Annotated in this window: 54 protein-coding genes (2 of these 54 cut by a window edge); 18 read left to right on the top strand and 36 right to left on the bottom strand. The window is 66.4% G+C overall.

Annotated features, from left to right (window positions below):
- The 3 genes from tadA to DPV79_RS07135 all read right to left on the bottom strand — a co-directional run.
- Positions 1-66: the 5' end (the start) of a tRNA adenosine(34) deaminase TadA gene (tadA, locus tag DPV79_RS07145; RefSeq protein ID WP_113045087.1), read on the bottom strand. Its footprint begins 531 nt before the window's first position; the window shows 66 of its 597 coding nt (coding positions 1-66); the start codon lies at positions 64-66; the stop codon falls past the left edge of the window.
- Complete coding sequence (locus tag DPV79_RS07140) at positions 63-464, bottom strand: DnaJ family domain-containing protein (RefSeq protein ID WP_006478536.1); 402 nt, start codon at positions 462-464, stop codon at positions 63-65. The genes tadA and DPV79_RS07140 overlap by 4 nt, the downstream gene beginning before the upstream one ends.
- 278 nt (positions 465-742) lie before the next feature.
- The gene (locus DPV79_RS07135; RefSeq protein ID WP_060275208.1) at positions 743-1,972 is read right to left on the bottom strand and encodes an MFS transporter; all 1,230 of its coding nucleotides are present in this window, start codon (positions 1,970-1,972) and stop codon (positions 743-745) included.
- A gap of 324 nt (positions 1,973-2,296) precedes the next feature.
- Here DPV79_RS07135 and DPV79_RS07130 point away from each other — a divergent pair, with 324 nt between their 5' ends.
- The 3 genes from DPV79_RS07130 to DPV79_RS07120 are packed head-to-tail and all read left to right on the top strand — an operon-like array spanning position 2,297 to position 5,060.
- Entirely contained in the window at positions 2,297-3,067 is a 771-nt protein-coding gene (locus DPV79_RS07130; protein WP_113045086.1) for a GntR family transcriptional regulator, read from the top strand.
- Positions 3,064-4,803: a fumarate reductase/succinate dehydrogenase flavoprotein subunit gene (locus DPV79_RS07125; protein WP_113045085.1), complete on the top strand. Its 1,740-nt coding sequence runs from the start codon at positions 3,064-3,066 to the stop codon at positions 4,801-4,803. Before DPV79_RS07130 ends, DPV79_RS07125 begins: the two co-directional genes overlap by 4 nt.
- 11 nt (positions 4,804-4,814) lie before the next feature.
- A complete protein-coding gene (locus DPV79_RS07120) occupies positions 4,815-5,060 on the top strand; it encodes a 4Fe-4S dicluster domain-containing protein (RefSeq protein WP_113045084.1) in 246 nt (81 codons plus the stop codon).
- Here the strand turns inward: DPV79_RS07120 and DPV79_RS42005 are convergent.
- Entirely contained in the window at positions 5,029-5,208 is a 180-nt protein-coding gene (locus DPV79_RS42005; RefSeq protein WP_133295625.1) for a hypothetical protein, read from the bottom strand. The genes DPV79_RS07120 and DPV79_RS42005 overlap by 32 nt on opposite strands.
- A gap of 18 nt (positions 5,209-5,226) precedes the next feature.
- Between DPV79_RS42005 and DPV79_RS07115 the strand changes: the two genes are divergently transcribed.
- From DPV79_RS07115 to DPV79_RS07095, 5 genes are all read left to right on the top strand, one after another.
- Positions 5,227-6,222, top strand: a complete 996-nt coding sequence (locus tag DPV79_RS07115; protein WP_113045083.1) for a HEAT repeat domain-containing protein — start codon at positions 5,227-5,229, stop codon at positions 6,220-6,222.
- Positions 6,219-6,533: a gamma-butyrobetaine hydroxylase-like domain-containing protein gene (locus tag DPV79_RS07110; RefSeq protein WP_113045082.1), complete on the top strand. Its 315-nt coding sequence runs from the start codon at positions 6,219-6,221 to the stop codon at positions 6,531-6,533. Before DPV79_RS07115 ends, DPV79_RS07110 begins: the two co-directional genes overlap by 4 nt.
- Positions 6,534-6,630: 97 nt before the next feature.
- A complete protein-coding gene (locus tag DPV79_RS07105) occupies positions 6,631-7,515 on the top strand; it encodes an NAD(P)-dependent oxidoreductase (protein ID WP_113045081.1) in 885 nt (294 codons plus the stop codon).
- A gap of 46 nt (positions 7,516-7,561) precedes the next feature.
- The gene (locus DPV79_RS07100) at positions 7,562-8,053 is read left to right on the top strand and encodes an NUDIX hydrolase (RefSeq protein ID WP_113045080.1); all 492 of its coding nucleotides are present in this window, start codon (positions 7,562-7,564) and stop codon (positions 8,051-8,053) included.
- A gap of 102 nt (positions 8,054-8,155) precedes the next feature.
- On the top strand, positions 8,156-8,620 hold the full coding sequence (locus DPV79_RS07095; protein ID WP_059494121.1) for an acetyltransferase: 465 nt from the start codon (positions 8,156-8,158) through the stop codon (positions 8,618-8,620).
- A gap of 128 nt (positions 8,621-8,748) precedes the next feature.
- On the opposite strand, the gene DPV79_RS07090 is transcribed toward DPV79_RS07095, so the two are convergent.
- Complete coding sequence (locus DPV79_RS07090; protein ID WP_113045136.1) at positions 8,749-9,303, bottom strand: TetR/AcrR family transcriptional regulator; 555 nt, start codon at positions 9,301-9,303, stop codon at positions 8,749-8,751.
- Between the two features lie 108 nt (positions 9,304-9,411).
- Between DPV79_RS07090 and DPV79_RS07085 the strand changes: the two genes are divergently transcribed.
- Together DPV79_RS07085 and DPV79_RS07080 are read left to right on the top strand one after the other, a co-directional pair.
- The gene (locus tag DPV79_RS07085) at positions 9,412-10,065 is read left to right on the top strand and encodes a DJ-1/PfpI family protein (protein ID WP_113045079.1); all 654 of its coding nucleotides are present in this window, start codon (positions 9,412-9,414) and stop codon (positions 10,063-10,065) included.
- Between the two features lie 235 nt (positions 10,066-10,300).
- Positions 10,301-10,918 carry a 3'-5' exonuclease gene (locus tag DPV79_RS07080; RefSeq protein ID WP_059494117.1) on the top strand — a complete coding sequence of 206 codons (618 nt, stop codon included), beginning with the start codon at positions 10,301-10,303 and terminating at the stop codon, positions 10,916-10,918.
- Positions 10,919-11,123: 205 nt separating this feature from the next.
- On the opposite strand, the gene DPV79_RS07075 is transcribed toward DPV79_RS07080, so the two are convergent.
- The 6 genes from DPV79_RS07075 to DPV79_RS07050 all read right to left on the bottom strand — a co-directional run bounded on the left by DPV79_RS07075 (position 11,124) and on the right by DPV79_RS07050 (position 19,023).
- Positions 11,124-12,479 (bottom strand): glycosyl hydrolase family 18 protein, encoded by a 1,356-nt coding sequence (locus DPV79_RS07075; protein WP_021160341.1) that lies wholly within the window; start codon positions 12,477-12,479, stop codon positions 11,124-11,126.
- An 845-nt stretch (positions 12,480-13,324) separates the two neighbouring features.
- On the bottom strand, positions 13,325-14,944 hold the full coding sequence (gene guaA, locus DPV79_RS07070) for a glutamine-hydrolyzing GMP synthase (RefSeq protein WP_113045078.1): 1,620 nt from the start codon (positions 14,942-14,944) through the stop codon (positions 13,325-13,327).
- 116 nt (positions 14,945-15,060) lie between these two features.
- Positions 15,061-15,672 (bottom strand): hypothetical protein, encoded by a 612-nt coding sequence (locus DPV79_RS07065; protein ID WP_059587781.1) that lies wholly within the window; start codon positions 15,670-15,672, stop codon positions 15,061-15,063.
- A 6-nt stretch (positions 15,673-15,678) separates the two neighbouring features.
- On the bottom strand, positions 15,679-17,139 hold the full coding sequence (gene guaB, locus DPV79_RS07060) for an IMP dehydrogenase (protein ID WP_048020927.1): 1,461 nt from the start codon (positions 17,137-17,139) through the stop codon (positions 15,679-15,681).
- A 278-nt stretch (positions 17,140-17,417) separates the two neighbouring features.
- The gene (locus tag DPV79_RS07055; RefSeq protein WP_113045077.1) at positions 17,418-18,224 is read right to left on the bottom strand and encodes a copper chaperone; all 807 of its coding nucleotides are present in this window, start codon (positions 18,222-18,224) and stop codon (positions 17,418-17,420) included.
- A 34-nt stretch (positions 18,225-18,258) separates the two neighbouring features.
- The gene (locus DPV79_RS07050) at positions 18,259-19,023 is read right to left on the bottom strand and encodes a DUF899 domain-containing protein (protein ID WP_113045076.1); all 765 of its coding nucleotides are present in this window, start codon (positions 19,021-19,023) and stop codon (positions 18,259-18,261) included.
- A 114-nt stretch (positions 19,024-19,137) separates the two neighbouring features.
- Here DPV79_RS07050 and DPV79_RS07045 point away from each other — a divergent pair, with 114 nt between their 5' ends.
- From DPV79_RS07045 to DPV79_RS07035, 3 genes are all read left to right on the top strand, one after another.
- Complete coding sequence (locus tag DPV79_RS07045) at positions 19,138-20,358, top strand: helix-turn-helix domain-containing protein (RefSeq protein WP_113045075.1); 1,221 nt, start codon at positions 19,138-19,140, stop codon at positions 20,356-20,358.
- 31 nt (positions 20,359-20,389) lie between these two features.
- Positions 20,390-21,073: a Vgb family protein gene (locus DPV79_RS07040; RefSeq protein WP_113045135.1), complete on the top strand. Its 684-nt coding sequence runs from the start codon at positions 20,390-20,392 to the stop codon at positions 21,071-21,073.
- 133 nt (positions 21,074-21,206) lie between these two features.
- Complete coding sequence (locus DPV79_RS07035) at positions 21,207-22,202, top strand: DMT family transporter (protein ID WP_113045074.1); 996 nt, start codon at positions 21,207-21,209, stop codon at positions 22,200-22,202.
- Between the two features lie 54 nt (positions 22,203-22,256).
- Here the strand turns inward: DPV79_RS07035 and DPV79_RS07030 are convergent, their stop codons facing one another.
- Positions 22,257-22,580, bottom strand: coding sequence for an RnfH family protein (locus DPV79_RS07030; RefSeq protein WP_060057536.1), 324 nt, complete (start codon positions 22,578-22,580; stop codon positions 22,257-22,259).
- Between the two features lie 4 nt (positions 22,581-22,584).
- Positions 22,585-23,022, bottom strand: coding sequence for a type II toxin-antitoxin system RatA family toxin (locus DPV79_RS07025; protein WP_006478512.1), 438 nt, complete (start codon positions 23,020-23,022; stop codon positions 22,585-22,587).
- Between the two features lie 99 nt (positions 23,023-23,121).
- On the opposite strand from DPV79_RS07025, the gene smpB reads away from it, so the two are divergent.
- Positions 23,122-23,568 carry an SsrA-binding protein SmpB gene (smpB, locus tag DPV79_RS07020; RefSeq protein WP_006478511.1) on the top strand — a complete coding sequence of 149 codons (447 nt, stop codon included), beginning with the start codon at positions 23,122-23,124 and terminating at the stop codon, positions 23,566-23,568.
- Positions 23,569-23,818: 250 nt separating this feature from the next.
- Here the strand turns inward: smpB and DPV79_RS07015 are convergent, their stop codons facing one another.
- The 3 genes from DPV79_RS07015 to ppsA all read right to left on the bottom strand — a co-directional run bounded on the left by DPV79_RS07015 (position 23,819) and on the right by ppsA (position 27,830).
- A complete protein-coding gene (locus tag DPV79_RS07015) occupies positions 23,819-24,754 on the bottom strand; it encodes an SPFH domain-containing protein (protein ID WP_014896750.1) in 936 nt (311 codons plus the stop codon).
- A 33-nt stretch (positions 24,755-24,787) separates the two neighbouring features.
- The gene (locus tag DPV79_RS07010) at positions 24,788-25,222 is read right to left on the bottom strand and encodes an NfeD family protein (protein WP_060222478.1); all 435 of its coding nucleotides are present in this window, start codon (positions 25,220-25,222) and stop codon (positions 24,788-24,790) included.
- A gap of 205 nt (positions 25,223-25,427) precedes the next feature.
- Entirely contained in the window at positions 25,428-27,830 is a 2,403-nt protein-coding gene (ppsA, locus tag DPV79_RS07005; protein ID WP_048020911.1) for a phosphoenolpyruvate synthase, read from the bottom strand.
- A gap of 375 nt (positions 27,831-28,205) precedes the next feature.
- Here ppsA and ppsR point away from each other — a divergent pair, with 375 nt between their 5' ends.
- Positions 28,206-29,021, top strand: a complete 816-nt coding sequence (ppsR, locus tag DPV79_RS06995) for a posphoenolpyruvate synthetase regulatory kinase/phosphorylase PpsR (RefSeq protein ID WP_021159117.1) — start codon at positions 28,206-28,208, stop codon at positions 29,019-29,021.
- Positions 29,022-29,124: 103 nt separating this feature from the next.
- On the opposite strand, the gene DPV79_RS06990 is transcribed toward ppsR, so the two are convergent.
- The 16 genes from DPV79_RS06990 to rpsB all read right to left on the bottom strand — a co-directional run bounded on the left by DPV79_RS06990 (position 29,125) and on the right by rpsB (position 44,752).
- Positions 29,125-29,901, bottom strand: coding sequence for a TrmH family RNA methyltransferase (locus DPV79_RS06990; protein WP_113045073.1), 777 nt, complete (start codon positions 29,899-29,901; stop codon positions 29,125-29,127).
- Positions 29,898-30,542, bottom strand: coding sequence for a ribonuclease HII (gene rnhB, locus DPV79_RS06985; RefSeq protein ID WP_059687328.1), 645 nt, complete (start codon positions 30,540-30,542; stop codon positions 29,898-29,900). Before rnhB ends, DPV79_RS06990 begins: the two co-directional genes overlap by 4 nt.
- On the bottom strand, positions 30,539-31,708 hold the full coding sequence (gene lpxB / locus DPV79_RS06980) for a lipid-A-disaccharide synthase (protein ID WP_042974811.1): 1,170 nt from the start codon (positions 31,706-31,708) through the stop codon (positions 30,539-30,541). The genes rnhB and lpxB overlap by 4 nt, the downstream gene beginning before the upstream one ends.
- Positions 31,709-31,711: 3 nt before the next feature.
- The gene (lpxA, locus tag DPV79_RS06975; RefSeq protein WP_021159113.1) at positions 31,712-32,500 is read right to left on the bottom strand and encodes an acyl-ACP--UDP-N-acetylglucosamine O-acyltransferase; all 789 of its coding nucleotides are present in this window, start codon (positions 32,498-32,500) and stop codon (positions 31,712-31,714) included.
- Between the two features lie 58 nt (positions 32,501-32,558).
- Positions 32,559-33,026 carry a 3-hydroxyacyl-ACP dehydratase FabZ gene (gene fabZ / locus DPV79_RS06970; protein WP_021159112.1) on the bottom strand — a complete coding sequence of 156 codons (468 nt, stop codon included), beginning with the start codon at positions 33,024-33,026 and terminating at the stop codon, positions 32,559-32,561.
- Positions 33,027-33,155: 129 nt separating this feature from the next.
- Entirely contained in the window at positions 33,156-34,235 is a 1,080-nt protein-coding gene (gene lpxD / locus DPV79_RS06965) for a UDP-3-O-(3-hydroxymyristoyl)glucosamine N-acyltransferase (RefSeq protein ID WP_021159111.1), read from the bottom strand.
- Positions 34,236-34,251: 16 nt separating this feature from the next.
- Complete coding sequence (locus tag DPV79_RS06960; protein ID WP_011549544.1) at positions 34,252-34,749, bottom strand: OmpH/Skp family outer membrane protein; 498 nt, start codon at positions 34,747-34,749, stop codon at positions 34,252-34,254.
- 64 nt (positions 34,750-34,813) lie between these two features.
- The gene (bamA, locus tag DPV79_RS06955; RefSeq protein ID WP_057056463.1) at positions 34,814-37,123 is read right to left on the bottom strand and encodes an outer membrane protein assembly factor BamA; all 2,310 of its coding nucleotides are present in this window, start codon (positions 37,121-37,123) and stop codon (positions 34,814-34,816) included.
- A 61-nt stretch (positions 37,124-37,184) separates the two neighbouring features.
- A complete protein-coding gene (rseP, locus tag DPV79_RS06950) occupies positions 37,185-38,570 on the bottom strand; it encodes an RIP metalloprotease RseP (RefSeq protein WP_048020907.1) in 1,386 nt (461 codons plus the stop codon).
- Between the two features lie 11 nt (positions 38,571-38,581).
- Complete coding sequence (locus DPV79_RS06945) at positions 38,582-39,778, bottom strand: 1-deoxy-D-xylulose-5-phosphate reductoisomerase (RefSeq protein WP_021159108.1); 1,197 nt, start codon at positions 39,776-39,778, stop codon at positions 38,582-38,584.
- Between the two features lie 15 nt (positions 39,779-39,793).
- Positions 39,794-40,615 (bottom strand): phosphatidate cytidylyltransferase, encoded by an 822-nt coding sequence (locus DPV79_RS06940; protein WP_042974809.1) that lies wholly within the window; start codon positions 40,613-40,615, stop codon positions 39,794-39,796.
- Positions 40,609-41,391 (bottom strand): polyprenyl diphosphate synthase, encoded by a 783-nt coding sequence (gene uppS / locus DPV79_RS06935; protein ID WP_006478494.1) that lies wholly within the window; start codon positions 41,389-41,391, stop codon positions 40,609-40,611. Before uppS ends, DPV79_RS06940 begins: the two co-directional genes overlap by 7 nt.
- Positions 41,392-41,438: 47 nt before the next feature.
- Positions 41,439-41,999, bottom strand: a complete 561-nt coding sequence (gene frr / locus DPV79_RS06930) for a ribosome recycling factor (protein WP_021159105.1) — start codon at positions 41,997-41,999, stop codon at positions 41,439-41,441.
- A gap of 91 nt (positions 42,000-42,090) precedes the next feature.
- Positions 42,091-42,804 carry a UMP kinase gene (gene pyrH / locus DPV79_RS06925; protein WP_011352459.1) on the bottom strand — a complete coding sequence of 238 codons (714 nt, stop codon included), beginning with the start codon at positions 42,802-42,804 and terminating at the stop codon, positions 42,091-42,093.
- 163 nt (positions 42,805-42,967) lie between these two features.
- Positions 42,968-43,849 (bottom strand): translation elongation factor Ts, encoded by an 882-nt coding sequence (gene tsf, locus DPV79_RS06920; RefSeq protein ID WP_021159104.1) that lies wholly within the window; start codon positions 43,847-43,849, stop codon positions 42,968-42,970.
- A 162-nt stretch (positions 43,850-44,011) separates the two neighbouring features.
- Complete coding sequence (gene rpsB, locus DPV79_RS06915) at positions 44,012-44,752, bottom strand: 30S ribosomal protein S2 (protein ID WP_006483818.1); 741 nt, start codon at positions 44,750-44,752, stop codon at positions 44,012-44,014.
- Between the two features lie 377 nt (positions 44,753-45,129).
- Between rpsB and map the strand changes: the two genes are divergently transcribed.
- From map to DPV79_RS06895, 3 genes are read left to right on the top strand one after another with little or no spacing between them, the layout of a single operon-like run.
- Positions 45,130-45,945 (top strand): type I methionyl aminopeptidase, encoded by an 816-nt coding sequence (gene map / locus DPV79_RS06905; RefSeq protein ID WP_021159103.1) that lies wholly within the window; start codon positions 45,130-45,132, stop codon positions 45,943-45,945.
- Between the two features lie 54 nt (positions 45,946-45,999).
- The gene (locus DPV79_RS06900; RefSeq protein ID WP_113045072.1) at positions 46,000-48,576 is read left to right on the top strand and encodes a [protein-PII] uridylyltransferase; all 2,577 of its coding nucleotides are present in this window, start codon (positions 46,000-46,002) and stop codon (positions 48,574-48,576) included.
- Between the two features lie 16 nt (positions 48,577-48,592).
- Positions 48,593-50,590 carry a pseudouridine synthase gene (locus DPV79_RS06895; RefSeq protein WP_113045071.1) on the top strand — a complete coding sequence of 666 codons (1,998 nt, stop codon included), beginning with the start codon at positions 48,593-48,595 and terminating at the stop codon, positions 50,588-50,590.
- A gap of 90 nt (positions 50,591-50,680) precedes the next feature.
- Here the strand turns inward: DPV79_RS06895 and def are convergent, their stop codons facing one another.
- The 4 genes from def to smc form a co-directional block, all read right to left on the bottom strand.
- Positions 50,681-51,214, bottom strand: a complete 534-nt coding sequence (gene def / locus DPV79_RS06890; protein WP_048020902.1) for a peptide deformylase — start codon at positions 51,212-51,214, stop codon at positions 50,681-50,683.
- The gene (ligA, locus tag DPV79_RS06885) at positions 51,211-53,286 is read right to left on the bottom strand and encodes an NAD-dependent DNA ligase LigA (protein ID WP_059687321.1); all 2,076 of its coding nucleotides are present in this window, start codon (positions 53,284-53,286) and stop codon (positions 51,211-51,213) included. The genes def and ligA overlap by 4 nt, the downstream gene beginning before the upstream one ends.
- Positions 53,287-53,452: 166 nt before the next feature.
- Complete coding sequence (locus tag DPV79_RS06880; protein WP_113045070.1) at positions 53,453-54,745, bottom strand: cell division protein ZipA C-terminal FtsZ-binding domain-containing protein; 1,293 nt, start codon at positions 54,743-54,745, stop codon at positions 53,453-53,455.
- A gap of 85 nt (positions 54,746-54,830) precedes the next feature.
- A protein-coding gene (smc, locus tag DPV79_RS06875; RefSeq protein WP_059651618.1) for a chromosome segregation protein SMC crosses the window boundary here: on the bottom strand, positions 54,831-56,302 show its end. 2,041 nt of this gene lie beyond the right edge of the window; only the last 1,472 of its 3,513 coding nucleotides appear in the window; its start codon lies off the right edge, out of view; the stop codon is at positions 54,831-54,833.

Genomic DNA, 56,302 nt, shown 5'->3' with positions numbered 1-56,302 from the left:
GGCGGCGGGTTCGGCCGCCGGGGTATCTGCCGGGCGGGCTGCGTCGTGCAGCGCGTCGGACGTCACATCGGCCCCGCTTCGGCGGACGCTTCGTCGAGCCCGCGCTCGCACAGGCGCTCCGCGATGCGCCGGCAGTAGTCGCGCGGCATCACCATCGGGCCGCCGCGCAGCGATTCGAGCGCCATGTCGAGCGCGAGGATCTTCGCCTGCAGCCGGCACCGCGCGGCACGGTCGCTGACCGCCTGCACTTCGTCGTGCAGGTTGCGCAGCGCGCGCAATTGCTCGACGGCCGGCGGCACGAAGCCTGCATTCTTCAGGATACGGTTGGCCACCCGCACCTCCTCGGGCACGAGCAGGTCGTCATCCAGCGCCTGCGGCGCGCCGGTACCCGGCAAATCGTCGAACTCGCCCCGCGCGGCGGCGGCGGCAATACGTTGTTCGACCAGGGCGTCAAGCAATCTCATCAGTCAATCGGAACAATGCGGCAGGCCGAATTCTAGCAGGGTGACGCGGGTATGACAGGCCCTTCGAATATATGCTCGATATTGCGTTTTTAGGGGCCGAATCGCGGCGCATGCGTGCCGATCGGCATCATTTGCCGCGCTGCTGCGCCGCAGCGGGCTGCAGGCTGCCCAGACACCCGCGAACGGACACAATGCCGGCCCTGTTTTTTGTCAGTGGCAACGCGGGCCGCGCCGCGCCTATACGGTGAAATTCAGGCCGCCTCGTTTCCGCCGCCGGCTCACGCGGCCGCCGTGTCCGGCCGCGCTTTCACGAACGGGCGGAACATCATCGCCATCAGGAACGCGCCGACGCCGATCGCGAACGAACCGACGTACAGCCAGCCATAGCTGCCGAACGTATCGACGATCAGGCCGCCGGCCACGGGGCCCGCCGCCATCCCGAGGCTGCCGGCCATCGCGCAGCCGCCGATCACGGTGCCCATCATCCGCAGCGGGAAATTCTCGCGCGCGAGCACCGCATACAGCGGCATCACGCCCGCATAGATGAAGCCGAACAAGGTCGCGACCGCGTAGAACCCGTCGAGCGTGCGCACGAAGTCGTACCCGAGCGCGCCGAGCGCCTGCGCAAACAGCCCGGCCACCAGCGTGCGCTTCGCGCCGATGCGGTCGCCCAGGATCCCGAACACGATCCGGCCGCCCATGCCGGCGAGCCCTTCGACGCTGTAGATCGACACCGCGACGATCAACGGAATCCCGCACGTCACCGCATAGCTGACCGTATGGAAGATCGGGCCGGAATGCGTCGCGCAACAGAAGAAGTTGGTCAGCAGCAGCACGATGAACTGCGGCGAACGCAGCGCGTGCGCGACCGACATCGCCGCGGGGTCACCGGCCGGCGCGGGGGCCGCGGAGGCCGCCGGGGCCGCATGCGCGCCGTCGAGCGCGGGTGCCCGGCGCACCAGCAGCGACACCGGAATCATCACGACGGCCGCCAGCGCCGCAATCAGCAGCATCGACGTACGCCAGTCGCGCACCGACACGAGCCACGCGGCCAGCGGGGCCATCGTCATCGGCGCCATCCCCATGCCGGCCGACACGAGCGACACCGCCAGGCTGCGGTGCGTGTCGAACCAGCCCGTCACGCATGCCATCATCGGCGCGAATATCGCGGCCGTCGCACCGCCGACGGCGAGGCCGAAAGTCAGCTGGAACGCGAGCAGCGACGGCGCGCGGCTCGCCAGCGCGAGGCTTGCCGACAGCAGGACGGCACCGGTCATGACGACCGGGCGCGTGCCGACGCGGTCCGACAGGCTGCCCCACCCCATGCTCGCGAAGGCCATCGCGATGAAGCCGAGCGTCATCGCGCCGGAAATGCCGGTCATCGACCAGCCGGTGTCGCGCGCGATCGCACGCAGGAAAACGGGCAGCGAAAACATCGCGCCGATGGCGATGCAGCCCATCAAGCCGCCCGCGGCGACGATGACCCAGCGGTATCGGGAATCCGGCATGGGAGGTCTCCTTTTCGTTACGGCAATCCTCGGTACCCGGGCGCTACCCGCAAGGTGCAATGCCCGGTCGACATGGATACGACGGGCGACGCATCGGGAAATCGACACGCGCGGCACATGCGCCTGCGAATTGCCTTGATTGTCCGCCGCTCCACTTCGCCCGTCATGGGCGGATCGGATCGACACCGCACGCCGGATCGTCCGTTCGGTCCGCCCCTGCCGCCGTGCTTTTCCGGAATCGGAAAGTCGAAATCAGAAATCGTTGGTTGGGACGCGCGATCGCGCTGACTACACTCGAGCGATCTTGTCATAACAAGTTGATCGATGACCTCACCCAACGTCGTGCCGCTGTCGGCGGCCCCGCTCTACGTGCAGATCAAGGACACGCTGCGCGCGCGCATCCTCGACGGCACCTATGCGCCGCACAGCCGGATGCCTTCCGAGCACGAACTCTGCGCGGCGTTCAGCGTCAGCCGGATCACGGTGCGCCAGGCGCTCGGCGATCTGCAGAAGGAAGGATTGCTGTTCAAGCTGCACGGCAAGGGCACCTTCGTATCGAAGCCGAAGGCATTCCAGAACGTGACGTCGCTGCAGGGCTTCGCCGAGGCGATGTCGTCGATGGGCTACGAGATCGTCAACCAGGTACGCAGTGTCCGCACCGTCAAGGCCGACCGCCATCTCGCAACGAGGCTGAACGTGCCGGAAGGCGCGCCGCTCGTCGAGATTCACCGCGTGCGGCTGCTGAACCGCGAGCCCGTGTCGCTCGAACAGACCTGGGTGCCGGAAGCACTCGGCAAGCGCCTCGCGGGTGCCGATCTCGCGACCCGCGACATCTTCCTCGTGCTGGAAAACGACTGCGGCATTCCGCTCGGCCATGCCGACGTGTCGATCGACGCGATCCTCGCCGACGACGAGATCGTCGATGCGCTGCAGGTCGAGGAAAGCAGCCCCGTGCTGCGCATCGAGCGCCTCACGCATGACGCGTCGGGTGCACCGATCGACTACGAATACCTGTACTTCCGCGGCGATGCCTTCCAGTACCGGCTGCGCATCGACCGGCAAAAACCGCGCAAACCTGCAAGGAAACAACGATGACTACCCCTGTGCTCGAATACGACATCGTCGTGGTCGGCGGCGGCACGGCCGGCCCGATGGCGGCGATCAAGGCGAAGGAGCGCGACCCGTCCCTGCGCGTGCTGCTGCTCGAAAAAGCCAACGTGAAACGCAGTGGCGCGATCTCAATGGGGATGGACGGCCTGAACAACGCGGTGATTCCCGGGCATGCGACGCCCGAGCAATACACGCGCGAGATCACGATCGCCAACGACGGGATCGTCGACCAGGAAGCCGTGTACGCGTATGCGACACACAGCTTCGCGACGATCGAGCAGCTCGACCGCTGGGGCGTGAAGTTCGAGAAGGACGGCACCGGCGACTATGCGGTAAAGAAGGTCCATCACATGGGTTCGTACGTGCTGCCGATGCCGGAAGGACACGACATCAAGAAGGTGCTGTACCGGCAACTGAAGCGCGCACGCATCGCGATCACGAACCGGATCGTCGCGACGCGCGTGCTGACCGACGCACGGGGCCGCGCGAGCGGCGTACTCGGCTTCGACTGCCGCACGGCCGAGTTCCACGTGATCCGCGCGAAGGCCGTGATTCTCTGCTGCGGCGCGGCCGGCCGCCTCGGCCTGCCGGCCTCGGGCTACCTGATGGGCACGTACGAGAACCCGACCAACGCGGGCGACGGCTACGCAATGGCCTATCACGCCGGTGCCGCGCTCGCGAATCTCGAATGCTTCCAGATCAATCCGCTGATCAAGGACTACAACGGCCCCGCGTGCGCGTACGTGACGGGCCCGCTCGGCGGTTTCACCGCGAACGGCAAGGGCGAACGCTTCATCGAATGCGACTACTGGAGCGGCCAGATGATGTGGGAGTTCTATCAGGAACTGCAAAGCGGCAACGGCCCCGTGTTCCTCAAGCTCGACCATCTCGCGGAGGAAACGATCCAGACCATCGAGCAGATCCTGCATACGAACGAGCGGCCGAGCCGCGGCCGCTTCCATGCGGGGCGCGGCACCGACTACCGCAGCCAGATGGTCGAGATGCACATCTCCGAGATCGGTTTCTGCAGCGGCCACAGCGCGTCCGGTGTGTACGTGAACGCACGCGCGGAGACGACCGTGCCCGGCCTCTACGCGGCCGGCGACATGGCGGCCGTCCCGCACAACTACATGCTCGGCGCATTTACGTACGGCTGGTTTGCCGGGCAGAACGCGGCCGATTACGTGGCCGGCCGCGAGCATGCGCCGGTAAACGACGAACAGGTCGACGCCGAACGCAAGCGCGTGCTTGCCCCGCTGCTGCGCGAGCGCGGCCTGGCACCGGCGCAGGTCGAATACAAGCTGCGTCGTATGGTGAACGACTATCTGCAACCGCCGAAGGTGACGCGCAAAATGGAAATCGGCCTCCAGCGCTTTGACGCCATTACTGAGGATATCGAAGAGATAAAGGCAAGCCATCCGCACGAACTGATGCGCGCCGCCGAGGTGCGCGCGATCCGGGACTGCGCGGAAATGGCCGCGCGCGCGTCGCTGTTCCGCACCGAGAGCCGCTGGGGGCTGTACCACCATCGCGTCGACTTTCCCCATCGCAACGACGCCGAATGGTTCTGCCACACCTGGCTGCGCAAGGATGCCGACGGCGCGATGCGCAGCGAGAAGCGTCCGGTCGAACCGTACGTCGTGCCGCTCGCCGACGACGATCGCGGCGCCTACACGAATCTGCGCATTCGCGAACCCGCCGCGCTCGCGGCCGCCCTCTGAGGAGCCCTACCGTGCTCCATACCCCGCACGACATCTTCCTGCGCAGCAGCGCGCCCGTGACGATCGACGAGGAACGCTGCATTGCCGACAAGGGCTGCACCGTCTGCGTCGACGTGTGCCCGCTCGACCTGCTCGCGATCGACGTGACCAAGGGCAAGGCCTACATGCAGTTCGACGAATGCTGGTACTGCATGCCGTGCGAGCGCGACTGCCCGACCGGCGCGGTCAAGGTCGACATCCCTTACCTGCTGCGCTGAGCGCGCGCGGCAGGTCGTCGTCGTGCCGCCCGCGCGGGCCGTGCAGGCCGTGCATCGACGACGTGACGGCCGGGCCGGCGTTCGCCAGGTTCGCGTCTCCATGCCGTGCCGCCCATGCATCGCGCTCCGCGAGCAGCGGCTTTTTCACCGAACCGATCCTTTGCCCATGACCGCCTTCTCCTCCACCGCCTCGCTGCCCGGCACGCACGATCCGGATCGTGCCGCACTCGCCCTCCGCCTCGCCGCGCCCGACGCATCCGTGCGCCGCATCGCACTGATCGAACTTGCCGATCTCGAGGAATCCGATCTGGTGCCGTCATTCGTTGCGGCACTGTGCGACGATCCGTCGGCCGATGTACGCAGCGAGGCTGCGCGCGTACTCGGCGCTTGGGAGCAGCCCGACGTCGTCGACGCACTGTGCGGCGCATTGCTCGATCCGGACGACGGTGTACGCGCCACCGCCGCGCAGAGCCTGTCCGAACTGAAGGACGCGGCATCGGGTACCGTGCTGCGCCGATGGGCCGACCGGCCCGAGTCGTCCGTGCGCCGTGCCGTGCTGCGCGGATTACGCGAGTTGCGCGACCCCGGCGCGTTCGCGCCCGCGCTGCGCGCACTCGATGCCGAACACGCCGCCGTGCGCGCTGAAGCCGTCGCGGTGCTCGGCTGGCTCAGGGACCCTCGTGCGCTGCCGCCGCTCGCGCGCATCGCGACCACCGATGCCGCAGCGGACGTGCGACGCGCCGCGGTCGGCGCGATCGGGTTCGCGGCACCCGACGATGCGGCCACCATCGACGCACTGCTCGCCGCGCTGCGCGACCACGAATGGCAGGTGCGCGAGGAAGCGGCCACGACGCTCGGCAAGTTGCGTGTCGCGGCCGCGCGCGACCCACTCGCCGCCGCGCTCGACGACGACTACTGGCAGGTGCGCTTGCGTGCCGCGCGTGCGCTCGGGCAGCTGCGCGATGCTGCGGCGGCGCCGGCCGTCGCAGCACTGCTGTCGCATGCGATCAGCAACCTGCGCAAGGAAGCCGCACTAGCGCTCGGTGAATTGCGCGACCGCGCGACGTTGACCGCGCTCACTCACGCATTGGAGGATCACGATCCGGAAGTGCGCAAAGCCGTGCGAATCGCGATCCGGCAAATCGACGAGGCGTCGCGATGATCGCGCCGACCGAAATCGCGCTCGATCACGCTGCACGCGCGTTGACGCTCCGCTGGCCGGACGGCCGCACGCAACACATCGGTTATGCGCGGTTGCGCGGCGATTGCCCGTGCGCGGAATGCCGAAGGATCCGGCTCGACGGCGGTCGTGTCGATGCGCGGCCCGACCTGACGCTGACCGGCCTCGAGGCAGCCGGCTACGGCATCCGCGCCCTCTTCGGCGACGGCCATGCCCGCGGCATCTATCCGTGGCCGTTTCTGGCCGACATGGCTGATAGGGCTGACAGGGCCGACACGACGGCGCGGCCGTGACGTGGCTCCCGCGGGTGCGGGGACGACATGGCAGACGTGCGGAAACGCTGCGATACTGACGCCCACGATCGTCTCCACCCACCGTGGGAGTCAGAACATGCAAACCGCAGTCGGATTCATCGGCCTCGGCGTGATGGGCACGCCGATGGCGCTCAATCTCGCGCGAGCCGGCACGCCGCTCGTCGTATGGAGCCGGTCGCACGGCAGCGACGATGCGTTGCGCGACGCCGGCGCACGCGTGGCCGAACACGCCGACGACGTGTTCGCCGCCTGCTCCACCGTGATCCTGATGCTCGCGAACGACGCGGCGATCGACGCCGTTCTCGCGCGCGGCACGCACGGTTTCGCTACCCGTGTCGGCGGGCACACCATCGTGAACATGGGCACGAACGCACCCGGTTATTCGCGCGCGCTGGCCGATGAAATCGCCGCCGCGTCGGGCCGTTATGTCGAAGCGCCGGTGTCGGGTTCGCGCAAGCCTGCCGAAGCCGGTCAACTCGTCGTGATGCTCGCCGGCGCGCCGGACGACGTCGACGCCGTCCGCGCGCTCGTGAAGCCGCTGTGCCGGGACAGCTTCGTGTGCGGCGACGTACCGTCGGCGCTGACGATGAAGCTCGCCGTGAACCTGTTCCTCATCACGATGGTCACCGGCCTGACCGAAGCCACGCATTTCGCGCAACGCCACGGTATCGATCTCGCCCGCTTCGCCGACGTGCTGAACGCGGGACCGATGGCGAGCGACGTGTCGCGCGTGAAACTCGGCAAACTCGTCGCGGCGGATTTCTCGGTGCAGGCCGCGATCACCGACGTGCTGAAAAATGCACGCCTGGTCGCGGAATCCGCGCGCGGCGCCAACATCGCGTCGCCGCTGCTCGACATCTGCCATGCGCTTTACGGCGAGACCGAGCGGGCCGGACACGGCGCGGACGACATGGTCGCCGTGATCCGCGCGATCGAGCAGCGCACGCACGATGCGCAGTGAATCGCCACCGGCCGCCCCCTCGACCACACGCACGCATCGATCCGCCATGTCCGATTCGCCCCGCTCCCCGACCGGCGTCATCGCCGCAGTACGCCCCGTTCCCGCCGTGATCGGCGTCGTCCTGCGGGAACGCGACGTGCTGCTGGTGCGCCGCGCCAATCCGCCCGATGCGGGCTGCTGGGGCTTTCCTGGCGGCAAGATCGAAGCAGGCGAATCGATTGCGAACGCGATCGTGCGCGAGATCGCGGAAGAGACGACCGTCGACGTCGAGGCACTCGACGTCTTTACCGCGCTGGATGCCTTCGATTACGATGCTGGCGGCAACGTGCGCCAGCATTTCGTCATGGTCGCGGTGCTGTGCAACTGGCTGCGCGGCACGCCTGCTGCCGGCGACGATGCGCTCGACGCGCGCTGGTTCGACCTCGCCGAGCTCGACCGCGACGATTTGCCGATGAGCGCGGGCGTTCGCGACGTCGCGCGCCGAGCGATCGAGCGTGCAGCGAGCCTCGGCGACGCACGGCGCGCGGCCACTCCCTGAAACAACGCCGTCTGCCCGCATCTCTTGCGAGCGGCCCGATCGCGGCCATGACGGTGTCGGCGAGCCGCCGACCTTCAAACTACCAATCAAAACAGGTCAGACATGATCAGAATTCGCAAGTCCACCGAGGCCGACGGCGCACGCGTGCTGGATATCTGGCGCAACGCGGTCGACGCCACGCATCATTTCCTGAGCGACGACGACCGTCGCGCGATCGAATCCGAAGTGGTCGGGTTCCTGCCCGGTGCGCCGCTCGATCTCGCCGTCGACGAGGCCGACCATGCGATCGGCTTCATGCTGCTCGACGGCAGTCACATGGAAGCCCTGTTCGTCGATCCCGCGCACCATCGCGCAGGCATCGGGCGCCTGCTCGTGGAAGACGCACTCACGCGCCATCCCGACCTGTCGACCGACGTCAACGAGCAGAACGAATCGGCAGCACGATTCTATGAACGGCTGGGCTTCGAGCGCTGCGGGCGATCGGCGCTCGATGGACAAGGACGGCCCTATCCGCTGATCCACCTGCGCCGTCGCGCGGCACCGCCCTCGTCGCCACGGCACGCGTAACCACTTTTCCGGGCCGGGATATCGCGCCGCCCGCCACGTCACACGCGCCGGACACGCGAATGCGGCTGTGTACTACCGCGTCCGCGCCACGCATGCCGCGCGCACCGGTACGTGTGCCAGATGGCGCGTCATCGGCGACGCATTGGCAGCACGCGTTCGACCATTGAAAAAGCACGCTGCACGAAGCCGTTGAACCGGTCGGCATCGCGCCGCAGCCCGGTCTGTTGCCCGCCGATCAGGCACAAGTGCACGGCCTGCCCGACGATCTCGGCCTCGCCCGGCGTGCGCACCAGCCGGCGCGACGTGTCGATCGCAAACGCGAGCCGCGCCGCGTCGACGCGCTGCTGGCATTCCGCGACCAGCGGATCGTGCAACGCCCAGGCGCGGATCGCGATTTCACGCCCGGGCCGTTTCTCGGCGGCAATGCGCAGGTAGCGCAACAGCGTGTCGCCGGCACCGTGGCCCTCCGCCGCATACGCCAGCATGCGCGCGGTGTAGTCGTCCTCCCACGCGGCCAGCAACGTCCTGACGAAGTCCTCGCGATTGCGGAAGTGGTGATAGAACGATCCGCGCGTCACGTTCAGCCGACGCGCGAGGCTCTCGGCCGAAATCCCCGCGTACCCCTCTCCGTCGAGGGCGTCGAAGCCCGCGGCAATCCAGTCATTTCGCGTCAGTGTGCTCATCGTCATCGCCATACAGGCTGTGTATGGTGCGGCATGGACAGATAGGCTGCGCACTCTATCACGGCCGCCGCCGCTTCCGGCAGCGCGCCATTACATAAGGAGTCCGCCTTGAAAGACATCGCGCTCATCGCATTCGACCGGTTCACCGATATCGACCTGTTCCTGATGTGGGACATTCTCGGTCGCAACAGCAAGGACTGGCGCGTCCGGATCCTGGGTGCGCAGCCGGTGCTGCGTTCCGCCCATGGTCTGGCGATCCCGACGCACGGCCCGCTCGCCGACGCCAATCGCGCCGACGCGGTCCTGTTTTCGAGCGGCAAGGAAGGCGTACCGGCCGCGCTCGCCGATCCCGGTTTTCTTCCGGCGTTCGATCTCGATCCCGAACGCCAGCTTGTCGGGTCGATCTGCGGCGGCGCCTTCATTCTCGAACGGCTCGGGCTGCTACCGCAGCGCCGCGCGACGACGCACCCCGAAGCGCGGCAGGGTTTGCAGGCAGTCGGGCTGCAAGTGATGGACCAGCCGCTGGTGTGTCACGGCAACGTCGCGACCGCGGGCGGATGCCTTGCGTCGCTCTATCTGACGGGATGGCTGGTGGAATCGATGTTCGACGCGGACAAGCGGCGCGAGACGCTGCTGCCCGTGCTGCCTGCCGGGCAACGGGAGACTTACGAGGACCTGATCGAGTTCAGCATCAGGCAGGGTGCGGGACAAGCGACGGGCCCGATCCGGATCGTCGAAGGCGAAAACGGGCTCGCGGCATGACGCGCGGATCGATGGGCTGTCGATAGCCGGCACCCTTCTGCATCGTCGCGCCTCGTGCGTCCTGCCAGGCCAACGGCGAATCGGGACGCATTCGCGGGCGATCCCAGGCATCGATCGGATCGGCTTGTGCCGCACGGATGGTTGTTTGCCGGGCTGAACGAGTCCGTCGTGGGCCGGGAAATGCTAACCTCTCGGCCTCTCTGAACGACACCGCGTGAAGCAACAGGATTCGACCATGCAAACCGTTGCGGTACTGGACTTCGAAACAACCGGGCTTTCGCCGAACCTGGGTGATCGTGCGACCGAAATCGCCGTCATCCTCCTCCGGGACGGACAAGTCGTCGATCGTTTCCAGAGTCTGATGAATGCAGGCAGACGCATACCGTCGGACGTCGTCGCGCTGACCGGCATCACGAACGAGATGATCGCATCGGCGCCGCCGGCATCGAAAGTCATGAAGGAAGCGGCTGCGTTCGTCGGCAAACACGCGGTCGTCGCGCACAACGCCGGTTTCGACAAACGGTTCTGGCAGGCGGAACTCGGGCTGCTTGGCATGACGGCCGAGCATGCCTTTGCCTGCACGATGCTCGTGGCGCGCCGCATTTACCCGGACGCGCTGAGTCATCGCCTGTCGAGCCTCGCGGACATGCTGCGGCTGCCGAAATCGGGACGGGCGCACCGGGCGATGGTCGATGCCGAAATGGCCAGCCACCTGTGGTGCAGGTTGCAGCAGGACATTGCCCGGACTTACGGGCTGGATCGTATCGATCACGCGCTCATGACACGTGTCCAGGCAACGGCGAAGGCGAAAGTGCCGATGTACCTGCGCTCGCTCGCGGGCGCGCATGCGTGAGAATCGGTCGACGGCCACGGGCGATCGCTGTCGGGCACATGACGGATTGCCGCATCACGCGTGCCACGCGACGTTTCATGACTCAGGCAGCATGTGAGCGCAAAACGGCTTGGGAATCTCCCGACACGCATTGAAAGAAGGCCATGCAGTCGCATGGCCTTGGTCAACGATTGCCGCAGGTACTGAAAATTCGTTATCAGGTGCCTCACGCGAAAACGGCATTCAGCGTCGCAAGGATTGCGGTCTGGCTGCCCCCTGCCAACGGAACCGTCACCGTAGATCCACTGAAGCCGACCACGCTTTGTCCGGCCGGGGCAGACTGTACGAAACCATTCCGGGTGGTCGAGCCGGCCATACTGCCGAACGGGCCATAAGTGGCCCCGCTTTTCCCGGTCAATGTGAGTTGCAAAACACATTGCCAGCCGTACCACACGCCCGTGTAGCCGGAAATGGACACGATCGGATCGTCAAGCGGAATATTGATGACCTGGGCAGTCCCGCTGTTTCCGCCGTGTTGCAACAAGGTAAATATTCCGGTTCCCGTTCCCTGGGTGCCGGTGTTATAGGGCCCCGTCCCGGTATTGACGGCCTGAACCGCGTTGAGTACGTCGCCTGACCGGATCGTCACTCGGGTTAGGTTGGGATTACCTGCGGCGCTGATAATCGGTGTGTCGTCGAAAGTGTTGCTGGTGGGCGGATTGCCGAGTTGATCAAGAATCATGAACTGCGCCTGCTCGAACTGGAAGTTTCCCGAATTGAAGCGCCAGACGAAAATGTCCTGATAATCGTACCGCGTACCCCCGGAAGAAAAACCCTCCGAAACCATGCTCCAGACCTGTTGCGCACTGGCATTGGGGGCTGAATTTCCTGGTTCGAACTGAGCGCCATAGCCAATCCTGGACGGCGATATGCCGGCATCAAGAAAATCCGACAGTGGCGTGCCGTCGTAGAATTGAGGCGAGACAAAATCGAACTGGCTATTGACCGTAGCGTAATCAATCGAACTGGTGGGCCATGCAGGCGTGAACGATAGATAATATTTCACCGGCTGCCGATCGAATTCGGCGCGAATTGCAGAGAACAGAATCTGGAACTGCGATTGCGTCATTTTATCGGAAACATCGCCTTCCCAATCGATATCCAGGCCATTCATTCCGTTATTCCGGAGATATGTCACCAGATTATTCGCAAAATTGGCCGCCTGCGTTTGCGGATCCCCACCACCCGAGAAAACCGCCGCCAATGTATTGGCGCCGGAATACACCATCGTGGCCAGAAATTTGATTCCAGGATTCACCTGACGCGCATCACGGAGTACAAAATTCAAATAATCCTGATTGGTCAGCCCACCCGAATGCGATGCGTTGCCGATCTGGATCGTGGAACCCTGTGCGGCGGGAACGACTTCGAAAAAAGCAATGCCAAGAAAATTTGCACTGTCGTAAACCTTGCAATCGATCAGCGATTGATAGCAACTTTCGGGACTGTTGTAGTTGGTTTGTGGCGGTTCGTCTTCGTTCAAGAAAATCCACGCATTGATGCCGTTTTGTAGGTTTGCCATTTTTCTTTCCTGTGACGTAGCGTTTTTTGGCGGTGGCGCACGACGCTGCAACTACAGTAGAAGGCCACCAAATACCACGGCCAATTGACCGTGGCGCATCGGCAATGCGGTCACGCCCGGAGACGATACAGCCACGTAATGAACCAAGGCGTTCCACGTTGCTGAAGACCATTATAGGAAGTGGTAAAAGATAAAACGGCGCAAACTGCGCGAAAAAAATATCGATTCTTTGGAGAAACACGCGACACCAATTCGACGACAAAATCCCTGTCGAGCGCAACAATGCACTTTCGGATTCGCCATTCCGGCTTCATTACGCCAACTGGCGACGCATTCAGCGAAGGGCTTCGACGTGGCGCACGCCCGCCGCCGTTTCTCTTCACTCAATAATGCGGGTAATCGTATCGAAGAAAGGAAATGTGCCCGCCTGAGATACTGCGACATGCATGCCGTCGCGGTCGACGATCTCGTACAGGGCTGTGCGGGATTCAAGAGGATTGCGGAATGCGAATTCAGTGAGCCTCGTTTCTTGTTCTCGTGATTGGTACCGCTTTTACCGTTACCAATCACGAGCCCTCGATGTGCCCACAAACCCGCACCGCGTCCCGCATTCTGGAAGGAGTTTTACTGCCACGACCGAATCCCGTTACCCGGAGATTATCGCGTCGCAATCGTGCATTCGGCTACCGCCCGCCCCACTGTCATTGGCAGCGCATACGCGGCGGGCAGTCTCCGGATTCGTAGAAAGTTCGCTTCTACGTCAATGGCTTAGAACCATGCGGATCGCAACGAAAACCCTGCAAGGTCCTACGTCAGCCAATGATTCAAGAGGAGCTTTTTACCGCTCACTCCCACTCGATCGTCGCCGGCGGCTTGCCCGAGATGTCGTACACGACCCGGTTGATCCCGCGCACCTCGTTGATGATCCGGTTCGACGCGCGGCCGAGCAGCGCGTACGGCAGGTGCGCCCAGTGTGCGGTCATGAAGTCGGTCGTCTGCACGGCGCGCAGCGACGTCACGTAATCATACGTGCGGCCATCGCCCATCACGCCCACCGACTTGACCGGCAGAAACACCGCGAACGCCTGGCTCGTCAGGTCGTACCAGGTCTTGCCGACGTCGGCTTCGCCGCACAGGCCGGCAGCCGCATCCTGCGCGGTCGCGGTCGTGTTGCGCAGTTCCTCGATGAAGATCGCGTCCGCGCGGCGCAGCAGGTCTGCATACTCGCGCTTCACTTCGCCGAGAATCCGCACGCCGAGGCCCGGGCCCGGGAACGGATGGCGGTACACCATCTCCGGCGGCAGGCCGAGTGCGACACCCAGCTCGCGCACTTCGTCCTTGAACAGGTCGCGCAGCGGCTCGAGCAGCTTCAGGCCGAGCGTTTCCGGCAGGCCGCCGACGTTGTGGTGGCTCTTGATCGTCGTCGCCTTCTTCGTCTTCGTGCCGCCCGATTCGACCACGTCCGGGTAGATCGTGCCCTGCGCGAGCCACTTCGCCTTCGACAGCTTCTTCGCCTCGGCCTGGAACACCTCGACGAACTCGCGGCCGATGATCTTGCGCTTCGCTTCCGGATCGGTCACGCCGGCCAGGTGGCCGAGGAACTGTTCGGATGCGTCGACGTGCACGACCTTCGCATGCAGGCGGCCTTCGAACATGTCGAGCACCATCTTGCCTTCGTTGAGGCGCAGCAGGCCGTGGTCGACGAACACGCAGGTCAACTGATCGCCGATCGCGCGATGGATCAGCGCGGCTGCGACGCTCGAATCGACACCACCCGACAGGCCGAGAATCACTTCCTCGTCACCGACCTGCTCGCGGATCTTCGCGACGGCTTCCTCGATGTGATTCTTCATGATCCAGTCGGGCTTCGCGCCGGCGATCTGCAGCACGAAGCGCTCGATGATCTGGCGGCCCTTCACCGTATGCGTGACTTCCGGGTGGAACTGCACCGCGTAGTACCCGCGTGCCTCGTCGGCCATCCCGGCGATCGGGCAGCTCGGCGTCGACGCCATCAGCGCGAAGCCCGGCGGCAGCTCGGCCACCTTGTCGCCGTGGCTCATCCAGACCTTCAGCATCCCGTGGCCTTCGTCCGTCTTGAAATCCTCGATGCCGTCGAGCAGGCGCGTATGGCCGTGCGCGCGCATTTCCGCGTAACCGAATTCGCGGTGGTCGCTCCACTCGACCTTGCCGCCGAGCTGCACGGCCATCGTCTGCATGCCGTAGCAGATGCCGAGCACCGGCACGCCGAGATCCCACACGGCCTGCGGCGCGCGCAGCTGGTGGTCTTCGTACGTGCTCGCGTGGCTGCCCGACAGGATCACCGCCTTCGGCGCGAATTCGCGGACGAAGTCGTCGGACACGTCGTTCGGATGGATTTCGCAGTAGACGCGCGCTTCACGCACGCGGCGCGCGATCAGTTGGGTGACTTGCGAACCGAAGTCGAGAATCAGGATTTTGTCGTGCATGGCTGCGGACGGGATGAAGAGAATAAGAAAAGCAGCGCATCGTTTGCATCATGCGCTGCGTCAAAAGCATGGACTGCGGCGTCGGGCGGAAGGCTGCACGCGCGACGCATGGCCGGTCAATCCTGCATCGGCGGGCGCTCGTCGAGTGCGACGGTGCCTGACGACGATTGGCCGGATGCGGCCGATGACGGTGCGGCGGCCGGCGACGACGCCGCGGGACGGCTGACGACGGGTTCGACACGCTGCGGCGCGGCCGACGACGCTTGCGCCATCGCCGGCTCGGCCGGACGCGGCGCCGGCGCGCGCGCCTCGAGCGCCTGCGCTTTTTCGCGCCGGCGCACCGCCGATGCGAGCCGCACGCCGCCGAGGCCGAGCACGATCAGCGCGACTCCGGCCACGGCCGACAGCACCCTGCCGGCGGCGGCGAGCGCGGGACCGCTGCCGGTGCCGATCGACCAGACGATCGTCAGCGCGCCGGTCAGCCAGTACACATGGCCGACCGCGCGCGCGACGGGCGCGGTGAGATCCCCGTTGAACGCTGCATGAAACGCGAGCCACGCGAGCCCGAGCAACGCGATGCCGAACGCCTGGCCAAGCATCGCCGGCTGGACGTTCGCAAGCTGCAGCGCGTTGAAGAGCGACTGCCAGGGCGTCAGCACGAACAGCACGCCGAACGCCAGCAGCAGCACGGCATCGATGACCAGCACGGCTCGCAGCAGCGGTTTCATCGGCGATCAGTCCACGTGGTAGTTCGGCGCTTCCTTCGTGATCTGCACGTCGTGCACGTGCGACTCGCGCATGCCTGCCGCGGTGATCTGGACGAATTCAGCCTTGTCGTGCAGCTCGTCGATCGTGCGGCAGCCGCAGTAGCCCATGCTGGCGCGCACACCGCCGACCAGCTGGAACAGGATCGCGTTGACCGAACCCTTGTACGCGACACGGCCTTCGATGCCTTCCGGCACGAGCTTGTCGATGTTCGCCGAGTTGTCCTGGAAGTAGCGGTCCGCCGCGCCGTCCTTCATCGCACCGACCGAACCCATGCCGCGATACGACTTGTACTGGCGGCCCTGGTACAGGAACACGTCGCCCGGCGCCTCTTCGGTGCCCGCGAACATGCTGCCCATCATCACCGCGTTCGCGCCGGCCGCGAGGGCCTTCGACACGTCGCCCGAGAAGCGCACGCCGCCGTCGGCGATGCACGGCACGCCCGTGCCCTTCAGCGCTTCCGCGACGTTCGCGATCGCGCTGATCTGCGGCACGCCGACACCGGCGACGATCCGCGTCGTGCAGATCGAACCCGGGCCGATACCGACCTTGACCGCGTCCGCGCCGTATTCGACGAGCGCCTTCGCGGCGGCGGCCGTCGCGATGTTGCCGCCGATCACTTCGACGTGCGGGAAGTTCTGCTTGACCCAGCGAACGCGCTCGAGCACGCCCTTGCTGTGGCCGTGCGCGGTATCGACCACGATCACGTCGACGCCGGCCTGCACCAGCAGCTCGACGCGTTCTTCGTTGTCCGGGCCGACGCCGACCGCCGCGCCTGCGCGCAGCTTGCCGTGTTCGTCCTTGCACGCATCCGGGTGCTCGGTCTGCTTCGTGATGTCCTTGACGGTCATCAGGCCGCGCAGTTCGAACGCGTCGTTGACGACCAGCACGCGCTCGAGGCGGTGGCTGTGCATCAGCGCCTTCGCTTCGGCGAGCGGCGTGCCTTCCTTGACCGTGACGAGGCGCTCGCGCGGCGTCATGATCGACTTGACCGGCTCATCGAGGCGCGTTTCGAAACGCAGGTCGCGGTTCGTGACGATGCCGACGAGCTGCGGGCCTTCGACGACCGGGAAGCCCGAGATGCCATGCTGGCGCGACAGCGCGATCACGTCGCGCACCTTCATTTGCGGCGGCACCGTGATCGGGTCGCGGACGACGCCCGATTCGAAACGCTTGACCTTCGCGACCTCGCGAGCCTGCTCGGCCGGCGTGAGGTTCTTGTGGACGATACCGACGCCACCCTGCTGGGCCATCGCGATCGCGAGGCGACCTTCGGTGACCGTGTCCATCGCGGCGGACACGAGCGGCATGTTCAGGGAGATGTTGCGGGTCAGCTTGGTCTTGAGGCTGGTGTCGCGCGGGAGAACGTCGGAGAAGGCGGGAACGAGGAGCACGTCATCGAAAGTGAGTGCTTTTTGGATCAGACGCATGGCAAATCCTATGGGCGCAAAAGCGAATTATACGCGAAGCGCCGTGAATTTTCACAACGCGAACAACGGCTTAGCCGGTTTCAGCCGTTCGGGGGCCGAATCGTTCGGTTCGCCGTTCGGTTCGTTTTCGATCGCCTTTCGTTTCACCGCCGCATCGAGCCATTCGCGCAACGGGCGGCAATACGGCCCATCTGCCTGTTGCAAACGGGTCACGTGGCCGAAGCGGCCGCGGCGACGCAAGGCCCGGCAACGTGTCGAATCGGCCTGCCTACCTTGAGTTATAGCAGCCCGGCCGCGCGCGCGATCATCGCGATGCCGCCGCCGACCGCCACGCAACCGGCGATCCGCTCGACACGCCCGCCGGGCGGCGCGAGACGCTCGGCGGCGATCGCGACCGTCACGGCAGCCGTCACGCGCAGGTCCATCATGCCGGCCGCCAGCGCGATCGCCATCAGGTTCCCGCAACAGGCGCCGCAGTGCATGGCGCCCCGCACGCCGTGCCACCATGCCGCACCGGCAACCGCCGACGACCGGTGTGCGTCGCCTGCCGCATGCCCACAGCACGCCAGCCGCCGGGCCTTCCACGCCGAGAATTGCAGCATGCCCGCAACCGACACGACCGCGCCGGCCGCAAACGGCAGCGCGCGGGCAAATGCCGGCAGCCGTGCGGCAGCGGCCGTCAGCGCGGCGCCGGCCGGAAACACGAGCGCCCCGAGCGCCATCCACACCGCGAAGTACCCGGCGCCCGCCACGACGACGAGCCAGGCGGAACGCGCCGTCGCCATCGGGCCGATGCGCAGCCGGTATCGCCAGAGCATCGGCGCCAGCACCGGCAGCATCATCGTCACCGTCATCGCGCCCCACATTGCGGCGAACGCCGCGAATGCGCGTCCGGCGCTTCGGCCACACGGCTGCAGCCATGCGGCCGAAGCCATCCAGCCGCCGGCCATCGGTTCGCGGCCCATCGCGGCCATCGACGCATGCTGCGCCACGGTCGCGAGCGCGGCAACGGCGAACACGGCCACGAGCGCCGCGCCGAAGGCTCGCGGATCGGGGCCCGCGTCGCCGGCCGGCGGCCGTGCCATGGCCCGCCCCCGCCCCCGCCCGTCGCCGGCGCGCTCAGCCGCGTGCGTACTCGTCATGACGGCGCCACCACGGGCCGGCCTCGTTGCGTCCGCGCGGCGCGCGATCGAGCCACTGGTACATCCCCCACAGCCCGTCGAGCCCGCGCGCATAGGTGGAGTACGTGTGATAAACGGCGTCGTCCTCGCGCACGAACGCGCTCATCCCCGGCCGGTCGAGCGAATACGTGCGCGCATCGGTGCCGCACGTCGCAGCGAACTGCACGACGGGTGCCGGCGGCGGATCCATGTCCATCGCGTGACCGGCCAGCGCGTAGTTGTATTCGACGGCGCCCGCGCGCTGCTGCGTTTCGGTGAACGACACATTGAAGTCGAAGTTGAAATCGCTGCCGACCGACGACGCCCACGGGAAGCGCCACCCCATCCGCTGCCGGTAAGCGAGGAGTTTCGCGAGCGGCGCACGCGACACGGCGGCGAGCGTCACGTCGTGGTTCGCCAGGTGCACGGCGAAGCCGTCGAAACCGTCGGCGAGCGCCGAACACGACGGGCAGCCTGCCTTGTAGTCGGGGCCGAACATGAAGTGATAGACGAGCAGTTGCGAACGGCCGCGAAACAGGTCGCCGAGCGTGGCCGGCCCGTCTTCGGTGTCGAACCGGTAGGTCTTGTCGACGCGCACCCAGGGCAGCGCCTGGCGCCGCCGCGCGAGTTCGTCGCCTTGCCGCGTCAGCGCCTTTTCCGCGTCGAGCAGCGCGCGCCGCGCGGCCAGCCATTCGTCGCGTGTTCCGGTGAGATGGGTCGTCATTGCGGGTTCCTCCTTCCGATGGGTATCCGGGCACGGCGTCCGGTGCCGTGTGCGTGGTGCTAGATTAGTGGCGGGCATCGGGCCGGAGGGAGTGACAAGTGTGTCGGGATTCGGATGGATTCGCTGATCACGGCGGCCGCGCGCGCCCTCGCCGCCGGTGACGCGCTCGGCGCGCTGAACCGCGTCGCGCTGCGCGACGATGCGCCGGCGCTCGCGTTGCGCGGGATCGCGATGGCGCAGCTCGGCGATTTCGAACGCGCGCGCACACTCGTGCGCGGCGCCGCACGCGCGTTCGGCCCCCGGGAGGCCGTGGCGCGTGCGCGCTGCGTCGTCGCGGAAGCGGAGATCGCGCTCGCATCGCGCGACTTGCGCTGGCCGACACGCGCGCTCGATGCCGCCTGTGCGACGCTCGACGCGCACGGCGACCGCGCGAACGCCGCGCACGCGCGCTACCTCGGCGTGCGACGGCTGCTGCTGGTCGGCCAGCTCGACGACGCCGAGCGGATGCTCGCGAATCTCGATCCCGCACCGCTGCCGGCTGCATCGCGCGCCGCCCATGAGCTGATCGCGGCCGGCATCGCGATACGCCGCATCCGCACGCAGGCGGCCCGCGCGGCGCTCGTGCGGGCGCGCGCGGCGGCCCGCGACGCCGGCATCGCCGCGCTGACGGCCGAGATCGACACCGCGGCACGCGTGCTCGACGCACCGGCCGCGCGCCTCATCGCGCGCGGCACGTCGCGGCTCGTGCAGCTCGACGAAGTCGAGACGCTGTTCGCGTCGAACGCACTCGTCGTCGATGCGTGCCGCCACACGGTGCGCGACGCGCGCACGACCGTGTCGCTCGCGCGGCGGCCCGTGCTGTTCGTGCTCGCCCGCGCGCTCGGCGAGGCATGGCCGGCCGACGTGTCGCGAAACGCGCTCGTCGCGGCCGCGTTCCGCGCGAAACACGCGGACGAATCGCATCGCGCGCGCCTGCGCGTCGAGATCGGCCGGTTGCGCGCGGTGCTGCGGCCGCTCGCAAACATCGTCGCGACGCCGCGCGGCTTTGCGCTCGAACCGCTCGGCGTACGCGAGACCGTCGTCCTCGCGCGCCCGGTCGACGATCGCCACGCAGCCGTGCTCGCGCTCCTCGCCGATGGCGAAGCATGGTCGAGTTCCGCGCTGGCGCTGGCCCTCGGCGCGAGCCAGCGCACCGTGCAGCGCGCGCTCGACGTGCTCGCCGAAGCCGACAAGGTCCAGGCGCTCGGCCGCGGCCGCTCGCGCCGCTGGATGACCCCGCCGCTGCCCGGTTTCGCGACGACCTTGTTACTCCCTGCCCCGCTGCCGGGAGATTAGGATGACCTCACCGAACGACGAGGTGACGAACATGAAACGCTCCAGTGCAGAGATCCTTCGCGAATACGGCCCGTTTCCCGGCGTCGACGGCGTACACGGCGTCACGTTCGACGGGAAGTACGTGTGGTATGCGTCCGGCGACAAGCTGAATGCGCTCGACCCGGAGCGCGGCACGACCGTCCGCTCGATCGACGTCGCCGCACACGCGGGCACGGCGTTCGACGGCCGCCACCTGTACCAGATCGTCGAGGACCGCATCGAGAAGATCGACCCCGAATCGGGCCGCGTGCTCGCGACGATTCCCGCTCCCGGCGGCGGCGGCGATTCGGGGTTGGCATGGGCCGAAGGCGCGCTGTGGGTCGGCCAGTACCGCGATCGCAAGATTCATCAGGTGGATCCGCAGTCGGGCACCGTGCTGCGCACGATCGAGTCGAACCGCTTCGTCACCGGCGTGACGTGGGTCGACGGAGAGCTGTGGCACGGCACCTGGGAAGCCGATCAGGCCGACTTGCGGCACATCGATCCCCGCACGGGCCGGGTGCTCGAGCAGATCGACATGCCGGCCGGCGTCGGTGTGTCGGGGCTCGAATCCGACGGCCACGACCGCTTCTACTGCGGCGGCGGCAACAGCGGCACGCTGCGCGCCGTGCGGCGGCCCGTGCGGGCGCGGGCGCCGGGCGACGGTGCAGCGACGCCCGATCCGGCTGACGACTGATCCGCCGCCTGCCGCGATCGCTGCTGCGCGCCCACCCACCCACCGGCCTGCACCGAGTGCAGGAATGAACAAGACGACGCCGCGACGGCGTCGCTAAGATGCGCGCTCGTCAGTCATGTGTTCGGAGCGGTCGATGCAGCGCGGTGTGGTCTATGGTGTCCTGGCAGGTGCCCTGTGGGGCATGGTGTTTCTCGTTCCGCGGCTGCTGACCGACTTCTCGCCGCTGCTGCTGAGCGCCGGCCGCTATGCGATGTACGGTTTCGTGTCGCTCGCGGCCGCGCTGCCGGCCGCCCGCTCGCTGCTCGCGCGGCTGACCCGCGAGGATCTCGTCGCGCTGGTCAGGCTCGCCGTCGTCGGCAACGTCGCGTACTACATGCTGCTGTCCGCTGCGGTGCACCTGATCGGCATCGCACCCAGCTCCCTGATCGTCGGCGTGCTGCCCGTCACGGTGACGCTCGCCGGCCTCGGCGACCACGGCGCCGTGCCGCTGCGCCGGCTCGCCGCCCCACTGGCGCTGGTGATCGCGGGCATCGTCTGCATCAACGTCGACCTGTTCACGTCCGAGGCCGCGCATGCGACGACGCTCGGCCAGAAACTCGCCGGCATCGCCTGCGCGGCGGGCGCGCTCGCGAGCTGGACCTGGTATGCGGTCGCGAACGCACGTTATCTGCAGCGCCATCATCGTTTCGGCGGCAACGAGTGGTCGGTGCTGTGGGGTGTCGTGACGGGCCTGATCGGCGGGCTCGTCTGGATCGCGATCCTCGCGCTGCCGGCCGGCACGTTCCAGGAAGCGGTGCCCGCGTCGCGCTGGCAGTTGTTCTGGGTGCTGAACCTCGTGCTCGCGATCGGCGCGTCGTGGCTCGGCAACGGGCTGTGGAATGCGGCGTCGAAGCGGCTGCCCCTCACGCTGTCAGGCCAGCTGATCGTGTTCGAAACCGTATTCGCGATGCTTTACGCGTTCGTGTACGACCGGCGGATGCCGCATGCGCTCGAGATCGCCGCGCTGGTGCTGCTGCTCGCCGGCGTCTATGGATCGGTGCGCCGGCATGGCGACACGCCCGCCGGCGGCGGGACGTCGGGAAGCGCGCCGGGAAGCGCGGCGGCAAACGCGAATGCCGCAGCCCACTGAACGCCGCGGCGTTTGCTCAGACGAATCGGGTTGAAGGACGCGGATCGCTCCGCATCAGCGCGCGTCCTTGTGCATCCACTTGCGGCCCTCGATGGAGCCGTCGCGGCGCGACTTGTCGACGCGCCGCTGGCGCGCGAGCTTCGGATCGACGATCAACGGGCGGTAGATCTCGACGCGGTCGTGGTCGGCGAGCAGCGTGTCGAGCGGCGCGAGCTTCCCGTACACGCCCGTCTTCGCTTTCGCGAGATCGATTTCCGGATGCAGCGCGAGCACGCCGCTCGCATCGATCGCCGAACGAACGGTCGCCCCTTCGGGGAGCGACAGCGGAATCAGCGTCTGGCGATCCGGCAGCGCGTAGCAGACTTCGATCGACAGCATCGCGTCACCCCTTCCCGTAGCGCTGGTCGGCGCGCTTCACGAACGAATCGACGAACGTGTTCGCGATGTGGCTGAACACCGGCCCGATGATCTTCTCGAGCAGGATGCTCGAAAACTCGTAGTGCAGCGCGAATTCGATCTTGCACGCATCGGCGCGCAGCGGGATGAAGCGCCACGAACCCGTGAACTTCTTGAACGGCCCGTCCGCGAACTCCATGTCGATCCGTGTCGGACGCTGCTGCGTGTTGCGCGTCGCGAAATGCTGCTTGATGCCCTTGAAGTTGATGTCGATGCGCGCTTCCATTCCGCTCTCGTCCTGACGGCGAACCTCGACACCGCCGCACCAGGGCAGGAAATTGGGGTAGTCGGCCACGTCGGTGACGAGGTCGAACATCTGTTCCGCCGAGTGGCGGATCAATACGGTTTTCTGGACATCTGCCATAAATCGCGCGGCATCGCTTAAAGTGGGAACGCCAAGCCGGGCGATACTCGCCCCGCTTTGCTAAAATCGTGATTTTAAACGAGTTGGCCCGATCCTTTCATGAGCATCATCGACAACAGGAAAGCGCACTTCGATTATCACATCGAGGAACGCTACGAGGCGGGGCTCGTGCTGGAGGGCTGGGAAGTCAAGGCGCTGCGCGCCGGGCGCGGCCAGATCAAGGAAGGCTACGTCGTCGTGAAGAACGCCGAGATCTTCCTGATCGGTACCCATATCAGCCCGCTGCCCGAAGCCTCGACGCACATCAAGCCCGACCCGGTTCGCACGCGCAAGCTGCTGCTGCACCGCGAGGAAATCAAGAAGCTGATCGGCAAGGTCGAGCAGCGCGGCTACACGCTCGTGCCGCTGAACTTCCACTACAAGGGCGGTCGCGTGAAGTGCGACATCGCGCTCGCGAAGGGCAAGAAGCTGCACGACAAGCGCGAAACCGAGAAGAAGCGCGACTGGGAACGCGAAAAGGCACGCATCATGCGCGCCGGCACCTGACGCGCGACGCACCCACGCAAACGACACGGCCCGCTCGAAGCGGGCCGTGTCGCTTTGGACTGCGTGAATCGCCGATGCCGGCTGCGCGGCGGCGGCTGAGGCGGCGCGGCTGAGGCGGCTTTCGGCACGCCCTACCGCCTGCGTCGACTGAAGAAAGGTGCCGCGGGCATCATCCGCGCCCCGGCTGCGCGACGATTCGCCGCACACCGATCGCACGCGGCGCGCCCTTCACGCACCGCGTACATCCGACTCAGGCCTTCCCGCCCGAGGCCGCCCCCGCGTTCTTGACGATCGTCAGCGCCGACGAGATCGCGGTGCCGAGATCCGACAGGTTCGACGGCACGATCAGCGTGTTGCCCTGCTTCGCGAGATTCGAGAACGCCCCGACATACTGTTCGGCGACCTTCAGGTTCACCGCATCCATCCCGCCCTGCGACTGGATCGCGTTCGCGATCTTCTGGATCGCCTGCGCGTTCGCCTCGGCCACCGCCAGAATCGCAGCGGCCTCGCCCTGCGCCTGGTTGATCGCAGCCTGGCGCTCGCCTTCGGATTTCTGGATCGCCGCTTCGCGCGCGCCCGACGCGAGGTTGATCTGCTCCTGCTTGCGGCCTTCGGATGCGGCGATCAGCGCGCGCTTTTCACGCTCCGCGGTGATCTGCGCCTGCATCGCATGCAGGATTTCCTTCGGCGGCGTCAGGTCCTTGATCTCGTAACGCAGCACCTTCACGCCCCAGTTCGCCGCGGCCTGGTCGAGCGCCGACACGATGTTGTGGTTGATGAAGTCGCGCTCCTCGAACGTCTTGTCGAGCTCGAGCTTGCCGACCACCGAACGCAAGGTCGTTTGCGCGAGCTGCGTGATCGCGAGCACGAAGTTGCTCGACCCGTAAGACGCCTTCATCGGATCGGTCACCTGGAAGTACAGCACGCCGTCGACCTGCAGCTGCGTGTTGTCGCGCGTGATACAGACCTGGCTCGGCACGTCGAGCGGGATTTCCTTCAGCACGTGCCGGTACGCGATGCGATCGACGAACGGCAGCACGATATTCAGGCCGGGCGACAGCGTCGCGTGATAGCGCCCGAAGCGCTCGAGCACCCACGCATGCTGCTGCGGCACGATCTTCACCGTCTTCGACACGATCACGATCGCGATGACGAGCAGGACAACCCAGATGATCAGCGAATCCATGAAATATTCCCTCCTTGTTGTATCGGCGGACGATCAGCCCGCGGGTTTCGCCACGACCACGAGACAATTGCCGCGCACGGCGCTCACCTGGTACACGTGCACATCGTCGCGCTCGCCGTTCGCCAGCTCGACGTCCCAGTCGGCGCCGCGATACTGCACGCGCGCGCGGCCGTCGCGCCACGCATCGACCGTCACGGTCGAGCCGATATCGAGATTGACGTCGGGATTCGTCGACGTGTCGCGCTTCTGCTTGCGGCCGAGCCCCGAGCGGCGCAGCACGATCATCGCGACGATCGCGACCGCGGCCGCCGCGCCGAACTGCACGTGCGGCGCGAAACCGGCCAGTTGCAGCAAGCCGCCCGCGAGAAAGCCGAGTGCGATCATCAGCAGGTAGAACGTGCCCGTCAGCAGTTCGGCCACGACCAGCACGCCCACCGCGATCCACCAGAACAGATGCCCCGACATCATTTTGGCCTCCAGAAAAACGCCCCCGATACTCACTATATTCGCTGCCGCGAGCGGAGGCGACCGGCACGCCCGGATCGGCACGTTGCGTACCGACAAATAAAAACACCCCGGTGCGTACCGGGGTGTTTATAACACGAACCTTGCATTTTGCCTTCAACGAAAGCGCGGTGACACCGCGCTTTCGCCGAAGCGGCATCGCCGACCGTTACTTCCGGTTGGCGGCGAGCGCCTGCCACGTATCGATGATCGTGTCGGGGTTCAGCGAGATCGACACGATGCCTTCGTCGGTCAGCCATTGCGCGAAGTCCGGATGATCGGACGGGCCCTGGCCGCAGATACCGACGTACTTGCCCATCTTGCGGCAGGTATCGATCGCGCGCTTCAGCAGGAACTTGACGGCCGGGTCACGTTCGTCGAAGTCGACAGCCAGCAGTTCCATGCCCGAATCGCGGTCAAGGCCGAGCGTGAGCTGCGTGAGGTCGTTCGAGCCGATCGAGAAACCGTCGAAGTGTTCCAGGAACTCTTCGGCGAGGATCGCGTTGGTCGGGACTTCGCACATCATCACGAGGCGCAGGCCGTTTTCGCCGCGCTTCAGGCCGAACTTCTCGAGCAGGCCGACGACACGCTCCGCCTGCTTCACGGTACGCACGAACGGCACCATGATCTCGACGTTGGTCAGGCCCATCTCGTCGCGCACGCGCTTCAGTGCACGGCATTCCATCTCGAACGCCTGCGCGAAGTCTTCGGCGATGTAGCGCGATGCGCCGCGGAAACCCAGCATCGGGTTTTCCTCATCCGGCTCGTAACGCGAACCGCCGATCAGCTTCTTGTACTCGTTCGACTTGAAGTCGGACAGGCGCACGATCACGGGCTTCGGATAGAACGCCGCCGCGATCGTCGCGACACCTTCCGTCAGCTTGTCGACGTAGAACTGACGCGGCGATGCGTGACCGCGCGCGACGCTCTCGACGGCCTTCTTCAGGTCCTGGTCGATGTTCGGGTACTCGAGGATCGCCTTCGGGTGAACGCCGATGTTGTTGTTGATGATGAACTCGAGACGCGCGAGACCCACGCCGCCGTTCGGCAGTTGCGAGAAGTCGAACGCGAGCTGCGGGTTGCCGACGTTCATCATGATCTTGACCGGGATTTCCGGCAGTTCGCCGCGCTGCACTTCCGTGACTTCCGTCTCGAGCAGGCCGTCGTAGATCTTGCCTTCGTCGCCTTCCGCGCACGACACGGTGACGAGCGCGCCGTCCTTCAGGACGTCGGTCGCATCGCCGCAGCCGACGACAGCCGGCACGCCGAGCTCACGCGCGATGATCGCCGCGTGGCAGGTCCGGCCGCCGCGGTTCGTGACGATCGCGGCCGCACGCTTCATCACCGGCTCCCAGTTCGGGTCGGTCATGTCGGCCACCAGCACGTCGCCCGGCTGCACGCGTTCCATTTCCGACGGATCCTGGATCACGCGCACGGGGCCCGCGCCGATCTTCTGGCCGATCGCACGACCCGTCGCGAGCACCTGCGACTGGCCCTTCAGCTTGAAGCGCTGCTCGGCCTTGCCGGTTGCCTGGCTCTTCACGGTTTCCGGGCGTGCCTGCAGGATGAAGATCTTGCCGTCGCGGCCGTCCTTGCCCCACTCGATGTCCATCGGACGCTGATAGTGCTTCTCGATGATGACCGCGTACTTCGCCAGCTCGATCACGTCTTCGTCGGTGATCGAGTAGCGGTTGCGCTGTTCGTGCGGCACGTCGACCGTCTTCACGCGGCCCGGCTCGCCCGGCTGCGTGAATTCCATCTTGATCAGCTTCGAGCCGATCGAGCGGCGGATGATCGGGTACTTGTCCTGTGCGAGCGTCGTCTTGAACACATAGAACTCGTCCGGGTTCACCGCGCCCTGCACGACGGTTTCGCCCAGGCCGTAGCTCGACGTGATGAACACGGCGTCCTTGAAGCCCGATTCGGTGTCGATCGTGAACATCACGCCGGCCGCGCCGACGTCCGAGCGGACCATGCGCTGCACACCGGCCGACAGCGCGACTTCCGCGTGCGTGAAGCCCTTGTGCACGCGGTACGAGATCGCGCGGTCGTTGTACAGCGACGCGAACACGTGCTTCATGCGGTCGAGCACGTCTTCGATGCCGACGACGTTCAGGTACGACTCCTGCTGACCGGCGAACGATGCGTCGGGCAGGTCTTCCGCGGTAGCGGACGAACGCACGGCGAACGACAGCTCGCCCGGCGAGCCGTTCTTCAGGATGTCGAACTGCTCGCGGATTTCCTGCTCGAGACGTGCCTGCATCGGCGCATCGACGATCCACTTGCGGATTTCTGCACCGGCTTCGGCGAGCGCCTTCACGTCGTCGATGTCGAGCGACTCGAGACGCTTGGCGATGCGGTCGGTAAGGTCGTTGTGCTTGAGGAAATCGCGGAACGCGAGCGCGGTCGTGGCGAAACCGGTGGGTACGCGAACGCCTGCTTCGGAAAGCTGGCTGATCATTTCGCCAAGCGACGCATTCTTGCCGCCGACGATTTCCACATCGGTCATCCGCAACTGCTCGAACGGAATTACATACGCCTGGTCCTTTGCGACGTTTGCTGCGTTAGTCATACAAGCCCCTAAGTGTGAAAAAAATGCTCGATTGCGCAAGTGGGCTCGGACGCGGGCGCTTGCAAAAAGGCGCGGCGCGTCTTGCGCAACCTGTTGGAGAAACACTCGCAGCGGCGAAAATCTTCCGACCCGATTTGCAAAAATCCCGGCAGAAGGGCGATATTTGCAGACAAATCGCCAAACTTGCCGGGAATTATGGAATCGAGCGGCGAAGCCTGGGGCGCCGTTCGCGCCCTGCCCCCGCAATTGCTTATCCAACAGGTTGCCGCTATTCTACCGTGCCGGCTGCCGGATGTGGCGCGACCTTGTCACTGCGTCTGGAGGCGACCCTCCAGCCGCCCGCGCAACCGCCCTTCACGCTCGACGCCCAGATTCATGCTGCCTACCGTATTCATCGTCTCCGACGGTACCGGGATCACTGCCGAAACCTTCGCGCACTCGATCCTCTCCCAGTTCGACCAGAAATTCCGTCTCGTGCGCGTGCCGTTTGTCGACTCGCTCGACAAGGCCTATGCGACCGTCGAGAAGATCAATGAGGCCGCCGTGCACGACGGCCGCCGCGCGATCGTGTTCACGACGCTCGTCGACAGCGAGTCGAACGACATCGTCAAACGCTCGAACGCGCTCGTGCTCGACATGTTCCAGCGCTTCGTCGAACCGCTCGAACAGGAACTGGAGCTCAAGTCGAGCCATGCGATGGGCCGCGGCCACCAGAACGCGGACACCGAGGAATACAAGACCCGGATCGAGGCGATCAACTTCTCGCTCGCGCACGACGACGGCCAGTCGAACCGCAACCTGTCGGAGGCCGACGTGATCCTCGTCGGCGTGTCGCGCAGCGGCAAGACGCCGACGAGCCTGTATCTCGCGATGCAGTACGGCGTGAAGGCAGCGAACTATCCGCTGATTCCGGAAGACTTCGAACGCGGCAAGCTGCCGTCGGCGCTCGCCTCGCACCGCGAGAAGCTGTTCGGGCTGTCGATCGACCCGCAGCGCCTGTCGGAGATCCGGAACGAGCGGCGCCCGGGCAGCAAGTACGCGGCACCCGAGAACTGCCGCTACGAAATCAACGAGGCGGAAGCGATGATGCGCCGCGAGGGGATCAAGTGGCTGTCGTCGACGCACAAGTCGATCGAGGAAATCGCGACGACGATCCTGCAGGAAGTCCGCCTCGACCGGCAGTCGTACTAAGGTCGAGCGCCGGCAGCCGCCCTGCCGCCGCCGGAAACAAAAAGGCCGCGTCGAACGCGGCCTTTTTTCGTGGTGCGGGGAATGCGCGAGCGTGGCGCCACGCTCACCGCTGCTGGCGCACCTGCTCGAACAGGCACACCGCCGCCGCGGCTGCGACGTTCAGCGACTCCATCCCGCCCGGCTGCGGAATCGTCACGCGATGCGTGGCCACCTCGCGCCAGTACGCGGAGACGCCTGCGCCCTCGTTGCCGAACACCCACGCCACGGGGCCCGACAGGTCGCAATCGTAGATCGCCTGCGCGCCGTGCGAGTCGGTCAGCGCAACCGGTACATCGAGGCGTTCGGCGAGCTCACCGGCTTCGACGTCCTCGTGGATCGACAGCAGGAAATGCGCGCCCATGCCCGAACGCAGCACCTTCGACGACCATGCGTACGCGGTTCCCGGCGCACAGAACACGTAGCGCACGCCTGCGGCCGCCGCGCTGCGCAGGATCGAGCCGACGTTGCCGGCGTCCTGCACGCCATCGAGCACGACCGACGTATGCATGACGCGAGTGGGCAGCGGTTGCGCCGGCCGGTCGACGAGCAGCAGGAAGCCGACGCCGTTGACGACGTTCGACAACTGCCCGAACAGCGCGTCGGGCAGTGTGACGATCCGTTGCGCATCGATGCGCGCGACGATCGCCTGCGCCTCCGCGTGGCCGAGTGCGCCTTCGGTCGCCACGCACAGCTCGGGCGTCGCGCCCGTATCGAGGTACGCGCTCGCGAGATGGAATCCTTCGAGCAGCGCCTGGCCGCTGCGGCGCTGATGGGGCGTCGAACCCGCGAGCGCCTTCAGGCGCTTGTAAAGCGGGTTGTCGCGGGAAGTAATGCTTTTCATCGAATCAGGTCGAGTGCCGCGCGAACCGGCGCGAACGAGCGCCGGTGCGCTTCGCATGGCCCGTGCTCGCGTAGCGCGGCAAGGTGTTTCGCGGTGCCGTAGCCCGCATGTACGTTGAAGCCGTACACCGGGAAACGCTCGTGCAGGTCGACGAGCATGCGATCGCGCGTGACCTTCGCGAGAATCGACGCGGCCGAGATGCTCGGCACGAGCGCATCGCCGCTGACGATCGCCTCGGCACGCACCGTCAGCGTCGGGCAGCGGTTGCCATCGATCTGCGCGAGCGTCGGCAGCACCGACAGGCCCTCGACCGCCCGCTTCATCGCGAGCATCGTCGCGTGCAGGATGTTCAGCGTGTCGATTTCGTCGACGCTTGCCGACGCGACGCAATACGCACGCGAGCGTGCGACGATCAGGTCGTACAGCGCGTCGCGCTTCTTCGCGGACAGCGCCTTCGAATCGTCGAGCCCGTCGATCGGCTGCGCCGGATCGAGGATCACGGCGGCGGCCACCACCGGCCCCGCGAGCGGGCCACGACCGGCTTCGTCGACACCGCAGACGATCTCGTCGGGCCGGCTGAAATCGAAACCGTCCTGCACGTCGCTCGACGCGCGGCGGCGTGATGCACGTACTGCGGTCATGCGCGCCCCTTGCGTTGTTCGAGCACGCGCACGACCGCTTCGGCCGCCTTCGTAGCCGTGTTCTGCCGCAGCGAAAGATGCATTTCGGTGAAGACTTCGGTCAGTGTGCGGCGATTCGCGTCGTCGCGCAGCTGCGTGAGCGTCGCATCGGCGAGCGCCTCGGGCGTCGCGAAATGCTGCAGCAGCTCGGGCACGACGAAACGCCCCGCCAGGATGTTCGGCAGGCCGACGTACGGCAGGTACCCCTGCCGGCGCATGATCTGCCCGGTCAGCCAGGGCACCTTGTACGAGATCACCATCGGCTTCTTCAGCAGCGCGGCTTCCAGCGTGACCGTGCCGCTCTTCACGAGGATCGCGTCGGCCGCCGTCATCGCGACCTGCGAGCGGCCGTCGGTGAGCGTGAGCGCAAGCTGTGGATGCGCGTCGACGAGCGGCTGCAGCAGCGCGCGCAACGCGGGCGTCGCCGCCGGCATCACGAACCGCACGCCAGGCTCGCGCTGCTGCATCAGCGCCATCGCCGCAAAGAACGTCGGGCCGATCAGCGCGATTTCCGAACGCCGGCTGCCCGGCAGCACCGCGATCACCGGGCCGTCGGCCGGCAATCCGAGCGCGATGCGCGCACCGTGCATGTCGGGTTCGAGCGGGATCTCGTCGGCCAGCGGATGACCGACGTAGGTCGAGGCGACACCTGCCTTGTCGAGAATCGCCGGTTCGAACGGGAACAGGCACAGCATGTGATCGACGGACTTCGCGATCTTCTTGATCCGGCCGCCGCGCCATGCCCAGATCGACGGGCACACGAAGTGGATCGACGGGATACCGGCATCGCGCGCGGCCTGTTCCACGCTGAAGTTGAAGTCGGGTGCGTCGATGCCGATGAATGCGTCCGGTCGCTCGGCGAGCAACTGGCGCTTCAGCTCACCGCGAATCCGCAGGATCTCGGGAATCTGGCCGAGCGCCTCGACGTAGCCGCGCACGGTCAGCTTGTCCATCTGCCAGTGCGAATCGAAGCCCTGCGCGATCATCCGCTGCCCGCCGATCCCGTAATACTGGGCCGATTCGGGCAGCCGCTCGCGCAGCCCGCCGAGCAGCGACGCCCCGAGCAGGTCGCCCGACGGTTCGCCGGCCGCCATCGCGAGCCGGAGCTGAGTGGTCGGAAGCGGCATCGCTTAGCGGATGATGCCGCGTTGCGACGCGTCGATGAACTCGACGAACGCCTTGACCGCCGCGTCGCCGTCGCCGCCCGCTTCCGCGAGCTCGCGCAGCTGTACCTTCGCTTCCTCGAACGACAGGCCGTTCTTGTACAGCAGGCGGTAAGCGCTGCGCAGCGCCGAGATCGCATCGGGCGAGAAGCCGCGCCGACGCAGCCCTTCGACGTTGATGCCGTGCGGCTCCGCCTTGTTGCCCGCCGCGATCACGAACGGCGGGATGTCCTGCACGAGCGCCGAAGCGCCCCCGAGCATCGAGTGCGCGCCGATGCGCACGAACTGGTGGACACCCGACATCCCGCCGACGATCGCCCAGTCGCCGATCTCGACGTGGCCGGCCATCTGCGCGTTGCTCGACAGGATCACGTGGCTGCCGACGGTGCAATCGTGACCGATGTGCACATAGGCCATGATCCAGTTGTCGTCGCCGAGCGTCGTCACGCCGCCGTCCTGCACGGTGCCCGTGTGGATCGTCGTGAATTCGCGGATCGTGTTGCGGCTGCCGATCACGAGCTTCGTCGGCTCGTCCTTGTACTTCATGTCCTGCGGACGGCCGCCGACCGACGCGTAATGGCCGATGCGGTTGTCCTCGCCGAGCGTCGTATGGCCTTCGATCACGCTGTGCGAGCCGATCGTCGTGCGCGCGCCGATCGTGACGTGCGGGCCGACGATCGCGTACGGGCCGATCTCTACCGATTCGTCGATCTGCGCGCCCGGTTCGACAATCGCGGTGGGATGAATCCTGGTCATGCGCCGTTGCCTCTCGATGTGATGTGTCGCGTTGCGTTGCCTGTGCGTGCCGCGTCGCTCAGGGCGCCACGTCGGTCGTCTTGACCGTGCACATCAGTTCGGCTTCCGCCGCCACCTTGCCGTCCACTTCCGCCACCGCCTTGAACTTCCAGATGCCGCGGATGTAGCGTTCGAACGTCACGTTCAGAATCAGTTGGTCGCCCGGTTCGACCGGACGCTTGAAGCGCGCGCCGTCGATCCCGACGAAGTAGTACAGCGTGTTCTCCGGATCCTTCGGCTGCTCTTCCGAGAAGGTCAGCAGCGCCGCGGCCTGCGCGAGCGCCTCGAGGATCAGCACGCCCGGCATCACCGGCCGCTTCGGGAAATGCCCCTGGAAGAACGGCTCGTTGATCGACACGTTCTTCAGCGCTTTGATTCCCTTGTGCGGTTCGAGTTCGAGCACGCGATCGACGAGCAGAATCGGGTAGCGATGCGGCAGCAGCGTGAGGATCTTGTGGATGTCGAGATTGATTTTTTCAGTGCTCATGATGGTTCGTCTCACGCAGAGGCTGCGCGGTGGTGATGCAAAGGCTGAAGCGGGCCGCCGTGCGGCCCAGTCTGGCAAACCGGGCCGGTTGCGCTGGCCGTGCCCGGTTCGAGGTCTCGCATGATGCGCTCAGGCGCCCGTGCCGCCCTGGGCGGCGAGCGCGGCTTCGAGCGCCTTGATGCGCTCGCGCAGCTTGTCGAGGTTGCGCACGAGCGCGGCGCTCTTGTTCCATTCGCCGTGGTCGACGGCCGGGAATGCGCTGGTATAGATGCCGGCCTTCGGCAGCGACTTCGATACGCCCGAATTCGCGGTGATGATGACATAGTCGCCGAGCGTCACGTGGCCGGCGATCCCTGCCGCGCCGCCGATCATGCAATGGCGGCCGATCGTCGTGCTGCCCGCGATGCCCGCCTTGCCGGCGATCACCGTGTAGGCGCCGATCCGGCAGTTGTGGGCGATCTGCACCTGGTTGTCGATCTTCACGCATTCGTCGATGACGGTATCCGCCATCGCGCCGCGGTCGATCGTCGTGTTCGCGCCGATCTCGACGTCCGGGCCGATCGATACGCCGCCGACCTGCGGGATCTTGACCCAGCTGCCGGTGCGCGCGTCGCCGTCGCCGACGAAATCCGGCGCGAAGCCGAAACCGTCGGAGCCGATCACGGCGCCCGCATGGATGATCGCGCGCGGGCCGACCTTGCAGCCGTGGTACACCGACGCGTTCGGATAGATGTGCGAGCCCGCGCCGATCGTCGTGCCGCGGCCGATGAAGACGTTCGCGTCGAGCTGCACGCCGTCCTCGATCACCGCACCGGCCTCGACCGTCACGTGCGGGCCGATCACCGCGCTCGCGGCGACCTGCGCGGCCGGATCGATCGTCGCGCTCGGATGCACGCCGGCGGCACGCTGCGGCGTGGCCAGATCGATGAACATCTGCGCGACACGCGCGAAGTACGCGTACGGATTCGGCGTGACAATGAAATTGCGACCCGTCGCGGCCGCGCCCAGCTTTTCCAGATCCTTCGGCGCGATCAGCACCGCGCCGGCGCGGGTCGACTCGACCTGCGACAGGTACTTCGGATTCGCGAGGAACGCGAGTTGCTGCGGGCCTGCCTGGTCGAGCGGTGCGAGCCCGCCCACCTTGCACTGTGCGTCGCCGGCGATCTCGCCGCCGAACCGCTTTACGAGTTCCTCAAGCGTCAATGCCATTCGTCGTCTGCTCCGTTCAGTTCGTCGAGCCGGACGCGAGCGCCTTGAGCACCTTGTCGGTGATGTCGATGCGCGGGCTGACGTACACGGCTTCCTGCACGATCAGGTCGTAATTCTGCTGCTCGGCGATCTGCTTGATGACCTTGTTCGCCTTCTCGAGCACGGCCGCCAGCTCCTCGTTGCGGCGCTGGTTCAGGTCTTCGCGGAACTCGCGCTGCTTGCGCTGGAAGTCGGTATCGAGCTGGGCGAGATCGCGCTGCTTCTGCGCGCGGTCGGCCGCCGACAGCGACGCGCCGTTCTTGTCCAGCGAATCGGACATCGACTTCAGGCGTGCCGCCAGATCCTGCAGATCCTTGTCACGCTTCGCGAACTCGGCTTCGAGCTTCGTCTGCGCCGCCTTCGCGGGCGCCGACTCGCGCAGGATCCGATCCGAATTGACCGCCGCGATGCGGGCGACGTCCTGTGCGTGCACCGTTGCAGCGCCCAAGGCCAGCGCAACGGTCAGCGCGCACATCACTCGTTTCGAAAACTTACCGGTTAGCAAAATTACCCTCTCGTTGCTGTTGTCATGCGTTCGGTCAGAACGCCGTCCCGATCTGGAACTGGAATTTCTGGTACTGGTCGCCTTCGTGCTTCTGCAGCGGGAAGCCGAGGCTCAGCTTCAGCGGGCCGATCGGCGAGATCCACGCGAGACCCACACCGTAGCCGTAACGCAGGCCGTTGGCGCCCGTACTCGTGCCGCCCGGCGCATTGCCCCACACGTTACCGCCGTCGAGGAACGTGAACACGCGCAGCGTGCGGTCGTAGCCCGTGCCCGGCAGCGGGAACGTCAGCTCGATGTTGCCGACGAGCATCTTCGAACCGCCGATCGGGTCGTTCGTCTTCGTGTCGCGCGGGCCCAGCGAGCTCGGCTCGTAGCCACGCACGGAGCCGATACCGCCCGCGTAGTAGTTCTTGAAGATCGGGTACGGGTTGCCGATACCGTTACCGTAGCCGCCTTGCAGGTTCAGGCCCAGGATGAAGCCGCGCGAGAACGAATAGTAGTACTGGGCCTGCAGGTCGGCCTTGTAGTACTGGATCTTGCCGACCGGTACGCCGTACTCCATGTTCGCCTGCGTGAAGTAGCCGCGGCTCGGAATCAGCGCGCTGTCACGCGCATCGCGCGACCACGCGACCGTCAGCGGCACCGTGTTCGACACGCGGCCGAACTCGTTCACGTAATCCTGGTAGCTCTGCGGCGTGTTCGAATCGACGTCGAGACGGTTCTGCTCGAAGCCGGCGCCGAAGTAGACGGTGTCGACTTCCGAGAACGGAATGCCGAACTTCAGGTTGCCGCCCGCGCTGATGATCCGGAAGCTCGAGCTCGTCGAATAGTAGAGCGGCTGGTACGTGCGGTAGTAGACGTCCGTGATCCGCTTGATGCCGTCGACCGTAAAATACGGGTCGACCTGCGTGACGGTCAGCGTGCGGTAGCTCTTCGCGGTGTTGACGTTCACCGACAGGCTGGTACCCGAGCCGAACACGTTGTCCTGCGACACGCCCGCCGACAGCACGACCTTGTCCGTCGACGAGAAGCCGGCGCCCAGCGTGATCGCGCCGGTCGGTTTTTCATCGACCTTCACGTTCACGTCGACCTGGTCGTTCGTGCCGTCGACCGGCACCGTCGTCACGTCGACGTTGGTGAAGTAGCCGAGACGGTTCACGCGATCCTTCGACAGCGCGAGGCGGTTCGAATCGAACCACGAGCTTTCGAGCTGGCGCATTTCGCGGCGCACGACTTCGTCGCGCGTGCGCGTGTTGCCGACGACGTTGATCCGGCGCACGTACACGCGGCGGCTCGGATCGACGACGAGGTTCAGGTTCACCTTGTGGTTCGCCTGGTCGATGTCCGGCTGCGCGTTGACGGTCGCGAATGCATAGCCGTATTCACCGAGCTTGTCGACGATCGACTTGGTGGTCTGCTGCAGCTTTTCGGCCGAGAAGCGGTCGCCCGGCTTGATCTTGATCAGCTTGCTGAGTTCGGCCTCGCGATCGAGCAGGTTGCCCGACAGCTTGATGCCCGACACCGTGTACGGCTCGCCTTCGTGCAGCGTGACCGTCAGGTACATGTCCTTCTTGTCGGGCGAGATCGACACCTGGGTCGAATCGATGTTGAACTCGAGATAGCCGCGGTTCAGGTAGTACGAGCGCACCGCTTCGAGGTCGCCCGTCAGCTTTTCCTTCGAGTACAGGTCGTTCTTCGTGTACCAGGAGAACCAGTTCGGCGTGGACAGCTGCATCTCGTCGCGCAGCGTGCTGGTGCTGAATGCCTTGTTGCCGATGAAGTTGATCTGGCGGATCTTCGCGCTCGGGCCTTCGGCCACCGCGAACAGGATCGACACACGGTTCGCGTCGACCGGCGTGACCGTCGTCTTGACCTCGGCCGCGTAGAAGCCGCGCGTGAGGTACTGGCGCTTGAGCTCCTGCTCCGCCTTGTCGACGAGCGCCTTGTCGTAATAACGGCCGTCGGCAAGGCCGACCGCGCGCAGCGCCTTCGTCAGGTTGTCCTTGTCGAATTCCTTCGTGCCGGTGAAGTCGATCGACGCGATGGCCGGACGCTCCTGCACCTGCACGATCACGACGTTGCCCTGCGTGGCGATGCGTACGTCGTTGAAAAAGCCCGTCGCGTACAGCGCGCGGATTGCTTCGGATGCCTTGTCGTCCGTGAAGGTATCGCCCTGCTTGATCGGCAGGTAGGCGAACACCGAACCCGCTTCGACGCGCTGCAGCCCCTCGATCTTGATGTCTTGCACCACGAACGGTGCCGCTGCATGCGCCGCGAGGCCGTGCGCGGCGAGCGCGGCCGCTGCAACTGTCTTAGGTACAAAACGATGAGGTTTGAACAACATGCATCCCCAATATTTAGCTGCATCAAATCAGGCGGCTGCCCAGCGGCCGCCGCCTGACGCTTCAGAAATGGATTAACCGAGCCAGATCGTTGAACAGCGCGATCGCCGACAACGCGACGATGCAGATCAACCCGGCTCTTTGCAGAATCAGCTGCCAGCGCTCCGAGACGGCTTTCCCGGTCGCGGCTTCAACCGCATAATATAACAGATGCCCCCCGTCCAAAACGGGAATCGGCAACAAGTTCAGGACGCCAAGGCTAATGCTGACAAGGGCGAGGAACGACAGGAACGCCGACGGACCGAGCCGCGCACTCTTGCCCGCGTAGTCGGCAATCGTCACGGGGCCGGACAGGTTCTTCAGCGACGCGTTGCCCGTGATCATGCGCCCGAACATCCGCAGCGAATACACGGAGATGTCCCACGTGCGGTGCGCGCCGAGCCGCAGGCTCTCGATCGGCCCGTAACGCACGTCGACGGACGGCGCATGCATCGACAGCGCCGCACCGATACGGCCGACCTGCTGCCCCGATTCATCGTCGCGCTGCATCTGCGGCACGATCGACACCGTCTGCGCGGCGCCGTCGCGCTCGATCTGCAGCTCGAGCGGCTTGCCTGCATGGTGTTTCACGAAATCGATGAAGCGCGTCGCGCCGCCGATCGGCTTGCCGTCGAGCGCGACCAGCTTGTCGCCGGACTTCAGGCCCGCCTGCTCCGCCGCGCTGCCTGGCTGCACCGTCGCGATCGACAGCGTGCCGCCGCCGGCCTCGAAACCCAGACGGGCCATGAAATCGTCGTCGAGCTGACTTTCGGGAACGTTGCGCAGGTCGACGCGGAAATCGAACGTCGTGTTGCCGTCGCGCGCGCCGAGCACGATCTCGCGGTGATCGAACGCGGCCGCGAGCAGCTTCCAGCGCAGGTCCGACCACGACCTTACCGGCTCGGACTCGCCGCCTTGCGCGTCGCCCGTGCGCACGTTGCGGATCGACACGATCGCCTCTCCGCCGTCGAAGCCCGCGCGCGCCGCCGCCGTACCGGCGGCCGGCGGCGCGACGATCGCGGCCGGCTCGGTCACGCCGGTGGCAAATACGACGGAAAACAGGAAGATTGCCAACAGGAAGTTGGCAATCGGGCCGGCCGCGACGATCGCGATGCGCTTGTAGACCGATTGCCGGTTGAACGCCTGGCCGAGCTCCTCGGGCGGGATGCCAGGGCCGGGATCGCGCTCGTCGAGCATCTTCACGTAGCCGCCGAGCGGCAACGCGGACAGCGTCCACTCGGTGCCCGTCCGGCGGCTGACCCAGCGCGCGACGGGCTGGCCGAAGCCGATCGAGAAACGCAGCACCTTCACGCCGCACCAGCGCGCGACGCGATAATGTCCGTACTCATGCACGACGACCAGCACCCCGATCGCCACCGCAAACGCGATCAGTTCGACCAGCACGTTCATGAGCACCCCATTCAGACAGTGCGCTCCACGCGTGGCGCAGGCGCTTTGGCAATGATCTCGGCGGCGAGGCGGCGTGCCTCTGCATCCGCCGCCAGGACGTCGTCGAGCCCGTCGGGCGCGCGGTTCGGCAGCGTGTTGAGCACGGCGTCGACCGTCGCCGCAATCGCCATGAAGCCGATGCGGCGCGCGAGAAACGCTTCGACCGCCACTTCGTTCGCCGCGTTCAATGCGGCGCTCGCGATACCGCCTTCCTCGAGTGCCTTCAGCGCGAGCGCGAGGCACGGGAAGCGCGCGTAATCGGGCTTCTCGAACGACAGCTGGGCGATCTGCGCGAGGTCGAGCTGATCGACGCCCGCATCGACGCGCTCGGGGAACGCGAGTGCGTGCGCGATCGGCGTGCGCATGTCGGGGTTGCCGAGCTGGGCGAGCACCGAGCCGTCGCGGTACGACACGAGCGAATGGATCACGCTCTGCGGATGGATCAGCACGTCGATCCGGTCGCCCGGCAGCCCGAAGATCCAGTGCGCCTCGATCACCTCGAGACCCTTGTTCATCATCGTCGCGGAGTCGACCGAGATCTTGCGGCCCATCACCCAGTTCGGATGCTTGCACGCCTCGTCCGGCGTCACGTCGACGAGCGTGGCCGGCTCGCGCGTGCGGAACGGGCCGCCCGACGCGGTCAGGATGATCTTCGAGATCCCGCCGTGCTCGTTCTCGTCGCGGGGCATGCACTGGAAGATCGCGTTGTGTTCGCTGTCGACCGGCAGCAGGATCGCGCCATGGTCGCGCACGGCGTCCATGAAGATCGCGCCCGACATCACCAGCGATTCCTTGTTCGCGAGCAGGATGCGCTTGCCGGCGCGCGCGGCCGCGAGGCTCGGCGCGAGGCCGGCCGCACCGACGATCGCCGCGACCACCGTGTCGCAGCCGTCGCTCTTCGACACGTCGACGAGCGCCTGCGGCCCGTGCAGCACGGTCGTCTTGCTGCCCGCCGCACGCAGCTTCGCTTCGACCTGCGCGGCGGTCGCGGCATCGCCGACCACCGCCACTTCAGGCGCGAAGCGCAGGCATTGCTCGACCAGCTTGTCGCCGTTGCGGTGTGCGGTCAGCGCGTAGACCGAGAAGCGCTCGGGATGGCGCGCGACCACGTCGAGCGTGCTGTCTCCGATCGAGCCCGTGGAACCGAGCAATGTCAGACGTTTTTGCATAACAGAAATAGTGGTTTAACCAAGCAGCAGCATCGCGAGCGGCAGCACCGGAAGCAGCGCGTCGACACGGTCGAGCACGCCGCCATGGCCAGGCAGCAGTCCGCTCGAATCCTTCACGCCCGCCTGCCGCTTCAGCAGCGACTCGAACAGGTCGCCGATCACGCTGTACGCGACCAGCAGCGTCAGTGCGGCCCACGCGCCGGGCATCCCGTAACGCACGGCGAACGCGGAAAACAGGGTCGGCTCGAACGCGTGCACGACCATCGCGACACCGGCGACGACCATCACGGCGAGCCAGCCCCCGATCGCGCCTTCCCAGCTCTTGCCGGGACTGATCGTGACGGCCAGTTTACGCTTTCCGAAGGCCTTGCCCGCGAAGTATGCGCCGATATCGGCCAGCCAGACGACCAGAAGCAGCGACAGCACGAACGGCACGCCCAGCGCGCGCGCCGCGACGAGCGCATGCCAGCAGGCTGCAAAGACCACGAGGCCGGCCGCCAGCAGGAACGGCCGCCAGACGCCGCCCGCGAGTTCGGGCTTGCGCCGCAGCGCGAACGGGCCGACCAGCAGCCAGAACACGCCGGCTGCCATGAAAAGGGGACGGGACGATGCCGCATCGACGCCGAGCGGCACCGTTGCCGCGAGCGCAAGCGCCGCGACGACGGCATAGACGACCGGGCCGGCGCCGCCGAGCTTGAGCAGGCGCGCCCATTCCCACGCGGCGAACACGAGCACGACGCCGATCAGCGCGCCGAACGCGGTGAGCGGCGCGAACAGCGTCACCGGCAGCAGTACCGCCAGCATCACGATCGCCGTGATCACACGGGTTTTCAGCATGAAAGGGAGTCGGCGTTCTGCGATTGCGGTTCGAGCTGTGCGCTCGTGCGGCCGAAACGACGTTCGCGCTCCGTATACGACGCCATGGCGTCGGCCAGTGCCGCGCCGTCGAAATCCGGCCAGTATTTGTCGGTGAAATAGAATTCGGCGTACGCGAGCTGCCACAGCAGGAAGTTGCTGACGCGCTGCTCGCCACCGGTACGGATGAAGAGATCGGGCTCCGGCGCATAGGCCATCGCCAGGTGCGGCGCGAACGCGTCCTCGGTCACTTCGACCTCGCGCCCTTCGCGCACGGCCTGCTCGACGAGCTTCTTCGTCGCCTGCAGGATGTCCCACCGGCCGCCGTAGTTGGCCGCGATGGTGAGCGTAAGACGGGTGTTGCGCGCCGTCTTGGTTTCGGCGCGGCGAATCAGTTCGCGGATGCGCGGCTCGAAACGGTCGAGATCGCCGACGACACGCAGGCGGATCCCGTTCGCATGGAGCTTGCCGACCTCGCGCTCGAGCGCGGTGATGAAGAGCCGCATCAGGAACGACACTTCGTCGTTCGGCCGGCGCCAGTTTTCCGAACTGAACGCGAACAGCGTCAGGTATTCGACGCCGGCGCGCGCGCAGCCTTCGACCACCGCCCGCACGGCATCGACGCCGCGGGTATGCCCCGCGACGCGCGGCAAGCGGCGTTCGGTCGCCCAACGGCCGTTGCCGTCCATGATGATCGCGATGTGACGCGGCACGACACCGACGTCAGGCACGCGAACGGTAGAGCTGGTATAGGTCATGGCCGTTGAGACAGTTGCGGGAAGAAGGCGGCGCGCGAGGACGGTCGTCAGACCGTCATGATCTCGGCTTCCTTGGTCTGCACGAGCTTATCGATTTCGGCGACGTGCTTGTCGGTCAGCTTCTGCACGTCGTCGCTCGCACGGCGCTCGTCGTCTTCCGAGATTTCCTTGTCCTTCACGAGCTTCTTGAGCGCTTCGTTCGCGTCGCGGCGCAGGTTGCGGATCGCGACCTTGGCCGTTTCGCCTTCGCTCTTGACGACCTTGGTCAGTTCGCGGCGGCGCTCTTCCGTCAGCGCGGGCATCGGCACGCGGATCAAGTCGCCGGCCGTCGCCGGGTTCAGGCCCAGGTCGGCTTCGCGAATGGCCTTCTCGACCTTCGCGACCATGTTCTTTTCCCACGGCTGCACGCCGATCGTGCGCGCATCGACGAGCGTCAGGTTAGCGACCTGCGAGATCGGCACCATCGACCCGTAGTAGTCGACCTGCACGTGATCGAGCAGACCGGTGTGTGCACGGCCCGTACGGATCTTTGCCAGATCGTTCTTGAACGCCTCGATCGAGCGCTGCATCTTTTGCTCGACGCCCTTCTTGGTATCAGCGACACTCATTTCAACCTCCGAACCTTCTAACCTTCAAAGAACGCGGGCCCTGCCCGGCGCGTCCGGCGCGCCGCGGCCGATGGCCCGCATCCGCGGGAGTTTACACGTGGACGAGCGTACCTTCGTCCTCGCCCAGCACGATGCGCTTGAGCGCGCCCGGCTTGTTGATCGAAAACACGCGAATCGGCAGCTTCTGGTCGCGGCACAGCGCGAAGGCCGTCGCGTCCATCACCTGCAGGTTGCGGCTGATCGCCTCGTCGAACGTGATCGTCGTGTAGCGCGTAGCCGACGGATCCTTCTTCGGATCGGCAGAATATACGCCATCGACCTTGGTCGCCTTCAGCACCACCTCGGCGCCCACTTCCGAACCGCGCAGCGCGGCGGCCGTGTCGGTCGTGAAGAACGGGTTGCCCGTACCGGCCGCGAAGATCACGACGCGGCCTTCCTCGAGCTGGCGAATCGCGCGGGGCCGGATGTACGGCTCGACGACCTGGTCCATGCGCAGCGCGGACTGCACGCGCGCCTCGATGCCGGCGTGGCGCATCGCGTCCTGCAGCGCCAGCGCGTTCATCATCGTCGCGAGCATCCCCATGTAGTCCGCCGTCGCGCGATCCATGCCGGCCGCGCCACCCGCGACACCGCGGAAAATATTACCGCCACCGATCACGACCGCGAGCTGCGTACCGAGACGCACGACTTCGGCGATATCGGCCACCATCCGTTCGATCGTCGCGCGATTGATGCCGAAGGCATCGTCGCCCATCAGCGCTTCGCCGGAGAGTTTGAGGAGGACGCGTTTATAGGCATTGGACATAGGGGCTTCCGAGCGACGAGAGGATGACAACCACGAACTGTAGGGGCGAAATACTGATTCGGGCAAGCGCCGACGGTCGAACCGGGTTTCCCGGCCGGCCGGCGGCGGCGCCGACCGCGGCGGAGCGGACGCCCGCCGCGGATACTGCCTGACTGCTTACGGCTTACTGCTGCTTTGCTGCTGCGACTTGCGCGGCCACTTCGGCGGCGAAGTCGTCCTGGCGCTTCTCGATGCCTTCGCCGACGACGAACAGCGCGAACTTCTGCACTGCCGCATTCGCTGCCTTCAGCATCTGCTCGATCGTCTGCTTGTCGTTCTTCACGAACGTCTGGTTCAGCAGCGACACTTCCTTCAGGTACTTCTGGACGCTGCCGTCGACCATCTTCGCGACGATCTCGGCCGGCTTGCCCGATTCCGCAGCCTTCTGCTCGGCCACGCGGCGTTCCGTCTCGATCAGTTCCGCCGGCACGTCAGCCGACGACAGCGCGACCGGCTTCATTGCCGCGATGTGCATCGCGACGTCCTTGCCGACCTGCTCTTCCGCGCCCGTGTACTCGACGATCACGCCGATACGCGCGCCGTGCAGGTACGTTGCGATCTTGTTCGCGGTTTCGAAACGGACGAAACGGCGGATCGAGACGTTCTCGCCGATCTTGCCGATCAGGGCCAGACGCACCGCGTCGACCGTCGAGCCTTCGAGCGGCAGTGCCGACAGCGCTGCCACGTCGGCCGGGTTCTGCGTCGCGACGAGTTCTGCAACCGTCTTCGAGAATGCGAGGAAGTCGTCGTTCTTCGCGACGAAGTCGGTTTCGCAGTTCAGCTCGACCAGCGCGCCTGCGTTGCCGCCGACGAACGATGCAACGACGCCTTCTGCCGTCACGCGCGATGCCGCCTTGCTTGCCTTGTTGCCGAGCTTGACGCGCAGCAGCTCTTCAGCCTTGGCCAGATCGCCGTCGGCTTCCGTCAGCGCCTTCTTGCACTCCATCATCGGTGCGTCGGTCTTCGCGCGCAGTTCTGCCACCATGCTTGCGGTAATTGCCGCCATCATTCGCTCCTTGAGTCTGTATTCACAACGCCGCCCGCTTGGACGCGAACGGCCGAAAATCGTTTCCGGACCCGCGCCGATTCGGCGCGATCAGGTCCGGCGCACAAGCTTAAAAAAAGGGGGCCTGTTGAGAGCCCCCTTTTTGCGCCGGCTCGGGGCCAGTTACGCGTTTTCCTCGACGTACTCGTCGTCGCCGCGTGCGGCCTGGACCACTTCGTTGACCGCGTTCGCACGGCCTTCGAGGATCGCGTCGGCCACGCCTTCGGCGTACAGCGCGACTGCCTTGCTCGAGTCGTCGTTACCCGGGATCACGTAATCCACACCTTCCGGCGAGTGGTTCGTATCGACCACGGCGATGACCGGCACGCCCAGCTTGTTCGCTTCCGTGACGGCAATCTTGTGGTAGCCGACGTCGACGACGAAGATTGCGTCCGGAATGCCGCCCATGTCCTTCACGCCGCCGATCGACTTCTGCAGCTTCGCGATTTCGCGTTCGAACAGCAGCGCTTCCTTCTTGCTCATCTTCTCGAGCTCGCCTGCCTCGACTGCCGCTTCCATGTCCTTCAGGCGCTTGATCGATACCTTCAGCGTCTTGAAGTTGGTCATCATGCCGCCGAGCCAGCGTGCGTTGACGTACGGCATGCCTGCGCGCTGCGCTTCCTGGGCGATCGTGTCACGCGATTGACGCTTCGTGCCGACGAACAGGATCGTGCCGCGGTTCGCTGCCAGCTGGCGCACGTACTTCTGTGCGTCCGTGAACATCGGCAGCGTCTTTTCGAGGTTGATGATGTGAATCTTGTTGCGGTGACCGAAAATGAACGGAGCCATCTTCGGGTTCCAGAAGCGCGTCTGGTGACCGAAGTGGACACCCGCTTCCAGCATTTGGCGCATCGTAACTGCCATGTAAATTCTCCACGAGGGTTGGGTCTTAAGCCGGCCGCCGTACCGCCGCACGAACCTGCCCCGAAAGGCACGATTTCCGCGCGGCCGGCACCCTGGTTGCGCCGGCTTGCGATTCGGCACGTGCAAAACGCCCGTGCCGTAAGCCTTTCACCGCGATGCCGCCCCGCAATGGGGCACTACGGCATTTGGATGTCGACTTAGCCAAAGAGTATAGCACGCCGATTTGTCCGCTCTCAAGTCGCTCACCACTTTCGCTTGCCGCGCGGCAGCCGGCCGGACAATCCGCGAAAACCCGCATCCGCACCGCCGGCAGGGGCTGCGACGCCTGCCAGAAGGTGCGATAATCCGTCAATTCACCGCATTCCAGGCATACCTCGATGGCTATTACGCTCAAAAACGAACACGATATCGCCGAGATGCGCGTCGCCTGCCGTCTCGCGAGCGAAGTGCTCGACTTCATCACGCCGCACGTCGTCGCCGGCATCACGACCGCCGAACTCGACCGCCTCTGCCACGAGTTCATGCTCAACGAACAGGGCACGATCCCGGCACCGCTGAACTACCAGCCGCCCGGCTACCCGCCGTACCCGAAGGCCACCTGCATTTCGGTCAACGACGTGATCTGCCACGGCATTCCCGGCGAGAAGGTGATCAAGAACGGCGACGCGCTGAACATCGACATCACCGTGATCAAGAACGGCTACTTCGGCGACACCAGCCGGATGTTCATCGTCGGCGAGGGCTCGATCCTCGCGAAGCGCCTCGTGCAGACCACCTACGAGTGCATGTGGCTCGGCATCGACCAGGTCAAGCCCGGCGCGCACCTCGGCGACATCGGCTACGCGATCCAGAAGCACGCGGAAGCGCAAGGCTACAGCGTCGTGCGCGAATACTGCGGCCACGGCATCGGCACGGTGTTCCACGAGGATCCGCAGGTCGTCCACTACGGCCGCCCGGGCACCGGCATCGAACTGAAGGCCGGGATGATCTTCACGATCGAGCCGATGATCAACGCCGGCAAGCGCGACATCCGCACGATGCCCGACCAGTGGACGGTCAAGACGCGCGACCGCAGCCTGTCGGCGCAGTGGGAGCACACGGTGCTCGTCACCGAAACCGGCTACGAGGTGCTGACCGTGTCGGCCGGCACGCCGGCGCGCCCCGTGTTCGCGCAACCGGCCGCCGCGGTCTGAGCGCCGTCGCGCCAGCCCGCCCTACCCGCACCACCCGCACCTGACTGGCCGCCCATGAGCGCTCACGCCGCCCCCTCGCCCGACGCGCTGTCGCGGCGCGCCGAATTCAAGGCCGCCAAGACGGAGATGCTCGAGCGCTTTCGCCGCGCGACGAACGTCGCGTCCCTGATGCACGCGCTGTCGAAACTCACCGACGATGCGCTCAAGCGCGTGTGGGACGACTGCGGGCTGCCCGCGACGCTCGCGCTCGTCGCCGTCGGCGGCTACGGGCGCGGCGAGCTCGCGCCCTATTCCGACGTCGACATCCTCGTGCTGCTGCCCGATGCGCACGACCCCACGCTCGACGCGCGCATCGAGCGCTTCATCGGGATGGCGTGGGATCTCGGCCTCGAGATCGGCAGCAGCGTGCGCACGGTCGCGCAGTGCATCGAGGAGGCGTCGCAGGACGTCACGGTGCAAACGTCCCTGCTGGAAGCGCGGCGCATCGTCGGCAGCACCGCGCTGTTCGAGCGCTTCACGGTGCGCTACCACGAGGCGCTCGACGCCCGCGCGTTCTTCACCGCGAAGGTGCTCGAGATGCGCCAGCGCCACGCGAAGTTCCAGGACACGCCGTACAGCCTCGAGCCGAACGTGAAGGAAAGTCCCGGCGGCCTGCGCGACCTGCAGACGATCCTGTGGATCGCGCGCGCGGCGGGCTTCGGCAGCAGCTGGCGCGAACTCGACACGCGCGGCCTTATCACCGATCGCGAAGCGCGCGAGCTGCGCCGCAACGAAGGTTTCCTGAAGACGCTGCGCGCGCGGCTGCACGTGATCGCCGGCCGCCGCCAGGACATGCTCGTGTTCGACCTGCAGACGCAGGCGGCCGAGAGCTTCGGCTACGAGCCGACGCAGACCAAGCGCGCGAGCGAGCAGCTGATGCGCCGCTATTACTGGGCCGCGAAAGCCGTCACGCAGCTCGCGACGATCCTGATCCAGAACATCGAGGCGCAGCTCTTTCCCGCGACGAGCGGCATCACGCGCGTGCTGTCGCCCGACCGCTTCGTCGAGAAACAGGGGATGCTCGAGATCGTCGACGACGGCGTGTTCGAGCGCCATCCCGACGCGATCCTCGAAGCGTTCCTGCTGTACGAGACGACCCGCGGCGTGAAGGGCCTGTCCGCCCGCACGCTGCGCGCGCTGTACAACTCGCGCGAGATCATGAACAACGCGTGGCGCCGCGATCCGCAGAACCGCGACACGTTCATGCGGATCCTGCAGCAGCCCGAAGGGATCACGCACGCGTTCCGGCTGATGAACCAGACGAGCGTGCTCGGCCGCTATCTGCTGAACTTCCGCCGCATCGTCGGCCAGATGCAGCACGACCTGTACCACGTGTACACGGTCGACCAGCACATCCTGATGGTGTTGCGCAACATCCGCCGCTTCGCGGTGGCCGAGCACGCGCACGAATATCCGTTCTGCAGCCAGTTGATCGGCAACTTCGAGCGCCCGTGGGTGCTGTATGTCGCCGCGCTGTTCCACGACATCGCGAAAGGCCGCGGCGGCGATCACTCGACGCTCGGGATGGCCGATGCGCGGCGCTTCTGCCGCGAGCACGGCATCGCCGGCGACGACGCGTCGTTGATCGTGTGGCTCGTCCAGCATCACCTGACGATGAGCCAGGTCGCGCAGAAGCAGGACACGAGCGACCCGGAGGTCATCAAGCGCTTTGCCGAAGTCGTCGGCAACGAACGCTACCTCACCGCGCTGTACCTGCTGACCGTCGCCGATATCCGCGGCACGAGCCCGAAGGTGTGGAACACGTGGAAAGGCAAGCTGCTCGAGGACCTGTACCGCATCACGCTCGCGGTGCTCGGCGGGGCCAACCCCGACGCGCATTCGGAGCTGAAGTCGCGGCAGGAGCAGGCGCTCGCGCTGCTGCGCCTCGAGACCGTGCCCGACGACGCCCATCGCGCACTGTGGGACCAGCTCGACGTCGGCTTCTTCCTGCGTCACGACGCAGCCGACATCGCGTGGCAGACACGCGTGCTGTACCGGCACGTGAACGCCGAAACCGCGATCGTCCGCGCGCGGCCGTCGCCGATCGGCGACGCGCTGCAGGTGCTCGTGTACGTGAAGGATCGCCCCGACCTGTTCGCGGGCATCTGCGCGTATTTCGACCGCAACGGGCTGTCGGTGCTCGACGCGCGCGTCAGCACGACACGTCACGGCTACGCGCTCGACAACTTCATCGTCACGCAGACCGAACGCGACGTGCGCTACCGCGACATCGCGAATCTCGTCGAACAACAGCTCGCGTCGCGGCTCACCGAAACCGCACCGCTGCCGGAGCCGTCCAAGGGCCGCCTGTCGAGGCTGTCCCGGACGTTTCCGATCACGCCGCGCGTCGACCTGCGGGCCGACGAGCGCGGCCAGTACTACATCCTGTCCGTGTCGGCCAACGACCGGCCGGGCCTTCTCTATTCGATCGCGCGCGTACTTGCCGAGCATCGGATCGGCGTCCATGCGGCGCGGATCAATACGCTCGGCGAACGCGTCGAGGACATCTTCCTGCTCGCGGGTGCCGGCCTGTCCGACAACCGCCTGCAGATCCAGCTTGAAACCGAGTTGCTGCGTGCGATCGCAGTCTGAATGAATTCCAGCGTTTATGCGCACCAAACTAACCGTCAAGAATCCGAAGCCGGCGTCGCCGACCCGCGCCCCTGTCCGCTCCGGCAGCCTCGTCGCCCGCAAGGCGGTGCGTCCCGCTGCGCCGCCCGCAGGGGACAAGCCGGCCCGCCCGAAGAAGGCGTCCCCGGCCGCCGCCGGCGAACGCTCGTTCAAGCCGCGCGGCGCGGCAGGCGCCGAGCGCCCGGGCGCGGATCGCGCACCGGCCAAGCGTGCGCCGCGTGACGGCGGTGCCGAACGCGGCACGCGCGCGCCATATCGCGACAACGCGGCCGGCGAAGGGGCGAAGCGCAGCTTCGGCGATCGACGCACGTCGTCCGATCGTCCGCCGCGCCGTGATGACGACGCACGTCCGCGTCGCGCGGGTGGCGACGACGACAAACGCTCGTCCTATCGCGACAAGGCAGCCGGTGAAGGTGCAAAGCGCAGCTTCGGCGACCGCCGCACGTCGTCCGATCGCCCGCCGCGTCGTGATGACGATGCACGTCCGCGTCGCGCGGGTGGTGAAGGCGGCGCACGCGCGCCGTACCGTGACAATGCATCCGGCGAAGGCGCGAAGCGCAGCTTCGGTGACCGCCGCCCGTCGTCCGATCGTCCGCCGCGCCGTGATGACGACGCACGTCCGCGTCGCGCGGGTGGTGAAGGCGGCGCGCGCGCGCCGTACCGCGACAATGCATCCGGCGAAGGCGCGAAGCGCAGCTTCGGCGACCGCCGCACGTCGTCCGATCGTCCGCCGCGCCGTGATGACGATGCCCGTCCGCGCCGCGCAGGTGGCGACGACGACAAACGCCCGTCCTATCGCGACAAGGCAACCGGCGAAGGCGCAAAGCGCAGCTTCGGCGATCGACGCACGTCGTCCGATCGTCCGCCGCGTCGTGATGACGATACCCGTCCGCGCCGCGCAGGCGCCGACGACGGCAAGCGCCCGACCTATCGCGACAAGGCATCCGGCGAAGGCGCAAAGCGCAGCTTCGGCGACCGCCGCACGTCGTCCGATCGTCCGCCGCGTCGTGATGACGATGCCCGTCCGCGCCGCGCAGGTGCCGACGACGGCAAACGCCCGTCCTATCGCGACAAGGCGCCCGCCGAAGGCGCAAAGCGCAGCTTCGGCGACCGCCCGGCTCGCCCCGCACGCGACGGCGAACGCCGCTCGTTCGGTGCGGTCAAGACCGCGCAACCGGTCAAGCGCGCGGCGGCCGACGTCGACTACGGCGACGAAACGGGCCTGATGCGCCTGTCGAAGCGGATGTCCGAGCTCGGCATGTGCTCGCGCCGCGAAGCCGACGAATGGATCGAAAAGGGTTGGGTACTCGTCGACGGCGAACGCATCGACACGCTCGGCACCAAGGTCCGCGCCGACCAGAAGATCGAGATCGACGAGCGCGCGAGCGCCGCGCAGGCCGCGCAAGTGACGATCCTGCTGCACAAGCCCGTCGGTTATGTGTCGGGCCAGGCGGAAGATGGCTACGAGCCGGCAGCCGTGCTGATCACGCGCGCGAACCGGTGGAGCGGCGACCATTCGCCGGTCCGCTTCTCGCCGCAGCACCTGCACGCGCTCGCACCGGCCGGCCGCCTGGACATCGATTCGACCGGCCTGCTCGTGCTGACGCAGAACGGCGTGATCGCGAAGCAGCTGATCGGCGAACAGTCGGATATCGACAAGGAGTACCTGGTGCGCGTGCGCTTCGGCGAACGGCTGATCGACATCGACCAGCACTTCCCGGCGGAATCGCTCGCGAAGCTGCGCCATGGCCTCGAGCTCGACGGCGTCGCGCTGAAGCCCGCGATGGTGAGCTGGCAGAACGGCGAGCAGTTGCGCTTCGTGCTGCGCGAAGGCAAGAAGCGCCAGATCCGCCGCATGTGCGAACTGGTGGGCCTCGACGTGATCGGCCTGAAACGCGTCCGGATGGGCCGCGTGATGCTCGGCGCACTGCCGCAGGGGCAATGGCGCTATCTGTCGGCCGACGAGACGTTCTGACCGCCGGCGCGCCACACGTGCGCCATGCAATGAAAAAGCCCGCGCAAGCGGGCTTTTTCTTGTCTGCGAGAAACCGGGAAAGCAGAAGGATCAGTCGTCGGAAGCCGGATCGAGCCCCGGGAACAGCACCTCCGTGAAGCCGAAGCGCGTGAAATCGGTGATCCGCATCGGATACAGCTTGCCGATCAGGTGGTCGTATTCGTGCTGGACGACGCGTGCGTGAAAACCGTCGGCGACACGATCGATCTTCTCGCCGAACTGGTCGAAGCCGCTGTAGCGCACCTTCGCGTAGCGGCTGACGACGCCGCGCATGCCCGGCACCGACAGGCAGCCTTCCCAGCCCTCTTCCATGTCCGGCGGCAGGTACTCGACCTTCGGGTTGATCAGCACGGTCTCGGGCACCGGCGGCGCTTCCGGGTAGCGGTTGTTGTTGCCGAAGCCGAAGATGATGATCTGCAGCCCGATGCCGATCTGCGGCGCGGCCAGGCCGGCGCCGTTCGCATGGTGCATCGTCTCGAACATGTCCGCGACGATCTCGTGCAGCTCGGGTGTATCGAACCGCTCGACCGGCTTGGCGACTTCGAGCAGGCGCGGATCGCCCATCTTCAGGATCTCGCGAATCATGGCGTATTGCCCTCCAGGAGTTGGTGCAGGCCGTCTTCGTCCAGCACGGGGATGCCGAGTTCCTCGGCCTTCGCGAGCTTGCTGCCGGCTTCGGCGCCCGCGACCACGTAATCCGTCTTCTTCGATACCGAACCGGCCACTTTCGCGCCCGCCGCTTCGAGCATTTCCTTCGCGGCATCGCGCGTGAGCGTCGGCAGCGTGCCCGTCAGCACGACGGTCTTGCCGGCCAGCACGCCCTGCGGCGCCTTCGGCGCGGGCGGCCCTTCCGGCCACGTCACCTTGCCCGGCGCACGCAATTGCTCGATCACGGTCCGGTTGTGCTCTTCCGCGAAAAACTGGTGGAGCGACTCGGCGACGATCGGCCCGACGTCGTTGACTTCGAGCAGCTCTTCGATCGACGCGTCCATGATCGGCGTGAGCGAGCCGAAATGCTTCGCGAGATCCTTCGCGGTCGATTCGCCCACGTGACGGATACCGAGCCCGTAGATGAAGCGCGCGAGCGTCGTGTGCTTCGCCTTCTCGAGCGAGTCGAGCAGGTTCTGTGCGGACTTCTCGGCGAACCGGTCGAGCTCGGCGAGCGTCGCAAAGCCGAGATTGAACAGGTCGGCCGGCGTGCGCACGAGATTCAGCTCGACGAGCTGGTCGATGATCTTCTCGCCGAGACCGTCGATGTCGAGCGCGCGGCGCTGCGCGAAGTGCCACAGCGCCTGCTTGCGCTGCGCCGGGCAGAACAGGCCGCCCGTGCAGCGCGCGATCGCCTCGTCCGGCAGGCGCTCGATCTTCGAGCCGCACACCGGGCATTCGGTCGGCATCACGAATTCGGCCGCATCGGCCGGGCGCCGGTCGAGCAGCGCGCCGACCACCTCGGGGATCACGTCGCCGGCGCGGCGCACGATCACGGTATCGCCGATCCGGATGTCCTTGCGGCGCACCTCGTCCTCGTTGTGCAGCGTCGCGTTGGTCACCGTCGCGCCGCCGACGAACACGGGCTCGAGGCGCGCGACCGGTGTGATCGCGCCGGTGCGCCCGACCTGCACGTCGATCGCGACGAGCTTCGTCAGCGCTTCCTGCGCGGGGAACTTGTGAGCGAGCGCGAAGCGCGGCGCACGCGACACGAAGCCGAGGCGCTCCTGCTCGTCACGCCGGTTGACCTTGTAGACGACACCGTCGATGTCGTAGGGCAGAGACTCGCGCTTCTCGCCGATCTTGCGGAAGAAGTCGAGCAAACCCTCGGCGCCCTGCACGACCGCGCGCTCGCGGTTCACGGGCAGGCCGAGCGACTCGTACCAGTCGAGCAGCGCGCTGTGCGTATCGGGCATCGGCATCCCGTCGAGCACGCCGATCCCGTACGCGAAGAACGACAGCGGACGCTGCGCGGTGATCTTCGAGTCGAGCTGGCGCAGGCTGCCGGCCGCCGCGTTGCGCGGGTTCGCGAATTCGCGCTGTTCGGCCGCGCGCTGGCGTTCGTTCAGGCGTGCGAAATCGCGCTTGAACATCAGCACCTCGCCGCGCACGTCGAGTACGGCCGGCACGTTCTTGCCCTTCAGCTTCAGCGGAATCGAGCGGATCGTGCGCACGTTCTCGGTCACGTCCTCGCCGGTCGTGCCGTCGCCGCGCGTCGACGCCTGCACGAATACGCCCTGCTCGTAACGCAGCGAGATCGCGAGACCGTCGAACTTCAGTTCGCACGCGTAGTCGACCGGCTCCGTCACCGAACCGGCGAGATCGGTCGCCTTGTCGAGCGCGTCGGCGACGCGCTTGTCGAACGCGACGATGTCCTCGTCGGCAAAACCGTTGTTCAGCGACAGCATCGGCGCATCGTGGACGACCGGCGTGAAGCCGCCGGCCGCCTCGCCGCCCACGCGCTGCGTCGGCGAATCGGGCGTCACGAGTTCGGGATGATCGGTTTCGAGCTGCTGCAGTTCGCGAAACAGTCGGTCGTATTCGGCGTCGGGCAGATCCGGCTGATCGAGCACGTAGTAGGCGTAGTTCGCCCGCTCGAGTTGGTCGCGCAGCCACGCGGCGCGCGCGTCGGGCTGGCTGGCTGGCGGTTCGGCTTGGGTTCGGGCCATGCTGGCGGCAGATTCGTTCTGAGAAAATCGGATGCCCGATTATCTCAGTTTGCCGCCGTGGCGGGGCGCGCAAAACGCGCCCGATGCGCGTGCTGCAGCGCAAACAGCGAGGTGTGCGCCGCAGCGACGAACGGCGGCGCCGAAGCCCGCCGCCCGTGCGTTCGCGTTACTGGCTGAAGAGGCGGCGCGTGACCGGCGAACCGGCCGGGATGCCGGCTTCCTCGAGCTTCGCGTACAGCTTCATCAGTTGCTGGTCGATCGCGACGAGCGTCGATTCCGGCAACGGCCGGCGCGAATCGTCGACGACCCGCGCACCGATCCGTTCGGACAGCGACTTCGCGTAGTCGCACATCAGCCGGAACGGCAGGATGTCCTCTTCGGCGACCGGCACGTCGAGCACCAGCGTGATCATGTTGCCGCCCTTGTACGTGAGGTCGTCACGCAGGAAGTTCGTGTCGCCGAACTGCAGCATGAACACCGGGTTCTGCTTCGCGTCGAGCTTCACGAAACGCGTGCCGTCGCGGGACAGCAGCAGCCCGTCCTGCGACGCGACCGCCTGCACGTAGTTCGCCGACCACGGCGCGCCGTCCGACATCACGTTGATCGACAGTTGCGCGTCGCATTGCGCGGCAAACGCGTCGAGCTCGCGCGCCATCGCGACCGTTTCCATCATGTCCGGGAATTCCGGCGCGCCGTCGATCGCGTCGGCGAACTGCTGGACACCCGTCACGAATTCGGAGAACTCGAGCTCGTTCAGCGCGCCGCTGCGGTTCGCGAGCTGCGCGGCTGCGCGCAGTTCCTCGTAGCGCACGCCGTTCTGCAGCAGCTCCCACTGGCCGCCTTCGGGCTTGCCTTCGATATGCACGGGCTTGCTGCCCGCGCGGCGCAGCCGCTGCGCGGCCGGCAGGATCTTGTCGCCCGGCAGCAAACCGTTGAGCCGGATCGGCACGATGCAGTCGATCCGGCGGTCGACGATCGCCGGCGGTGCCGACGAGATCGTCGTAGCAGCCGGCAGCACGGGTTCGACCGGCTCGGCCGCTTCAGCGTGCGTGTCGTGCGCGGCGGCCGGCACGGTGTATTCGCCGGCAACCGCGTCGACCGGCTCGGCCGGCTCTGCCGACGGCTCGACACCGGTCGCCTCGGCCTGCAGGTCGGCCGGCATGTCGGCAGGCGCCGCACCGCCGAAGGTCGGCTCGACGCGCGCGACTTCCGCCGACGTGGCGGCCGCAGCAGCAGTCGCAGCCGGCACAGCAGGTTCGCGCCGCACCGGCTGACGCACCGGCTCGATGAACGGCAACTCTTCGTCGCGCTCGGGGCGGTTCATCGCCTCGGCCGCTTCCTCCGGCATCGGGCGCGGCATCCTGCGCCGCACTTTCGCGCCCTGCCATGCGTTGTAGACCACGACGCCGCCCACCACGACGGCGCCCGCGCCGATCAAACCGAGTGTCAACTCGTCCATGCACGCTCCATCAGCAATTCTTGTTCGTCGGAACCGCGAACGGGCGCCCATGCGCCGCGCGAACGCGGTCCGGTTTCGTCAAACGTCAATTCTGGGCAAAACCCGCGGCGGTTTCCATGTCCACCGCGACGATCCGCGACACGCCCTGCTCCTGCATCGTCACGCCGATCAGCTGCTGCGCCATCTCCATCGCGATCTTGTTGTGCGAGATGAACAGGAACTGCGTCTTGTCGGACATCGCGCGCACGAGATTCGCGAAACGCTCGGTGTTCGCGTCGTCGAGCGGCGCGTCGACCTCGTCGAGCAGACAGAACGGCGCCGGATTGAGCTGGAACATCGCGAACACCAGTGCGGTCGCGGTCAGCGCCTTCTCGCCGCCCGACAGCAGGTGAATCGTCGCGTTCTTCTTGCCCGGCGGCTGCGCCATCACCTGCACGCCGGCATCGAGGATCTCGTCGCCCGTCATGATCAGCTTCGCCTGGCCGCCGCCGAACAGGCGCGGGAACAGGTCGCTGAAGTGACGGTTGACCTCGTCGAAAGTGCCTTGCAGCAGCGTGCGGGTTTCCTGGTCGATCTTGTGGATCGCGTCCTCGAGCGTCGTGATCGCGTCGATCAGGTCGGCCGACTGCGCATCGAGGAACACCTTGCGCTCGCTCGCGGCCTTCAGCTCGTCGAGCGCGGCCATGTTCACCGGGCCGAGCGCGTTGATCGCGTTGTTCAGGCGCGTGACCTCGCCTTGCAGGTACGACGGCTTCAGATCCGGCGTGAGCTTCTCGCGCAGCGCTTCCTCGTCGACCTCGGCCGCGGTCAGTTGCTCGGCGAACTGCTCGACCGCCAGGCGCGCGGCCTGCTCCTTCAACTGCAATTCGGTGATGCGGTCGCGCAGCGGCTGCAGCGAGCGCTCGGCGACGAGCCGCTGCTCGTCCGACGCGCGCAGCTTCGCGGTCAGGTCGTCGAGTTCGATCCGCGCGGCCTGCAGCGCCTCTTCCTTCACCGCACGCACTTCGAGCGCGTCCTGCAGGCCCGTGTGCGCGGTCTGCTCGTTGATCGTCTCGAGTTCGGCGCGTGCGTCTTCCAGCGATCCGGCAACACGTTCGCTCTGCTCGTGCGCGACCTGGATGCTGCGCTTGAGTTCGTCGATCCGCGTGACCGCGTTGCGCGCTGCGAAGCGCGCGTCGTTCGCGCCGCGCTCCAGGTCGCGCGCTTCCTGACGCGCCTGCGTCAGCGATTCGTCGAGTGCTTCGAATGCGAGCTGGTTGTCCTCGAAGCGCGCCTGCAGCTCCGCGAGTTCGCCGTCGAAACGCTCGAAATTCGCTTCCGATTCAGCGCGCATCGCGCGCTGCTCTTCGATCTGCGCGCCGATTTCCTCGAGTTCCTCGCGGATCTGCGTGCTGCGCTGCGTGTAACGTTCGTGCGCCTGAGCGAGCTTCAGCACGTCCATCTGCAGCGCGTGCACGCGTTGCGTCGCACGCTCGGCCTGTGCGCGCACGTCGCCGAGCGCCTGCGTGGCCTGCGTGTGCGCGGCTTCCGCGCGCACGGCTGCCGTGCGCGCCTCGT

The organism is Burkholderia reimsis, assembly GCF_003294055.1.
In the GTDB taxonomy this organism is placed as follows: Bacteria; Pseudomonadota; Gammaproteobacteria; order Burkholderiales; family Burkholderiaceae; genus Burkholderia; species Burkholderia cepacia.
The sequence above is the reverse complement of the archived record's forward strand: the minus strand, read 5'-3'. Positions and strand labels throughout refer to the sequence as shown.

Excerpts from the sequence above, each read along its gene's own strand:
- DPV79_RS07045 (WP_113045075.1), top strand. The coding sequence starts at position 19,138 with ATGGATTCGCTGATCACGGCGGCCGCGCGCGCCCTCGCCGCCGGTGAC.
- DPV79_RS06940 (WP_042974809.1), bottom strand. The coding sequence starts at position 40,615 with ATGCTGAAAACCCGTGTGATCACGGCGATCGTGATGCTGGCGGTACTG.
- DPV79_RS06945 (WP_021159108.1), bottom strand. The coding sequence starts at position 39,778 with ATGCAAAAACGTCTGACATTGCTCGGTTCCACGGGCTCGATCGGAGAC.
- lpxB (WP_042974811.1), bottom strand. The coding sequence starts at position 31,708 with ATGCCGCTTCCGACCACTCAGCTCCGGCTCGCGATGGCGGCCGGCGAA.
- DPV79_RS07035 (WP_113045074.1), top strand. The coding sequence starts at position 21,207 with ATGCAGCGCGGTGTGGTCTATGGTGTCCTGGCAGGTGCCCTGTGGGGC.
- DPV79_RS07095 (WP_059494121.1), top strand. The coding sequence starts at position 8,156 with ATGATCAGAATTCGCAAGTCCACCGAGGCCGACGGCGCACGCGTGCTG.
- rpsB (WP_006483818.1), bottom strand. The coding sequence starts at position 44,752 with ATGGCAGTTACGATGCGCCAAATGCTGGAAGCGGGTGTCCACTTCGGT.
- DPV79_RS07125 (WP_113045085.1), top strand. The coding sequence starts at position 3,064 with ATGACTACCCCTGTGCTCGAATACGACATCGTCGTGGTCGGCGGCGGC.
- DPV79_RS07140 (WP_006478536.1), bottom strand. The coding sequence starts at position 464 with ATGAGATTGCTTGACGCCCTGGTCGAACAACGTATTGCCGCCGCCGCC.
- DPV79_RS07115 (WP_113045083.1), top strand. The coding sequence starts at position 5,227 with ATGACCGCCTTCTCCTCCACCGCCTCGCTGCCCGGCACGCACGATCCG.
- DPV79_RS07025 (WP_006478512.1), bottom strand. The coding sequence starts at position 23,022 with ATGGCAGATGTCCAGAAAACCGTATTGATCCGCCACTCGGCGGAACAG.
- frr (WP_021159105.1), bottom strand. The coding sequence starts at position 41,999 with ATGAGTGTCGCTGATACCAAGAAGGGCGTCGAGCAAAAGATGCAGCGC.
- DPV79_RS06900 (WP_113045072.1), top strand. The coding sequence starts at position 46,000 with ATGAGCGCTCACGCCGCCCCCTCGCCCGACGCGCTGTCGCGGCGCGCC.
- DPV79_RS07075 (WP_021160341.1), bottom strand. The coding sequence starts at position 12,479 with ATGGCAAACCTACAAAACGGCATCAATGCGTGGATTTTCTTGAACGAA.
- map (WP_021159103.1), top strand. The coding sequence starts at position 45,130 with ATGGCTATTACGCTCAAAAACGAACACGATATCGCCGAGATGCGCGTC.
- lpxA (WP_021159113.1), bottom strand. The coding sequence starts at position 32,500 with ATGACCAGGATTCATCCCACCGCGATTGTCGAACCGGGCGCGCAGATC.
- tsf (WP_021159104.1), bottom strand. The coding sequence starts at position 43,849 with ATGGCGGCAATTACCGCAAGCATGGTGGCAGAACTGCGCGCGAAGACC.
- rseP (WP_048020907.1), bottom strand. The coding sequence starts at position 38,570 with ATGAACGTGCTGGTCGAACTGATCGCGTTTGCGGTGGCGATCGGGGTG.
- DPV79_RS07010 (WP_060222478.1), bottom strand. The coding sequence starts at position 25,222 with ATGATGTCGGGGCATCTGTTCTGGTGGATCGCGGTGGGCGTGCTGGTC.
- pyrH (WP_011352459.1), bottom strand. The coding sequence starts at position 42,804 with ATGTCCAATGCCTATAAACGCGTCCTCCTCAAACTCTCCGGCGAAGCG.
- DPV79_RS06990 (WP_113045073.1), bottom strand. The coding sequence starts at position 29,901 with ATGAAAAGCATTACTTCCCGCGACAACCCGCTTTACAAGCGCCTGAAG.
- lpxD (WP_021159111.1), bottom strand. The coding sequence starts at position 34,235 with ATGGCATTGACGCTTGAGGAACTCGTAAAGCGGTTCGGCGGCGAGATC.
- guaB (WP_048020927.1), bottom strand. The coding sequence starts at position 17,139 with ATGCGTCTGATCCAAAAAGCACTCACTTTCGATGACGTGCTCCTCGTT.
- DPV79_RS07100 (WP_113045080.1), top strand. The coding sequence starts at position 7,562 with ATGTCCGATTCGCCCCGCTCCCCGACCGGCGTCATCGCCGCAGTACGC.
- DPV79_RS07105 (WP_113045081.1), top strand. The coding sequence starts at position 6,631 with ATGCAAACCGCAGTCGGATTCATCGGCCTCGGCGTGATGGGCACGCCG.
- DPV79_RS06880 (WP_113045070.1), bottom strand. The coding sequence starts at position 54,745 with ATGGACGAGTTGACACTCGGTTTGATCGGCGCGGGCGCCGTCGTGGTG.
- fabZ (WP_021159112.1), bottom strand. The coding sequence starts at position 33,026 with ATGAGCACTGAAAAAATCAATCTCGACATCCACAAGATCCTCACGCTG.
- guaA (WP_113045078.1), bottom strand. The coding sequence starts at position 14,944 with ATGCACGACAAAATCCTGATTCTCGACTTCGGTTCGCAAGTCACCCAA.
- uppS (WP_006478494.1), bottom strand. The coding sequence starts at position 41,391 with ATGACCTATACCAGCTCTACCGTTCGCGTGCCTGACGTCGGTGTCGTG.
- DPV79_RS07055 (WP_113045077.1), bottom strand. The coding sequence starts at position 18,224 with ATGGCACGGCCGCCGGCCGGCGACGCGGGCCCCGATCCGCGAGCCTTC.
- DPV79_RS07110 (WP_113045082.1), top strand. The coding sequence starts at position 6,219 with ATGATCGCGCCGACCGAAATCGCGCTCGATCACGCTGCACGCGCGTTG.
- DPV79_RS07050 (WP_113045076.1), bottom strand. The coding sequence starts at position 19,023 with ATGACGACCCATCTCACCGGAACACGCGACGAATGGCTGGCCGCGCGG.
- ppsR (WP_021159117.1), top strand. The coding sequence starts at position 28,206 with ATGCTGCCTACCGTATTCATCGTCTCCGACGGTACCGGGATCACTGCC.
- DPV79_RS06895 (WP_113045071.1), top strand. The coding sequence starts at position 48,593 with ATGCGCACCAAACTAACCGTCAAGAATCCGAAGCCGGCGTCGCCGACC.
- DPV79_RS07030 (WP_060057536.1), bottom strand. The coding sequence starts at position 22,580 with ATGCTGTCGATCGAAGTCTGCTACGCGCTGCCGGATCGCCAGACGCTG.
- ppsA (WP_048020911.1), bottom strand. The coding sequence starts at position 27,830 with ATGACTAACGCAGCAAACGTCGCAAAGGACCAGGCGTATGTAATTCCG.
- ligA (WP_059687321.1), bottom strand. The coding sequence starts at position 53,286 with ATGGCCCGAACCCAAGCCGAACCGCCAGCCAGCCAGCCCGACGCGCGC.
- def (WP_048020902.1), bottom strand. The coding sequence starts at position 51,214 with ATGATTCGCGAGATCCTGAAGATGGGCGATCCGCGCCTGCTCGAAGTC.
- DPV79_RS07135 (WP_060275208.1), bottom strand. The coding sequence starts at position 1,972 with ATGCCGGATTCCCGATACCGCTGGGTCATCGTCGCCGCGGGCGGCTTG.
- DPV79_RS07090 (WP_113045136.1), bottom strand. The coding sequence starts at position 9,303 with ATGAGCACACTGACGCGAAATGACTGGATTGCCGCGGGCTTCGACGCC.
- DPV79_RS07065 (WP_059587781.1), bottom strand. The coding sequence starts at position 15,672 with ATGAAACCGCTGCTGCGAGCCGTGCTGGTCATCGATGCCGTGCTGCTG.
- DPV79_RS07080 (WP_059494117.1), top strand. The coding sequence starts at position 10,301 with ATGCAAACCGTTGCGGTACTGGACTTCGAAACAACCGGGCTTTCGCCG.
- smpB (WP_006478511.1), top strand. The coding sequence starts at position 23,122 with ATGAGCATCATCGACAACAGGAAAGCGCACTTCGATTATCACATCGAG.
- rnhB (WP_059687328.1), bottom strand. The coding sequence starts at position 30,542 with ATGACCGCAGTACGTGCATCACGCCGCCGCGCGTCGAGCGACGTGCAG.
- DPV79_RS07040 (WP_113045135.1), top strand. The coding sequence starts at position 20,390 with ATGAAACGCTCCAGTGCAGAGATCCTTCGCGAATACGGCCCGTTTCCC.
- DPV79_RS07015 (WP_014896750.1), bottom strand. The coding sequence starts at position 24,754 with ATGGATTCGCTGATCATCTGGGTTGTCCTGCTCGTCATCGCGATCGTG.
- bamA (WP_057056463.1), bottom strand. The coding sequence starts at position 37,123 with ATGTTGTTCAAACCTCATCGTTTTGTACCTAAGACAGTTGCAGCGGCC.
- DPV79_RS07130 (WP_113045086.1), top strand. The coding sequence starts at position 2,297 with ATGACCTCACCCAACGTCGTGCCGCTGTCGGCGGCCCCGCTCTACGTG.
- DPV79_RS06960 (WP_011549544.1), bottom strand. The coding sequence starts at position 34,749 with ATGTGCGCGCTGACCGTTGCGCTGGCCTTGGGCGCTGCAACGGTGCAC.